Origin of the sequence: Paenibacillus farraposensis (assembly GCF_020736845.1) — a bacterium.
GTDB classification, from domain to species: Bacteria; Bacillota; Bacilli; order Paenibacillales; family Paenibacillaceae; genus Paenibacillus; species Paenibacillus farraposensis.
In genome coordinates this window covers 115,344-171,227 of the sequence record NZ_JAFFQR010000063.1, presented here as the reverse complement: position 1 = coordinate 171,227, position 55,884 = coordinate 115,344, and the positions used below count along the sequence as shown (strand labels likewise).

Genomic DNA, 55,884 nt, shown 5'->3' with positions numbered 1-55,884 from the left:
CCACTTCCAGATCATATCCGGTTGCTCCTGTTACTGCTGTCCATTTCAACGCCACTGTGGTGTTCGTAGCTCCACTTACAGCTAGACCTGTTACTTCTGCTGGAAGCGTTGCTTGCGTCTGCAATGTGCTCCAGGCACTTGTGTTCTTGTCTGTTTTTGCACGTACACGGTACTTGTGCGACGTGCCCGCACTCAACCCACTATGAGTGAAGCTAGTTTCGGTTACGGCTGGCTGGATGACTCCATCTGCCTCGACCTCATAGCTTCCTGCTCCAGCAATCGGTTCCCAACTCAGTGTTATCGCGCTCGTCGTTGACGTTGCTTTAGCCACTGGCGTGTTCAGCAAAGTCACACCGGTGACGATCTTGCTCCACGCTCCTACTCCTGCTGCGTTTTTCGCTCGTACTCGGAACGTATGCTCGCTATAGCCTTCTAATCCCGTTGTGGTATAGGTCAAATTATTTACAGGAACCGTAACTCCGTCTACTTCTACTTCGTAACTAGTTGCTCCACTTACCGCCGACCAAGCTAGAGTTATAGATTTATTCGTTGTCCCTGTTATATTTAAACCTTCTACTCCGGCAGGTAGCGTAGTTTGATTTACAACTTTACTCCACTCACTTTCGTTGTTACTGGATATTGCTCTTATAGAGTAGGTATGCTGGCTACTTGGTTTAAGCCCTTCATGGAGGTATGATGTAACGTTCCCGACATTAATTGCCGCTCCCCCATCCAGCTTTATTTCATAGGATTCAGCTCCTGTTACAGCCTCCCAGTTAAGCTGGTTTGCCTCACTAAGAGGCTGAAATCGAAGTAATGGAATACTTAAAAGTGTCCTAGCAGAAAAGGGCTCTGACCACTCACTAACCCCCAAGTTGTTCTTTGAACGGATTCTGAAGGAGTACGCTGTATCGTACTTTAGATTTCCAGCAGAATATTGATTTCCGTAAAGTGTCTTAACCACTGTTCCGTCTTGCTCCACTTCATACTGCATTGCATTGGCAGCACCTAACCACTTTAGCTGGACGTTATTCCCTGATACTATGGCAGTGATATTTGTCGGTGTTAAAGGCAATTCAGTGGGTATAGTAGGATTCGCTGTTGGGTTAAAATTGGATGAATCAGGCTTCACTTTATAATAAGGGTTTATTTGCGACGCTAAATCTACGACAACTCCCGTATCGGCATTTATAACCAATTTAACAGGAGTCTCATAGCTATATACATTTCTTGGGGTCTGAAGACCAAACGCATCTTCGCTGGAACGCGTCCACTTCCCAACTTCCATGCCATTTTGTTTATACTCCATTACGGAAGATATAAAATAAATTTTATCGAGGCTCACAACAAATGCATGGGGAATATACCCTGTATAATCAGATGTATAAGATCCAAACTGAGCAGATTGAACATCTGCTTCTGTGCCTGAAGCACTTAAATATCTGGAGAATGAGTAGCCTTTAGCAGAAAAAGAATCATTTCGCACCCAAGAAAATGATACCCTTCGCTCGTTCGCATAAATAGCATCTCCCCTTTTCACCAATACCTGTCCATAATCTGATGAGGCTGATAAAATTGTATCCTTGTCTGCTGCGAAAGCACCTGGAATACCCCCTGCCCACTGGAATTGTACCAAAAACAATACAGCAAACAATATACTTGCCCATCTAGCTCTTACTTTTTTCCCCACCACAAGACCTTCTTCCTAAACTGATATTAGATTAATTTAATTATGTTGCTCCTTGTAATATTCAAAACACCGTCCACATGATTCTTATCTCCTAATTTTTCCCTCCCCCAACATAAGATATATCATAAAAAAAGAAATTAATAAATATAAATAAATTCATGAATTCCAAATAAAATCTAAGTTCATTCCCTCCCTACGGCTAACCTCATACTAACAATAATATAACATCATATGTCATAGACGGAGTAAAACAAGCAATTATAAGAAGCCTACTCTATACGTCCGTTATTTATTTTCCGATGATCAAGCAATACTTCACAGCCTTATCCCAGTCTTAAATTGCTGCACCTCATTAAAATATATATGTACGTAAAAAGACCCTTCGGCCACTTCCCTTGTGTCATGGAAAATCCGATTTGCTATAAACCAGACTTTCCATGCACGTTGTGAGAATCGAACCCGAAGGGTCTTTCTTTGGACTCCTAATTTCCCCTTTGAACGGAATGCTTCTGATCGCTAAAACATAGCTTGAGAATCGGGGGAGCAGCCAAGGTCGTCAGAATGACGGCAATGATCACCGATGTAAAATATTGCTGTGCCAGCAGACCCGTCTGCAGACCGGCAGCTGCGATAATAAGCGCGACTTCACCACGCGATATCATCCCGGAGCCGATCGCAAGCGAAGAACGGTTATCAAAGCCCGTCAACCGTGCCCCGATGCCTCCCCCGATCAACTTTGTCACCAGCGCAATCAGTGTCAGGGCAACAACAAATCCAAGCTGCTGTCCCACGCCCTCAAAAGAAACATTTAATCCAATACTGACAAAAAACACTGGAACAAAAATGGAATAAGCGATAGGCTCCACCTTTTCTTCCACGTCGTGCTTATAGTCGGTTTGTGCGATGGCAATTCCGGCAGCGAAGGCTCCGATTATCCCTGCCATCCCCAACATCTCAGCAAAATACGCAAACCCAAAGCAAATAATCAACGCAGCCGTGATGACTGCTTCAGTCACTTTTAGTGGAGCAAGTATTTTCATCATCCACGGAACAACCAACCATCCCCCCAGCACAGCTCCGACGAAGAAGATCAGCTTTTTGCCGACAAGAAGCCCCAATGACATCTCCTGCCCGCCCATACCGAACACACTCATCATCACTGCAAGCAACACCACAACGAGCACATCATCCAGCACAGCCGCACCCAAAATAGTCGAACCTTCCCGGGTATTAAGCTTGTTCATATCCTTGAGCACCTGCACCGTAATGCTTACAGAAGTAGCGCTCAGGACAACCCCGAGGAACCACCCCTCATGCACCGAGAATCCAAAGGTTTCCCCTATACCAAAACCACAGACCAATGGCAATACAATACCTCCGACCGCCACCGCTACAGCAGGTTTCCAATTACGCCTGAGCTGATTCAGGTCAGTCTCCAATCCGGCAATGAACATCAGCAGCAGCACACCGATCTCAGACATATCATGAATCAGCGAATCATTCTGAACCCAGCCTAATACGGCTGGCCCGAGCACGATCCCCGCGATCAGCTTACCCAGCACCGCTGGTTGACCGAGCCGGACTGACAGATGACCCGCGACTTTTGTAAACAACAGAATCAGCAGAAGATATAGTATAAATTGCATAGGCTGATAACCTCCTTTTTTTAAGATTTGGACACATTTGCACAGCATCCAGAATTTCAAAACATTCTCATAGTCATAAAATGTAAAATAAACGTGCAAAATATGAGACCTGGAACATAACAACCCTGACCAAATAAAAAGGGAAACCTCGAGCACGACGCAGGTTCCCCTACAAAAGACAAAGAGGAGCCTTGGTGACAGGCTCCTCCGGTAATTCATGTTCATTTGATGTTGTCGGTCATGCTCGCGCAAATAGCGCCTTTATAACTTTATTATATATTTTCTGCAAACCCGTGTAAACATGTCGAATCAGCTTTCTGCCTTTTCACATATCGGTCGCGGCCTGATCATCCACCTCGCCTCCGACATATCGTTTCCTCGCTGCCCCCAGTCCTGCAAACACAAGTAAAACGCTCAGACCCAAAAGCAGCAGCAGCGGAATCGTCCAGCCTTGTGTCGCATCATGCAAGTAGCCGAACAGCGTTGGTCCAGTCGCCGCCAGCAAATAACCGAAAGATTGCGCCATACCAGACAGCTCTGCGGCCTGCTGCGGTGTCCGTGTCCGCAAGTTAAAGAACATCATCACCAACGGAAAAGCAAAACCGCCTGCGATGCCGATACAAATAACCCAAATCACACTCCACTGCGTAGCCCCCAGCAGAAATCCGCCCAAACCGATAAAATACAGCGATGCCATAATGAGGACCAATACCCGCTGATCCTTCAACCGCGCCGCCCAAATTGGCACAGTGAAGGTAACCGGCATTTGTGAAAACAGCAGCATCGACAGCATCCAGCCCGCCGTCTCGGAATCCATTCCCTGTCCGGTCAGCATCTCGGGAAACCAGGCAGCAGGGATATAAAACAGGGCGGATTGCAGCCCCATGAACAACGTCACCTTCCAGGCCAAAGACGATCTATACACATTGACAGTTCGGTCGGATATGGCCGCCTTTTTAACTGTTTTACGCGCTTTGAGAACCTGGGGAAGCCAAAGTAAAATGCCAATAACACCCATAACCGCCCATATGCCCAACGCACCGCGCCAGCCCATACCTCCGCCTAAAGCGAGCGGTATGCTCAAACCGGATGCTGTTGCAGCCACCACATTCATCGATACTGAATATACACCAGTCATCAATCCACTGTTGTGGGGAAACTCCTCTTTGATCAGGCTGGGCAGCAGCACGTTGCACACGGCGATAGCCAATCCCAGCATGGCTGTTCCGGCAAATAATGCGGTCACTCCCAACGTGGAACGTACCACAATACCTGCGGTCAGCAGCAGCAAGGCTGCAAATATAACACGGGACGACCCGAAGCGGCGCGACAGGTTAGCTACAAAAGGCGACAATAGGGCAAAAGCAAGCAGCGGCAATGTCGTTACCAAGCCGCTTAGTGTATTCGAAATATGCAAAGAATCCTTAATCAAGCCGATAAGGGGCCCTACAGAAGTAATCGAAGCACGCAAATTAGCACCGACCAGGATCACTCCCGCAGCAAGCACCCAAGGACCGGCATACCGCAAAGATTTGTATTCTAAAGCTCGTTGGTGTTGCTGTGAATTCATCTCTCTATTCTCCAATCCCACTGTGTTATGCTCAAAGGCTCCAACCGAGTGTACGGCTGGAGCCTGAGCAATTTTCTCTTAATTAAATTATAAAGGCATTGGTGCCATATGCATAGAACGGATCAACAAAGTACTTGGAATCTTCCAATTCAGCGTACAGCTCCAGCAGAACAAGCAAAGGCTGCCCGCAAGGATTTTTTCCTACTTGAGGCAGCCTTCAGTTCTTGACTCAGATGTGTTCCGCGGTGCTTAACGTACCAGCCAGCCGCCATCCACCGCAAGGATATGACCATTCATGTAATCGGAACCCTTGCTGGCGAGGAATACAACAACTCCCATCAGATCGGAAGGGTCGCCCCAGCGGCCCGCAGGAATACGCGATAAAATTTCCTGATTGCGGCTCTCGTCCGCACGGATTGGAGCTGTGTTCGCAGTAGCAATATAACCAGGAGCAATCGCATTAATCTGAACATTATGAACCGCCAGCTCGTTGGCAAATGCCTTGGTCAAGCCAGCCACTGCGTGCTTACTCGCTGTATACGGCGGAACGAACTTGCCGCCCTGGAAAGCAAGCATAGAAGCGATATTGATAATTTTCCCGCTTTTTTGCTCTACCATCACTTTCGCTACTTCCTGACTCAGATGATATACAGCATTCAGGTTGATTTCCATGACAGCGTCCCAATCCTCATCCTTGTACTCCAACAAAGGAGCACGACGGATCGTACCCGCATTGTTTACAAGAATATCAATCTTGCCGAATTCCTTGACGCATTCTTCTACAATCTTCTTAATCGATTCTTTTTTCGTCAGGTCAGCTTGATAAAAGACAACCTTCACACCTGTAGGTTCCAACAGACGTTTGGTTTCTTCATACGCTTCAACGTTAGCTACAATGAACAAATCAGCGCCCGCTTGGGCCAAAGCTACTGAATAGCCCTGCCCTAAACCCGTGTTGCCTCCTGTTACAATAGCTGTTTTGCCTTTCAGATTGAAAAAGTCTAATGAAAATTGCTCCAGGCCCATATTTACGCCTCCATCACAGTTTAGTATAAATCCATATCTTCTTGAACATTACAGTTACAATGCTGCGCGAACCTCTTTATATTTGGCTACATAGCGCGCCGCGTTTTCGGTAATCAGATCATAGCGGCCTTCCTTGGCAGGATCCGTGAGATTACCGCCAATTCCCACTGCAACACAGCCGTTCCGCAGCCAGGTCTCCATATTATCCAAATCAACACCGCCGGTTGGCATAATCTGCACATGAGGCATTGGACCTTTGACTGCCTTGACAAAATCAGCGCCCATCGTATTGCCCGGAAACAGCTTGACAACATCACTGCCTAATTTCATGGCTTCCTTGATTTCATTCAGCGTCATACAGCCAGGCATATAAGGGATTGCGTACAAATTGCACAGCTTGGCGGTTTCTTCTTCAAAAGAAGGACTCACGACAAACTCAGCTCCAGCCAAAATAGCAATTCTCGCCGTCAGCGCCTCCAGTACAGTCCCCGCACCAATCACAGCCCGATCCTTACATTCGTCTTTTAATCTACGAATGACCTGATCCGCATCCGGCGTAGTAAACGTAAGCTCAATATTGTCCAGACCGCCTTCAATGCAGGCTTTGGACATTTGGTACGCTTCCTCCGCTGTGTTTCCCCGAATAACTGCGACGACACCAACCGAAGTGATACGCTCCAAAACTTTCTTTTTTGTCATGTTCCTGTCCTTTCCACGAATGGGATGGCCATGTACCATCAACTGCTTACAGGTCTTTTGCTTCAAAACGCCTGACGGATTAACGCAACTCGCTCATGGCTACCTGATCCATGTCTTTGTATGTTTTATTTTCACCGGCCATGCCCCAAATAAAGGTATAGCTGCCTGTAGCCGCACCACAGTGGATGGACCAAGGCGGAGAAATCACTGCTTCATCATTTTTCATAACCAGATGGCGAGTCTCATTCGGCTCACCCATCAGGTGGAACATCCTGGCGTCCTCATCCAGCTCAAAATAGAAATATACTTCCATACGACGGTCATGGACATGTGTCGGCATCGAGTTCCACACACTGCCGTTTTCCAGCGTCGTCATGCCCATCACCAATTGGCAGCTTTGAATGCCTTCATCATGGATAAAGCGGCGCAACGTACGACTATTCGCCGTTGCCTGCGAACCGAGACTTTCAGACGGCACATCGGCAAAAGACTGCTTTGTCGTCGGATAAGTGGTATGAGCCAAAGCCGAAACGATATAAAATTTTGCAGGCTTTTTGCTGGAATCGCTTTCAAAGATCAACTCCTTGCTACCTTTGCCAACGTAGAGGCAGTCTTTTGTGGCTAGCTTATAGGTCTCACCGTCTACCTTTACCGTACCGCTGCCGCCGACATTAAAAACGCCCAATTCGCGACGTTCCAGGAAGGTAGCCGCTTTGATTTGATCGCTGCCTTCCAGCGCGACAGATTTATTTACGGGATGAATGCCCCCGATAATGACACGATCTTCATGCGTGTAGACCAGCTTTACTTCCTCAGGCACAAACAAATCCTGAATCAGATAGTGCTGCCGCAACTCTTCAGTCGTAAAATGCTTGGCATGTTCAGGATGAGTTGAATAACGCATTTCCATAAAAACATTCCTCCTGTTTAGATAAACTTTTTTATCAGCGGAATTGTTATAAAAGCGATTTCTAACTCTACTTCTTAGCTAGAATTGTAATTATTATCTAAGAGGGTGTCAACTCAAAACTTGACTACTCCTTGAAAAGTCCTTATTATTCATGAATTTCTACATGTTTTTTACCTTCTAATAAACAAAAACATATTTTTTTATCTTCATGAACCGAAAAATTTTTAACGTGCATATCAACTTTATTATTGTAGAAAACCGATTTATGTGATAATTTCAATCTATTCATTTGATGCATACGCTTACATGTATAGTTTACTAAACAAAAGGAGGGATTCACATGACCGCAACATTGGATGCAGTTACCTTCGGAGAACCGATGGCCATGTTCTATGCCAATGAAGCAGGCTCTCTGAAGGAGGCACGTTCATTCACCAAAGCGCTGGCCGGGGCGGAGACGAATGTTTCGGCCGGTTTGGCGCGTTTGGGGCTGAGAGCGGGACTCGTGACCAAACTCGGAGCGGATACATTCGGCAGGTTCATTGCCGATGCGCTGCGTCAGGAAAAGATTGATACCCAGAACGTCATGTTTACCAAAGAGCACTCTACCGGAATGCTGATTAAATCCAAAGTCACGAGCGGTGACCCGGAGGTGGAGTATTTCCGCAAACACTCTGCTGCTTCCACACTGAGCATCGCTGATTTTAACGAAGCCTATTTTGCCGGGGCTCGTCATCTGCATTTTACAGGTATTTCTGTCGCACTTTCCCCAGAGTGCCGCGACTTCGCGCGACATGCAAAGCAGTTTATGAAAAAGGCGGGAAAAACGGTATCCTTCGATCCCAACCTCAGACCCAAGTTATGGCCTGATACCCCAACGATGGTGGAGGCGATTAATGAAGCTGCCGAGGGCTGCGACTGGCTGCTGCCAGGTATTCATGAAGGTAAAATATTGACAGGTTACACCTCACCTGAGGATATCGCCTCGTTTTATCTTGAACGTGGTACCTCGCTGGTCATCATCAAGCTGGGTACAGAAGGCGCCTATTATAAATCCGCAGATGCAAAGGGATATGTCAAACGCTTCCGCGTGGATCATGTTGTCGATACGGTCGGGGCCGGCGACGGCTTTGCCGCAGGCGTCATTAGCGCGCTGCTGGAAGACTTGCCTCTGGCAGAAGCGGTCAAGCGCGGGAACGCCCTTGGTGCACTGGCCGTCATGTCGGCTGGAGACATGGACGGCTATCCAACGCGAGCCGAGCTGGAGTCCTTTTTGCTCAGCGCCAGCACCAATTAGGCCGAGCTTACTCTCCGCATGGCCCTTACCACCAGTAGCGCAAGCTCAACAAGGCCGGAGCCAAGACCTCCCTTCATTGCAAATAGCCCGCATTCGCTTTTGTGTGTCTGAACAGCATATGCATGCTCAGGCGTACAAAGGAATACGGGCTATTTTTACATGTATGACTTGCTGCTCGTCTACAGCATTTTGACGGATTCCCCCCGATTGATATCCGGTACAAAGCGGTAAATGATCGGAACCGATTCGCCGCCCTCCTCAATGCTGGACAGGAGCGTCTTGGCGGCCTGCTTCCCCATATCCCCAATCGGCTGCGTAATGGTCGTAATCGGTGGATTGTAAATATGGGCAAACTCCGCATCGTCAATTCCGATAATGGACAGCTCTGCCGGAATTCGCATACGACGGGCATTTACATATTTGAGCACTTCTGCCAGCACGATATCATTCCCGGCCAAGAGGGCTGTCGGCGGCTCTGGCAGCTGAAACAGCTCCTTCAGCGTCTGCTGGATTTCCTCCCTCGGCACACTGTGCATGTATTCCTCACGGAACGGCAGGCCAGCCTCCTCCAGCGCTTTTTTGTACCCGCTGAGCCGCTCGACTCGCGGCGTAATCCGGTTCACTCCAAGCGGCAGGGTAATCAGCGCAATCCGTTCATGCTTATGGGATACCAGCTCCTGAATTGCCAGCTTGATCGCCATTTCATTATCCAGCAGCAGGCTGCGTGTATTCACACCGTCCACCAGACGGTCCAGGAACACCAACGGATACTTTTCACGAATGAGCTGGTTGTAAATGTCGGCATGCTTGCCTGTCGGGAAGATAATCAAGCCATCAACCTGCCGGGCCTTGAGCATCTCAATATACTGGCTCTCCTTGTCCGGATTTTCGTCGGCGTTACAGATGATCACCTGAATGCCAAAATGCTGCAATTCCTCCTCAATCGCACGGATGGACTGGATCGACAGCGTATAATCAACGTTGGCTACAATAACACCTACCATGAAAGTTCGGTTTTGCTTCAAACTGCGGGCCAGCCCGTTAGGCTGATAATTCAGCTCCTGAATCACCTCGGCAATCCGGTCTCTGGTCTGGTCGCTCATATATTTATATCGTTTGTTCAGAAATTGCGAGACAGTGCTTTTAGACACCCCCGCTCTCTGGGCGACATCTTCAATCGTCGGCTTCTTCATCGGTACACTCCTTGTCCTTCATGAACTGCATTGGTGCAACAAAAGTATATCTTTTTTTTAGTAAATTTACCATACTTCTATTTATAAATGCCATTATTAACTTCCGGTTTCTACCTGGTCAGCAAAAAGAGGCAATTCAAGATATCCTCTTGAACTGCCTCTGTGTTTACACACTTGTCGGAAAAGATGGATTCCAACTAACCCCAAATACTGCTTGAATCAGTGTGCTGGAATGGGGGCTGCAGGCTGATCCGACGAATCGTACTCGACGAGCGAATGCTTTTCCCACAAACGGCTTCTCCAGCGGACGTACATGATGACAGCACGAGTCCATTCATCCGCGGCAATAGCCAGCCATACGCCCGCGAGTCCCATATCCAGCTTGAACACAAGCAGGTAGCCGAGCGGCAGGCTCATGCAGATCATGGAGATCAACCCCATAAAGACCGGGAACTTGGCATCTCCGGCAGCACGCAGCGAGTTAATAATGACGATATTCGTCGTCCGGCCGGTTTCCAGCAGCATGCTAAGCAAGATGACCTGTGCGCCCAAACGGATAATTTCAGGATTTTCGGTGAACAGACTGAGCAAAGGTACACGGAAAAAGATAACTACCGCGTCAATCACCACGGTCACGAGCAATGCCCATTTCACGCTGCTCAATACGCGTTTGTAGGCCGTATCCTTCTGTCTGGCTCCCACGTGCCTTCCCACCACGATCGCCGTGCCCATGCCAACGGCCATACTGAATAGATAAATGTAGCTTGAGATGTTATTTGCATACTGACGCGTTGCCATCGCTTCTGCGCCCAGGTATGTCACGTATAATGTGAATATGAGCTGACACGACTGATACATGATGGACTCCAGCGCAGACGGTACGCCGATCCGTAAAATTTTAGCGATAAATTCCCGGGACAACTGGATGTAATATTTCCACTCGACACGTACTTCGGTTACCCAGTACATCAGCCAGAAAAAGGCCAAGAGACAAATAAAGCGGCTGCCTACTGTAGAAATCGCAGCCCCCTCTACGCCAAGCGCAGGCATTCCCCAATGCCCGAAAATCAAAACATAGTTGCCAAGGACGTGAATTACGTTCATCAGCATTGATACATACATCGTTTCTCGGGTAAACCCGTGTGTACGAATGGTCGCCGCCAGCGCGTTAATCAATGCCTGCAGGAAAATGGCGCCGCCGACGATGCTCATATAGGATTCTGCATAACTCAAAATTTCTCCCTGTACATTCAACCATTGCAGCATATGAGTACCAAACACTAGGAAAATGACGCTAAGTAACAGACCCACCAGTAAGTTCAACGTGATGGCCGTACCCGTAACCTGAGCCGCTTCAACAAGTTTTTTAGAACCGATATATTGAGCTACGACGATAGCAGCGCCGTTGCCGATAACCTCCAGTACAAGGATGGCGATTGAAATAATTTGGTTGGACGCGCCCACACCCGACACTGCATTATCAGATACAGAACTGATCATAAATGTATCGACGCTTCCCATTAGCATAAACAGGAATAATTCGAGAAAAATAGGCCATGTCAAACGGAACAAATTCAGTTCCCTGGCTTCGGACAATACCGAGCCATTTTTTAGTGCTCTGGTTGTCATTCATTCACCTTTCTTCATAGATTTTTTAATGATCAAGAGGTATGTTAGCATAGTCATTCTGAAAATACATCCCGTTTTCGTAAAATGATTTGTAAAAAACGTAAGAATTCATTTATCACTTTCTTATGTATTGATTATCGAACTTTATTGAAACACCCTATGAACGCTTCAGCCTGTAACCCAAGCTTTTCCGACGGAATTATAGGCATAAGTGTATAATATAGGATGAGCCTGTGAGCATTACCGCTGATAAGGCTGCGCAGCTGGTTATATGCTATCTAAGTATGACTTGTGAGGTAAAGAAAATTCGTCAGCATAGACTTATATTGCAATAAAGGAGGCTTTTATAATGACTCAATCATTTCAAGCCCTTGTCGTTGATCAGACGCAAGACGGTGCAGTTCAGGCAGAGGTGCGCTCTTTAGAAGCCAGCCATTTACCTGCTGGAGAAGTATTGATTCGGGTTGCCTATTCCAGCATCAATTATAAAGATGGGCTTGCCGCACGCAAGGATGGCAATATTGTCAAAGCCTATCCCTTTGTACCAGGCATCGATTGCTCGGGGACTGTCGTATCTTCGGAGGATAGCCGCTTCAGCGCAGGACAAGCGGTGCTCGTTACCGGATACGGGCTCGGCGTGTCTCATTTCGGTGGCTTCAGCGAATATGCTCGCGTCCCTGCGGATTGGGTCGTTCCGCTCCCTGACGGACTCACGCTCAAAGAAGCGATGATTTACGGGACAGCCGGTTTCACGGCAGCCCTGTCGCTATATCGACTGGAGCAAAACGGCGTTGCGCCAGATCAGGGCAATATACTCGTCACCGGAGCGACAGGTGGTGTCGGTGGCGCGGCCATTGCCCTGCTGCACAAGCAGGGCTACCATGTCGTAGCCAGCAGCGGCAAAGCCGACGCGCACGAGTACCTCAAGGCGCTCGGAGCAGCCGAGGTCATTTCGCGCGAGGAGGTCTACGACGGCGCGGAGAGCATTAAGCCGCTGGGCAAGCAGCTTTGGCAAGCGGCCGTCGATCCTGTAGGCGGAAAGCCGCTCGCTTCGCTGCTCAGCAAGATCGCCTACAACGGCGCGGTTGCCGTGAGCGGCCTGACAGCTGGCACGAAGCTGCCTGCTACGGTGCTGCCGTTTATTTTGCGCGGTGTAAGCCTGCTGGGCATAGATTCCGTCTTCTGCCCATACGACACCCGCGTAGCGATCTGGAAGCGACTCGGCAGCGACTGGAAGCCGGAGCGGCTGGAGCAGCTTGTGGAGCGCGAAATCGGGTTGGCCGATCTGCCAACTGCACTGGAGGATATCCTTGCAGCCCGCTCGCAAGGAAGAACGATTGTGCGGTTGGCTGACTAAGCGGACGTAATGATTTCATTTAACAAAAGAACCTTCATTTCCACTTACATAGTGGTTTTGAAGGTTCTTTTGCATCATTTATGGGATTCGCTCACTTGAGTGTACCCTTTTGGGGCAGCCCCGTCTTTTTTTCGTGTGAAGCGAAGGCCAGGTTAAAGTCTGTATTTAACTGCCCCTAGAAAGACATACTGGACGAGCGGCAGTGTATACTGCTCCGGGTTGCTGATCATAATGAGCGGCAGCAGAAAGTCATTATAGGTGGACAGACAAGTGAGAATGCCCACGGTAGCACTGCATTTTCGTGGCCTTTGATTGATTAAATCGAGTGAGCGGGCGAGGTCTTCATCTTCCACCTCAGCGAAAGATACGTTGCGAAAATTGATACAGCCCACTGCTCCAAACTTTCCCTTCATGTCCTCCCACATCTAGATACCACATGTGCGGGATATTCATGGTATTCAAGCTATTATGGAAATTTTGGCTGATCCCAAGCAGATTATCCGAAGATCCGCATGACAGCCACAGCAGTTTCAGTTGGCTGGCAACCTGAGACGGATTGGAGATGAGCTGCGATGCCGACTTCGTATTAGGAGCGGATGAGAACGCGCCAATCCAGGAGAATTTATCCAAATGGGTTAATCCGAAGTTCAGCGATTGTCCACCTCCCATCGACAAGCCGGCCAGCGCGCGATGCTGCCGATCTTTATACACCGGAAAACGGGAATCGATGTAAGGAATAAGGTCATTGATCAGATCGAACTCAAACTTTTCGAAGGCGGCTACCTTGTCCGGAGCAAAAATATCGCCTATTGGACGATCATCTTTCATTGCGCGGCCGTTCGGGAATACCACAATCATCGGCTCCAGTTTATTCTCGGAGTAGAGGTTGTCGAGAATATTCCTCGGATTCATTCCATTGAGCCATTCATTCTGGTCCCCGCCAATACCGTGCAGCAAGTAGAGGACGTTGTAGGTTTTCGAAGGTGTATAGCCCGGAGGCGTATACACCATCGCGTTCCTAGACTTGCCTACTGTTGTGGAATAATAGGAAATCTGCTGCACGTTCCCGTGCGGGATATTTTGGCGGTAAGCATCATATCCCCGTGGAGCCGGAATCACGGATCCGCTGGCAGCTGCGACAGCAGAACTGCTCAGATCTTGATCTTGTGTTTCGGACGCAGCATAGGACATTGTCGGCACCAGCAACGTACTCACCAAAGCTACACCTAAAACACGAGTTAAGGCTTTCTTCATTTCACTTTTCCTCCTTGATTTGTGAATTCTATTGACCTTGCTAGTTTGGAGTGAACTCTGATTCACTCTGTTCTGTTACTCTCTCAGAAGCTATTCTCCTTGCTACTATCAATTTGTAAGCAATTTCAAAACTGAGTGTCCTTCCCCTCCCCCTACCTGCAGCACCCATGCTCAAGAATCAAAGCAATGCTCAGCTATTAATGTAAGCGTATCCAAATGTATGGTACCATAATTTTCATAATATGTAAATTGCGTTTTGTGGATTGAATAGCCAGAAAGATCACCCTCATAAATAGTTGTCCCGTTTTCTGTTGATAATTCAATATTGTCTTGTATGTCTGGATAAGGTGCTGTTATCAGGCTAAAGCCCAGATGAATGACGAGTCCCTCAAGCGATTTTTGGCGTTCGTATGCCTTATTCGCACAAGCGGGCAGTCTGCTGCCTGGCATGTTCATTCTAGCATTGCTTACCTACATGAAAAAGAACCACCCCTACCCAAGCCAGCTGGCTCGCTGCCCCACCTCCTTCGGATCAGAGCAGGCTGCCGGCGCATCCGGCCCTTTTGAGGAATAGCCTGCAAACAATCCCGCTAACAATAGTACCGAAAGTAATGACACCAATATCTTGGACAACTTCATGAAACGCCCCCTCCTGCTGTTTTGGAAGCAATATGGCTACTATGGCCATTCCCATGTTCAAGCTTCCATAACCAAAAGCCGCTCAGCATATCGCTGGAGCGGCTTTTGGTGTTCATAGATTTTGCAAGTGTAGTCATCACACTTACTTTATTAAGAGCGTTGGGCGACAAAGGAATTGCCCGCCTGATTGAGTATCGGCAGCATCCGCATTTCCTGCCCCATCGAGGATTGGCAGAGCGGACAAACCGGTTCGCTCAAAAAGGTAAAATCCGTTCGCATCCAGCCGTTACAGCCCTCATTTGCACATGCCCAAATGGCTGTATTTTCCTCTGGAATGATCTCCGGGGCTTGGCGTCTGTACATCTACATTCCCCCTCGATTTTTATTGGGTAATCCCCTGTCTGCATGCTGATCATTCTCTCCTGTGCGGGTATTAATATGCTCCAAACTCCAAAAAATATGCGTATTTTACCAAAAGATTATTTAGGGATAGCCTTGGTCCAGAAGCCGCCATGAAATGGCTTGGGTTCAACCGTAATGACATTATAGCCTTCAAGCTTCGTACAGGTCACACTCAGGTAATGGCCACATGTCTTCATCAACAGGTCTCGTTGTCTTGTATAGCGGGCTTAGTTGCTCTAATCCGCTGCTTTTACAAAAAACATTTATGAAAACAGGGCAACTTTTACGGTTATCCCTGCGTCTAACCAATATAAGCACAACCAACAGCGACTCTTCCAAATGTGTTGGATTTTGCAGGCGTTAATGTTACTCTAGTCTATGGACCATGCTATAATTCTTAAATAAAGGGGTAGACCAACGAATGAAATCATTGAAATCCACGAAGAAACCTGTCATCATTACTGCTGTTTCGGCCTTGGCAATCTCTGGGGCTCTGTTCAGCCAATCTACATATGCTGCACAACTGACTAAGCCAATCAATGCAGTTTATAACAATATTAAAATCATTTACAACGGAACAGAAGTTCCTTCCGATGCCAAAACAGAACCATTCCTTCTGGATGGCGTGACATATATTCCGCTGAAGCTGGCAGGTACAGCTTTGGATAAAAAAGTGCAATGGGATGGCACCAACAAACGCATAGTTATTACTGACAATGGTGTTCCGATTGATCAATCTACAGTTACAGCACTGAACAACCAGATTACAACACTGAATCAGGAGCTAAGCACGGCGAAAGCAGCGAATACGACTAAAGATGCTACCATTGCCCAGTTGCAAAAAGACAACCAGGCGCTAAAAGATGCAGCAAGCAAAAGCAGCTCTGATACCTTAAAGGACCTTGAACGCCAATTGAATAGAGACTATCGCGATACAAATAACGCCAATGCAGATATTACCCTGAAAGGCGATAAAAACGATATTACGGTAACCATCGAGTTGACAGAAAGTAGATGGAACGATATTTCGAATAGTAGACAAAAATCTTATCTCGAAGATATTTCAGAGGATATTTTAAAGAGCTTTAAAGATGCTGATATTGAAGGAACCGTGAAAAACTCAAGTAACGGAAACAAACTTGCAACTTTTGATTCCGATAAGAAGGGAAATGTGGATATAGAAAAACTATCCTCTAAAATTGATCTGAGTGAAATTAAAAGAGTCTTGCTCAACGACTTTGACCGCAAATACAACAATGTTTCCTTAGATTTTAGCGTAAAGGGCGACTCCAGTGAGGTTACTGTCGATGTTTATGTTAAAACGGATGATTGGAACAGTCTGACTTACTACCAAAAGAATAGAATCCAAGAAGATATTATTTCTGACATTACAAATAAAAATGTATCACGTGTAAAAGGTATTGTTCATTCGAACGAAAACAATGGCACACTGGCAACATTCAACTACTAAGTTGAATGAATACTAAAAACAAGAGGGGGTCCAAAATGGACTCCCTCTTTAGACTGTCGAAATTTTCTCGATAGTCTTTTTTTATATTCAATTCATTTAATACGGCACCCATTAATGTCATGAAAATATAGGTGACTGTAGTAATCCGTCTGGAAAAACGTTATTTTCCCAATTTGTATAGAATAAAAAGGAATCTTAGATTTTGAAAAAGACAGTTTCTCGACAATGCTGAAGATAGGGAAGATATCCTCCCTGTCTTCTTATCATAATTGTAACCTTTATAGTCCGAGCGATTATTGAATCAACCTGCCTACGGAAGTAATGTATTTTACATAATCACTATCCGCATCGGTCACGCCTATATTTCTTATATACATCAAATTACCGGGGCTGGTTATTTTGACTTTGTAAAACATACTGGGTTTAGAATAAGGATATACGTTATAGGTTCCTTTTCTATAAACAATCATAGTATTAAAGTCGATTTGCTTGAATGCGAGCGATAAACCGCTCTCATACGTAGCGAAGCAGTTCAGTTGAATAGGATTAACATAAAAACATCTGCCAAACCACATTGTTGTAAGTCCCACCCAACAACAAAGGAAATGACAGATGCTATCCAGTATATTTTAGCTTGAGCCATCGTTTAACTAATTCCTCTTATCGATTCGGATTTCTGATCCACACACTTGGACCAAAATGAGTTATATAATCGGTGGGCCAATCAATCGTACCGAACCACTGACTTCCATCCCAAAAAGAGTAATCCCGATAGTTATCCCATGGATAATAATAATCCGAATTGAATTTTGAGACTACCACTTCTGAAAACTCTCCATTGATAGCACTTCCATAGATATTGCTGCCATCAAAGTTTTTTTTCGCTATTGCCGTCACTCTCTTAACAGACATAGTTGATAGGTCAGAAGAGTCAAAAGAGGTTTGCATAACGACGATTTGATTGTAGTAGGCTAACAGATAAGCGTTATAGGTACTATTATCAATATAAAATTTAACTGAGTTAAATCCCTCCGCATTTACCCACGTCTGTATAGTATATTTATACTCTCCATTTTTAATGTATCCTTTGTATCTTTGTTGACCTGTTTGAAACGAAAATCCCCCCTCGATCTTCCGTCCATTCTTTGCATCAAAACCATAATACATCCATGGCTGTTCGTTTGCTCCTAGGTCCTCGGCCCTTGGCAGAAGCGCACTTGCATTAACCCCATCAAAACCATCATAATTCAATTGAACCCTTGAGAAAGTTCCCGTTGTCCCTCCACTCACTTCCCAGGGAGTAGGGTTCCTTTTACTTGAAATAGAAACATCATGTTTGTTGCTAGATCCACTCAAAGAGCTTGTTTCCGTATAAGTAACATCCGTTACACTTTCCTCGTTTGGTTCAACTTTACCCGCCATGCCTACATAACCTTTTTCTGAGCTGTATACTTCTCCATCGAGCGTAAGATATATGTATTCCGATTCGTTAAGCTTCTCCAGATTTTGTTTTAGGTCACTATTATTTTTACTCTTTAGTGATGTACTATCCACTGTATTGAGTAGTTCAGCAATAGATGCTTTCGGGTTAACAGCGATCTTGTGTTCTTCAAGTTCATGGACTATGGCCCGCTGTTTGAGATTTTCAAAAAATGAAGCATCGTACGTAGATCGAGTATACCAACACCGTCCGTTCTACACGAAGTTACCCATATCATTCAACATTAACGCGGTGACGTTTTAAATAAAATCAACATAAAAGGAGCTGTCGAGACTTTCTCGACAGCCTAAGAAGACAGGAAGGCTATATTCCCCTGTCTTCTTTTTTCATAACTGCAACCTTCGATAGCTGAACAATTACTTAATCAGCCTACCTACGGAAGTAATGTATTTTATATAATCATTATCCGCATCGGTCACGCCTATATTTCTTGTATACACCAAATGGCCAGGGCTAGTTATTTTAACTTTGTGAAACGTACCGGGTTTAGAATAAGGATCTACGCTATAGCCCCCTTTGCCATACACAATCATAGGATTAAAGTCAACTTGCTTGAAGGCGGGCGATAAACTGCTCTCGTACGTGGCATAAATATCCAATATGCCTTTCTTGCGATCCCAATCAAAGGAAGTAAGATCAAAAGCATTCGCATCAATGACCTGGGCCAGGTCTTGTCCCTCAAAATTCATAAGAACAGGACTTTCCGTAAAGCTATCATGCTTTAGCTTTAATAATCCACGCTTAGGGTCCCACTCCATCTTCGCATCTGTATCTTTCAACAGAATGGATACCGGTAAAAACATCGCATTGCTTTTCATGATGGGGACTGTATCCATTGTCACCGGCTCGCCGTTAACCGCTATTTTGGGTGATCCGATCGTGGCCGTCACATTACGACCCAAAAGATCAACAGAAGCGGTTTTGCTCGCTGCATTGAAAGTTACTTTACCACCCAGTATATCCTTAGCCGCTTGGAGCGGTATAAGCAGTCTACCCTTCTTATCCACAAAAGGTGATGCAGGGTAGGTGTATAAGACGTAGTGATCATTAACCTTGAGGTATATCGGTGTTTGGCCTTGAGCTGATGCCAAATTCGTGTTTGCAGCACCCAAACTCATTAAAATCATAAGGCCGATTAGTAACCTGATTTTCATAATCATAATGCCCTCCTCGTTTTTTTCTCTACTAGTGTATCGTCACAAAAATATCATATCAACCATAATTTGCAATATATATTCAAAAATACAAATGACATTTTACATTTACTGGTTTATAATAGATTTAACTGCAAAGCAAAAAGAGAACGCAGAACTGCGCTCTCTTCGATAAAACATATAAAAAGCAAGAAAATATTAATAGGCCAATGCAAAAAGTCCTTTGATGTGGGACAGGTAACGGATGTTACTGCCTTCTTTCATCAAAGTAGCTACAGCGCCTTTCAGTTGGGTGGCATTCGCGCCTACCGTACCGATCGCGTCTGTTCTGCCCAAGCTGCCCAGTGTACCGGAGAATACAGGTGTGAATTGTTCCATTTTCGCTCCGTTAAAGTAAGCGAACAGGTTGTAACCCACCGTCTCGCCCATTTGCCAAGCCAACTGTGCAGTTGGAGGGTATGGACGCTCGCCTTCACTCGGGAACACCACTGCGCTGTCACCAGCCAGGAAGATGTCTTCGTGGGAAGTCGATTGCAAGGCACCATTTACGGTTGCACGGCCACGGTTCACTTCGATACCGGATGCGCCAACCAGTGCGTTGCCTTGTACGCCGCCTGTCCAGACCAGTGTGCTCGTTTTGATCGAACGTCCGTCTTTCAGCAGAACTTCGTCGGCTTTCATTTCCGTAATTGGAACACCAGCTACGATTTGAACACCGCGTTTCTCAAGGCTTGTCACTGCACGCTCAACCAGTGCCTGCGGGAAGCCTGCCAAAATCGATGGCCCAGCTTCTACACAGTAGAGGCTAATATCTTCGTAGTTAATGCCTTTTTCACGGCAAACCACAGGCAGTTTATCAGCGTATTCGCCCACCAGCTCAACGCCTGTCAGACCGCCGCCACCGATTACGATTGTAGCGTCCGCTTTGTTACCGGATTGCTTGTAAGCATCCAGACGAGCTTCCACATGTTCGCGGATGCGATTGGCTTCTGCCACTGATTTCAGGGTGAAGCTGTGCTCCTGCAGTCCTGGAATACCAAAATAAGCCGTCTCACTGCCCAGGGAAATAACGAGAGCGTCATAGCTCAACGTAGCGCCACTGGCCAAGGATACTTTTTTGTCGTCCGGTTTGATTTCCGCAACGGTATCTACCTTCAGGATAATATCTTTGTTACGCAGCAGTTTCTCCAAAGGAAGCGCAACCGCTTTTTCGGCAATTGTACCTGCCGCCAAACGGTGCAGCTCCGTAATAATTTGGTGCGACGCAAAGCGGTTTACCACTGTAATGGTTGCTTGACTAGCGTCCAGATGCTGGCGTGCTGTGAGCGCGGCCAGCAATCCGCCGTATCCGCCGCCCAAGATCAAAATTTGCTTCGACATGTCCATCCTCCGTTCTTGATCAGGTGATTATTTGCTTTCACGTTGGCGCTCATTCAGAATATTCAGGAAAGCCTGGCTGAAACGCAGCGTTTTTTGTACATTTGGATCTTTAAGCATCTTGAGCAAACCAAACAGACCTACACTGCCGTCTGTAGTTTGTACGCGGTCATTTGCCTCAATAGCAGCAGAAGCCAAGCCTTTAGCCGATTCTGTTACAGGCTTCACAAACTCTCCCATGGAGTTTTTCATATCTCCGAGAAAGACAGGGTCGGTTGCCAGACTACGGGCTACATCATAGGCGTTGGTCATCAAAGTAACCATCTCAGTCAACTTGGGCAGATTCTCCACCAGTACGGTCAGCGATTGCTGAACCTCCGGTTTCATCAATTGGTCCAGTACATCCCGAGACTCTTTGGCAGCTTCTTGTGTTACAGCCACCTCTTGTTGGTTTTCAGACATGCGTGAACGTCCTCCTTTACTGTGAAAATAGAAGTCCATCCCTTTCTCATAACCTGCATCTATAAACTCTAGCAATAAAAACGTTCAATGAATCCGCGTCCCTTAATATGCAAGAAGCACAGCTTAAACCGGCCTATACCCTAAAGGGCAAGACTGATCATCGCAGATGCCAATTGTATATCGCTCGGACGTTATTCTGTTGTTGTTACTGCTGCGGAATATCTCACGAAGCACTCCTCCGTGACTACAACAGGTCGAAACGGAACCCTATACCTCTATATACCTCTATATTACACTTTTTACAACACAATCGTCGAAAAAAAATTTAAATTTACACAAAATTCTGCAAATTTTTATTTGTTTTTCTGATAATAATTAGAATGAAGTCGTTTTTTGTCCAAAATTACCTTTAAAAAGGGGATTTTATGCCAAGAAGTGTAATAGAGAGAGTGAATTTAAGTTCACGCTAACATGCTATCCACCCCGATAGGGGTCTGCTAACGAAACGGAAAAAATAGGACGATAGGGCCAATGGAAGACTAAAGCCAAACCGGGGATTCGTATTGAACTCATCAAAGAAAATCTTACCTTCACTGGCGAAGATTCTCCTATGTCCACACTGATGCTATCCATCATGGGAGCTTTTGCAGAATTCGAGCGGGCATTGATTCGCGAACGACAACGGGAAGGTATCTTGCTGGCCTTCCGACTTGTCGCGATAATCTCGTTCGATACTACACTCTCTCTGAAACAGACCTCCCGTTTATTTTTCTGTTATCATTTTTTACCACATTGTTAGCATCAAGGTATGTCGAAAAAAAGGCTGTCGACATTCCTGACAGCCTGACCCGACTACATCGGGACGTATCGCAGATTCTTTATCAGGTTTCTTGACCAATCTTGAGATCGCTTAGAGATTCTTCTCTGTTCTTAATACCCCGAGTGGATTTTAGGAGGATCAAGCTCGGACTAAATAACAATGTAATCACGCCTCCTGCAAGAAAAGCGTACTTCATTGCCTGCGAAACAATCAGCTTATGATCTAAGCTCCCAGCAGAATGGCTGTTGATATAACCTAGAGTAATCGAAATCATAATGGAGATCCCAAGGGCACCACTAACATTTCGTACCATCGAGAAAATTCCTGATCCCACTGAAAGCTGTTGGGGAGGAAGAGATGAAGTACTTACGGCAACACAAGTAATCATAAGGATTCCATTCCCGGTTCCCGTAATCAATAGGATAACAATGAGCCATACGACTGACAAATTCATCGGTGTCAAGAAAAGGCTGAAAAAACCACACAGAGCACAGCCATATCCAATCATTAATGGAATGAAAAAACCTGTTTTGTCTACAAGCCTTCCTATCAAAGGGCCTACAAACAGACTTGATAAAGGCAATAAAGTTGTTAACATAGAGACCAGTATCAGATCATACCCTTGTACTTGAGTCAGATATTCAGGTATTAGCATATTTACACCCATTGTTAGTATACCAGCCAACAGGTTTGAGACTAATCCTGCCACATACACTTTATTATTAAAAACGGAAAAATCAAGAAGTGGATACATTATTCTTCGTTCTAGACTTAAAAAGAGCAGAAAACTAAGAATACAAATCAATAGGCAACTTAAAATTCGAATAGATGTCCAACCTATTTCTTGCCCTTTCAAGATTGCAAATGTCAGAAAAAGAATGGAGGTTCCAATAGTCAACATTCCAAGCAAGTCAAAATGAGCTTCTTTTCGTTCGAAAACGTAATTTTTAAAAATATGAAAAACAGCCGGTAACATTGACAGGATAAAGGGAATGTTAATAAAGAAAATCCATCTCCAACCGAAGTATTCTGTAATAATTCCTCCAAGTGGAGGGCCACCGGCTGCTCCCAATGCGCCAATCGCTCCCCAAATCCCTATCGCTCTTCCTACTAGCTCTTTCGGAACAGCTTCTCGAGCAAGTGACATACTGGTTGGAATGATCATTGCACCTGCGATTCCTTGAATAACGCGAAAGGAAATAAGTAGGTAGATATTCTGAGCGATTCCACACAGAAATGAGCTAATCAAGAAAAAGATCAAGCCCCATGCATATACTTTATGTTTACCATAAATTTCCGAAATCTTACCCATAGCAATCAACAAGACGGCTAATGCAAGAATGAAAGCATTGATAACCCACGCAGCCAAATCTAGCCCAATATGATAGTCTTTTATGACGGATGGCAGGGCAACATTAATGATTGTACTGTCTATGTAAGTGATAAACAGACCAAAGCTTGCAATATATACTTGCTTGAAGCCTCCCTGATTAATCGGTAACGGTACAGTTCCCACTCTATCTTCCTCCATTTATTTGATTTATTGAGAAATCGTTATATTCGGTTCAATAACCATTTCCACGTTACCTTTCATCGCTTTTGCAATCATACAAATTTTTTCAGCTTGTGCAGATAACGAAGCTGCCAATTGCACTTGTTCTCTGGTTGCACCGTTTTCCAAAATAATCGTTGGTCGATGTGTAATTTGAGCAACTCGATACCCGGCATCATTCACAACAAGCCCCTCTGTTTCCATCGTAATATCAACAACAGGTAATCGTTCTTTCTCAACATAATAACCCAAGGAAATTAGGTAGCATGTTGCCGATGCTCCTAATAGCAATTCCTCAGAGTTTGTCCCAGTTCCTGTTCCTTCCATTTCTTTTGCGAGAGAAACTGACGTTGTATAATTCTCTGTTCTTACATTCCCTCGCCCCATTACTCCACCTTGCCAGTTAGATGATAGTCTAAAGAGATATTTCATCATTCGAATCTCACCTTTCCATTTTTAAAGTTTATATATAAACTTAGTTGTATAATAACTGATCAATCAGTTATTTAAAAGAGGATTTTTTTCGATTGAATATTTTCCTTGCTGAATGGATTCTCTTTTCGTTATCATAGGGCAGACTAGGTTAGCTTTTCTGAGGAAATTAATGAGGTGAGTATATGGCTAGAACTGTAAACAAAAAGTTGCGTGATGAACGTAGAAGGAAAATATTGGATGCAGCAACCGTCCTTTTCGCTCAACACGGATTTTCACAAAGTACTATTACACAAATCGCTAAAGCAGTGGGAGTTAGTCACGCAACTATCTTTTTATATTTTCCTACGAAGGATGATTTGTTCCAAGCTGTCATACTAGAACCACTAGATACCACAAAAAAACTCTACCTGTCTCTGATGTCCCAAGGGAATTCTCCATTGGAACGCTTGCATTCTCTAGTCAGAGGACAAATTCACCGTTCTTTATACAATGCAACCTATCTGAGACTTGTTCAGTATGCGTTAGGACAACCTGAGCGATTTCCTGACATTGCCAAAGAGTTAAACCACTACGTAAACCGATTTGTACACGATATTATTCCCATAATAGAGGAAGGGCAACGAATGGGAGAGCTTAGCCCTGGTGATCCATTCTATATTGCTTGGGCCTACTTTTCATATTATAACGGTATTGGAATGTGCTATTTAGAACCAAACGAGGAGAGTATAAACGAGCTTGTCAAAAACGGACTGAGAATCTTTGGTCCTGTTGAAAAAGTCTGTAATTATGATTAAGAAATCCGGGACGGTACTGCCGCTTTGTTAATTATCGAGGATAAGCCTTAAACATTATTTTCATTTGAACATCCATATATGTACTTTGCAGTAAATTCCATACCTATAGCTAATATTTGCAGGTATATGCTAAGCCTCGATATCATCAGGAGACGGCAACGGCACACCAGACTCGATGAACTCATCTGCATCGCGGGCAGCTTTAATCTGATTGCACTCGTTGCAGGCACATACACAGTTGGTATGCCCACCTTTAGCCCGAGGCAGTAAATGATCAATTGTATCACCATAGCCGCCGCAGAAAAAGCAGGTATAACGGTCACGCTTGAGCACGTATTGGCGAAATTCCTTGTTACTGTAGAGTCTGCGAACGGTGTATGGGTTTACAATCACCGCCATGCGCTCTCTAACCAGAGTCATCGCCAAATCAAGTTCAATCTCCTGATGCCAGTGTCTCCCCTGATCGGTTTTACCTCTGAGCCGAATCATGCCGTTGCGATTGAGCCGCAGCGCCCCGGTATCCGCAGGCTTCAGCCTGCTAAGCAGATTCCGCACCCGTTGCCGGTGGCGCTCGCGAGCCTTATCTGTGACTGGCTTCCTGCGGCGTGGATGAGCCAACAGGTCAGGCTGTGCTGGTATATCCAGACTTGGGACAGCCTCACCTGCCCCCGGGTTGTGCCGCGCCATGGAAACGTCCAAGAGCTTCATTTCCTTGCCGGAAGAAGAGGTGGTCATGATCTCGCGCTCTTGTGTGGCTAACCCCCGGCAGGAACGGCAAGGACCACGCCGGGAATACGGACCTGCCCGGCGACCGGTTCTGCGCTGAAAGTTCGTTAGCGGCTTGATCTCCTGACAATACGTACATTTCTTCATTAGTGGTTCGCCCGCTTCATTCCTGTTCTGCTGCGGTTCCGTCATGTTCATCCCTCCTTCCTCCGTCGCTCATCCTTCATGGGTTAGCCTGAAATTTGTACCACTGTTAAGTTAGATTCATTTTATCTTGTTCCGATTTCCTTTGCCAGCCGTCGAAGGGTCATAACCGTCAGGTATAGATATATCAAATTTTAATGATTTAACCATATGTCATACAGTGTTGTTTGTTCTTGTTCAGTGCCATATTAGCCGTCTGACGTTTAGCCCCCCTTACTTGGTGGGTAACTTGTTATATATGGAGGAGGGACGCACATGAAAAGGAACCATACGATGATGCAGTTTTTCGAGTGGAATATCGAAGCTGACGGTTCTCACTGGAAGAAACTTGCCCGTCTGGCACCGCAGCTAAAGACTAAAGGAATTGATGCGATATGGATTCCACCTGTCACCAAGGGCCAATCGCCCGAGGATACGGGATACGGCGTCTATGACCTTTACGATCTGGGTGAATTCAATCAAAAAGGTGCGGTACGCACCAAATACGGAACCAGAGAAGACCTGCTGGAGTCGGTTGCCGCCTGCGTTCGCCACGGTGTGGCCGTCTATGTCGATCTGGTCATGAACCACAAGGCCGGTGCGGATGAAACCGAAGTGTTCAAGGTCGTCGAGGTCAACCCGAATAACCGTAATGAGGTTATTTCAGAGCCCTTTGATATCGAAGGGTGGACTAAATTTACATTTCCCGGCCGTCAAGGTCAGTATTCCACATTCCAATGGAATTTTGAACATTTTAATGGAACTGACTACGATGCGCGTCGGAAACGGACAGGGATTTTTCGTATTTTAGGCAAAAATAAAAGCTGGAGCGAACATGTAGATCATGAATTCGGAAATTATGATTATTTAATGTTTGCCAATATTGACTATAATCATCAGGATGTGCGCAAGGAAATGATCCGCTGGGGCAAATGGCTGGTAGATACTCTGCAATGCAGCGGATTTCGCCTGGATGCCATCAAGCATATCAATCATGAATTTGTACGGGAATTTGCAACGGAAATGATCAAAAAGCGCGGACAGGATTTTTATATGGTAGGCGAGTTTTGGAAACCGGATTTGAAATCATGCCAGAATTTCCTGGATACCATCGACTATAAAATTGACCTGTTTGACGTATCTCTCCACTACAAGCTGTATAGCGCTTCCTTGGGTGGCAGGGATTTTGATCTGAGGACCATTTTTGAGGATACGCTGGTTCATACTCACCCCCTGAATTCAGTTACCTTTGTCGATAATCATGATTCACAGCCTCATGAAGCGCTGGAATCCTGGGTGGAGGACTGGTTCAAGCCCAGCGCCTATGCACTCATTTTACTGCGTAAGGACGGCTATCCCTGTGTGTTCTACGGGGATTACTACGGTATTCAGGGTAAAACCCCCGCGAAAAGCAAGCAGGCTGAGTTGGACCCACTCCTATATGCCCGGTATCATAAAGCCTACGGGGAGCAAAAAGATTATTTTGATGATCCCCATACGATTGGATGGGTGCGTCAGGGCATACCCGAATTAAAAGGCTCTGGCTGCGCTGTAGTGATCACTAATGCCGACAAAGGGGAAAAGCGTATGTTCGTGGGAAAACAACGCGCAGGAGAGCAATGGACAGACTTGACGGGGCATTACGATCATACCGTAACGATCAGGCAAGATGGCTACGGCATATTTCCGGTTCGTGCCGGCAGCGTATCGGTATGGGCACTTCCCGCCGGGAATGATAGTCCAGAAGCAGAAGATGACATGGATGCTTAATTTTGCCCGGCACAAAGAGGACAGGACGCGAGAAGGCGCCTGTCCTCTTTAGTTTGGTATCCTCCCACTATTCCGTTACCTTGCCTTGGTTGGCCACTGCCTGCTTTTTTGCCTTCACATGGCTTGGATCACCCAGATAGAACCGCCGAATAGGGTCTATATGGTCATCCAGCTCATACACCAGCGGTATGCCTGTCGGAATATTCAAATCCAGCAAGGTGGCTTCATCCAGATTCTCCATATACTTGATCAATGCCCGTAAAGTATTGCCATGCGCAGAAATGATAACCCTCTCTTTTTTGAGGACCAGGGGCACAATCCGCTGCCTCCAAAATTCACCTACCCGGTGTACTGTATCCTCCAAACTTTCTCCAAGCGGCAGCTCCTCCGGCTTAATATGCCGATAACGCTCTTCCCTGCGAGGACTCCGTTCATCCTTTTCATCCAGCATGGGAGGTCGTACCTTCAGGCTGCGCCGCCAGATATGAACCTGTTCCTCACCGTATTTGACGGCTGAATCCAGTTTGCTAAGACCCTGGAGCGCACCGTAATGGCGTTCATTTAGCTTCCATGACTTCTGTACGGGTATCCACAGATGATCCAGCTCATCCAATATGTGATACAGCGTGCGGATGGATCGTTTTAGCACAGAGGCAAATGCCAAATCAAATGTATACCCGGCCTCCTTGAGAATACGCCCCGCTTCGATGGCCTCATGGGTCCCCTGTTCAGTCAGATCTACATCTGTCCAGCCTGTAAACAGGTTTTTACGGTTGTATTCACTTTCGCCGTGCCTTACCAGGACCACTTGATACATCTGCTCACTCCTCTCCTGTCTGTCATTATGTTTATGTTTTACCCCATTTCTATGTATTTAACGTAAAATCCAATTTTTAAACCTTCACTTTTTGTAACAAAAAAGACGGCATTTAGCCGTCCTCTTCTCATACCCTGCACCGATCTGCACAATTTAAATGAAGCTTTTCATGAACCCCAGAACCTAGTCCTCCTTGCTGAACTTGGCCAGCAGTTCCAGGATTCGCACATACAGCCACACCAAAGTCACAAACAATCCAAAAGCGCCCTACCATTCCATGTATTTGGATGCTCCCTGCTCGGTCTGCTCCTCAATAAAATGAAAATCCAGCAGCAAATTCAAAGCGGCAATAATCACAACAAATAAACTGATGCCGATACCAAGCCAGCCTGTCTCATGGATATACGGTACATTCAGACCGAAGAAATCCAGGATAAAGTTCCACCAGTGTGACCAAAGCGATGGCCAGCGTACACAAAACTACGAATGAGATAAAGCCCTGTTATACTGCCAGAAATGATAAGCAGAGCAAGGAAAAGCAGCGTTTTATTTATCGTTCCTCCGATGGTCATGCGTTGTTCGCTAACTTCCCTTTCATCTTCACGCAAAAAAATGTCATCACGTAAAACCGGGTCGCTTAAGCTCATTCAAGGTACTCGTTTTCAATGTGTTATTTTCTATGCCTGGCCTATTGATTCTCTACGTCATATATGTATATATCGGCAACCGACAAAATTATCAGAAAATTTTAAACAAACAAAAAAAACTCTAGCTCATTTTGCAGCAGAGCTAGAGTTAGAGTTAGAGTTAGAGGGTCTGGTCGTTACAATTAAAAATCAGCTGTAGCAATTTGGATTGTGCCTGTTGCAGCACCGGCTGCAGTAGCTTGAAGCGCTGCTACTAACAGCAAGGCAACCTCTAATGTGAGACTGTTGGCTGCCGGAATCACATAAGTGATCACAGGAGCATTGACACGGGTAACCACAAGATTAACCGGGTTAGCACCTGTATTATTCACAGTAATCGTAGCATTATTACCACCAGCCAAGTTTTCAAAAAAGGATTTACCCACACCTGCAGCGAGATTGTAGATCTGCGAAGGTAAAAGGATCGCCATAGAACTCACCTCCCTTACGTTTGATAGTATATTTTATGCTTCAAATCTATGGACGTCATCGTTAATTGACTCAGGTATAAGACACATTTTAAAAGATTTATAGATTCCCACCTTCCTGTACGCAAACAGGGGTGCCCCTCTCAAACTCTTAACAGAGCCTGAGCCTGCGGACAACCCTTAATCTTATTTGAAAAGGTTAAGCCATTTTTTTCATATTATATGCCCAATCATGATAAAATACGTACCATATCGCAATGATATCAAGGAGGATATACACATGAAACAGGAACTGATTGACCGCCTGACCACTTATGTTCAAGTAGATACTCAATCCGACGAAAGCAGCCACACTTGCCCGACCACGCCCGGACAGCTTACGTTAGGCAATCTTTTGGTTGGCGAATTGAAAGCCATCGGTATGACAGACGTAACCATCGACGATAACGGTTATGTTATGGCGACCCTTCCTTCCAATACGGATAAAGAGGTGCCTGTCATTGGCTTTCTCGCGCATCTGGATACTGCAACCGAGCTGACTGGCGCAGGCGTAAAGCCGCAATTGACGGAAAATTATGACGGGGGAGATATCACGCTGAATGCACCGCTCGGTGTGGTGCTGTCTCCGCACGAATTCCCCGAGCTGGCTCAATATAAAGGCCATACGCTGATTACAACAGACGGCACCACTCTGCTTGGTGCAGATAACAAAGCCGGGATTGCAGAAATTATGACAGCCGTACATTACCTGATTGACCACCCGGAAATCAAGCATGGCAAGATTCGCGTTGCCTTTACACCGGACGAGGAGATTGGAAGAGGACCAGAACGCTTTGATGTGGCTGCTTTTGGCGCTGAATATGCTTATACCGTAGATGGTGGACCACTCGGAGAGCTGGAATATGAGAGCTTCAACGCGGCAGCCGCCCATATTGCCATCCACGGAGTAAGTGTTCATCCCGGTACGGCTAAAAACAAAATGATCCATGCCGCCAAAATCGCCATGGAGCTGCATGGACGTCTGCCTGCGGATGAAGCCCCGGAATATACGGACGGATACGATGGCTTCTACCATCTGCTGGAATTTACAGGCACGGCAGAACATGCAAAACTACACTATATTATTCGTGATTTTGATCGTAACAATTTTGAAAAACGGAAGGCCTATTTAACAAACGTGGTAAAAGAGCTGCAAGCAGCCTACGGAGAAAACCGAATCACGCTGGAGCTGAAAGATCAATATTACAACATGAAGGAGAAAATCGAGCCGGTCAAACATATCGTGGATATTGCTCATGAAGCAATGACGAAGCTGAATATTGAGCCGATCATCAAGCCCATCCGCGGTGGTACGGACGGCTCACAGCTATCCTATATGGGACTGCCTACACCAAATATCTTTACAGGCGGGGAGAACTATCACGGTAAGTTTGAGTATGTATCGGTGGACAACATGGTGCTTGCAACCAAGGTCATTGTTGAAATCGTTCAATTGGTCGAACAGCGCGGCCAATAATCTGACGTCCTATCGTAAAATAAATAGTCGGCATAAAAAAAGGGGAGCCTACTGATCTCAACATGCGAAAAAGTGAGCTCCCTGTATTTACAAAAGCCTTGCTGGGTCTGGGTAAACTCCAAGCTCAAACACACAGGGAAAAAACACCGTGATTGGCAGGATGTACGGGTTCTAACCATGTATCTGCCGGAAAGGCAATACTAAGAAACGCCAAGACCATAGTTACCGAGATTAATGCCTTTTTCATTATAAAGCCCCCTTAATAAAATGGTTTGATATTGCTCTTGCTGTGAAGGTGTCGCCAAATCTCGATAAGCTTCAAATAGAGCAACCATCGTCCTGAAATCAGCATCTGCCTCCACATTAGCAGAGAATTGCAGAGAAGCAAGGACATAATTCAAGGCAACGGTATACTGCTCCTTTTTGAAATAGTAAATGGCTAATTGGTTCACCAGCTTTAAATAATATACGCGGTTCCCCCTGTCTTCATAACCTTCAAATATCTCAATATCGTAAGCAAAATCATTCAGCAACTCATCGATATCCCAATGATTCAAATTAGCTGCTTCAGCGATACCGACCAGCCCCGGGAGTACTTCCTCGTCATTATCGTAAAGAAATTGAACATACTCGGACAGAAGCTCCCTTTTTCCCGAAAGTAATTCAATCGTATATAAATTGGCTTTGGCAAGAAAACGGAACCTTTCTACCTCTTCATGCCCGCTCTGATCCAGCCCCATAAACCAGCCCATCTCACCATACTTCATAATATAATCTCTTGCTTCCTCATACTGGCCTTTATTCTGATAACAAATAGATTTAGCCAGATAGCTGTAAGCATAATAAAACACCAGCGGGCGCTTGGTATCCAGTGTCTCGTGCTTACCGTCCGCAGCATTTCTCAGTTGGGTGTGGTACAGGCTTTCAGCCAACGTATGCAAATAGTCTGCAACCTTGTTTGCTTCATCCCAATCATTATGTGTGTAGCTGATTCTAAACAACTCACAAGCTTTATCGAGTTCATGGCTGTCCGACAACAAATAAATGGCTTCCCTTTGGTCCAGAACCTCTTCCACTACAAACGCCTCCCTACCTGAAAATTACGGTTCCCCTTTGTTTGATCGCTATTTTTTAGGACAGCTATGCTGCTAACTTTCATGTTTTTCATACCAGTATATTACAAATATAGTCAAAAGCTAACTTGAAGTCAATTCAAAAATAGGTAAATTATTTTTTTTGCAACCTGACACCGCCTGCGTACCGTTTGAGATACAAATGCATGACCTCCATTGTGGAAATAATACGAAAATAGACAAAATGCAGGTTCTCTTGCGGGCGTTTTTTTAGCAGCTACAGTATCGTCAGGGTAACTACGTTACGAATTAGTGCGTACTTTTCAACCGGATACCGGGGCCTTACAATCAAACCTGTACATGAAACCCAGGTATACGTAGCACTTAACAGAGCAAGCATAACCCGTTGATCAAATACAAATTTACCAAAGGAGTGAAGTTAATAACATGGAACTTCAATTGGCTTTAGACTTAGTGGATATCCCGCAAGGTATTGCCTTGGTAAAGGAAGTGGAGTCGTATATTGATATCGTCGAAATCGGCACCCCGATTGTCATCAATGAAGGACTGCATGCGGTAAAGGCAATGAAAGAAGCATTCCCGAATCTGAAAGTGCTGGCTGACCTCAAAGTGATGGATGCAGGCGGCTATGAAGTGCTGAAAGCGTCCGAGGCTGGCGCAGACATCGTTACGATTCTGGCTGTAGCTGAAGATGCAACGATCAAAGGGGCAGTAGAAGAGGCTAAAAAACAAGGCGGCAAAAAAATCCTGGTGGACATGATCGGTGTTAAAAACCTGGAGCAGCGCGCCAAAGAAATCGACGCCCTCGGCGTAGACTATATCTGTGTGCATACTGGCTACGATCTGCAAGCGGAAGGCGAAAGCCCGTTTGAGGCACTGCAAACAGTCAAAAAAGTCGTGAAGAATTCGAAAACAGCCGTGGCTGGCGGCATTAAGCTGAGTACGCTGGCTGAGGTTGTGAAAGCTCAACCGGATCTGGTTATTGTCGGCGGCGGAATCACTAGCCAGGATGACAAACAAGCTGTAGCTTCCCAAATGCAACAGCTCATCAAGCAAGGTTAATTCCAATGGAAACCTCTCAATATTTATCCCAGGTGATCAAAGAGCTGCAATTAGTTCCGCAATTGATCAGTGATGCGGAGTCGGAACAGCTGGTTCACTCCATTGCTGCAGCGAAAAAAGTGTTCGTAGCAGGGGCGGGGCGTTCAGGCTTCATGATCCGTTCGCTGGCAATGCGGCTGATGCATATGGGAATCCAAGCTTACGTGGTCGGGGAAACCGTAACTCCCGGCTTGGGTAAAGGTGATCTGCTGATTATAGGTTCAGGCTCCGGTGAAACGAAGAGCCTGATCTCCATGGCGGAAAAAGCGAAGAAGCTCGGGGCCTCCCTGGCGCTTCTGACCACTTCTCTGGAGTCTACCATCGGCAAATTGGCTGATACCATCATCAAGCTGCCCGGCGCGCCCAAGGACCCATCCAACAAGGATTATCAGACAATTCAGCCTATGGGTTCGCTGTTTGAGCAGACGTTGCTGTTGTATGGCGACGCATTGGTGCTCAAAACGATGGAGCTGCGCAAGCTGACCTCTGAATCCATGTTTGGTCAACACGCCAATTTGGAATAGAACGCATATCCCTGCATTAATTATACAGGCTGTCTCTTACATGTCAGAACATGTGAAGGACAGCCTGTTTTTGTTATTTTCTATTTTTTTACCATTACCTATTGAATCAAACCCATACCGTGTAGCTTACATGCTAATTAATGCTCCGGTGAAACTGCTATTGCCTTCAGCCGAGACAACACAGGCCGGAACCGTTCCAGGCGGCCGTCAGTGGCCGGTCGAATCACATAGAATAAGGCAAATGGATACGCATCAGTGATGATGCAAAGCTCCACGCTTTTACCGCTTTGTATACCGGGAACCACCAGGATCGGCACAGAGGCCAGCTCTCATTTGGAACAGCTTTACTCACCCGTTTTCACCCGATTATTCGTTACTTTCCCGCTGGCAGCGACGGCACTTTGGACGGATCAACCAGCGCCCAATAGGCATATTTGGCCTTTAACCGTTCGTCGAACAGCAGCGGCTTATCCAGCCGGGCAATCGGGAAATTGCTGAGCCACGTATTTCCGTCATCCGTACCCCAAATTGTCACATTACTGATATGCTCCTGCTGTCTGGTAAACATATCGAACAACGCCCGATAACGGTGAGCCTGCCGGATCAGCATGGATTCAGGTATCGTTTCGTAGCGATCCGTATCATTGGAATAGAGGCCCATATCAAGCTCCGTGATCTGGTTGTCCAGGCCGAGCGAAGCAAACTTTTCAATAGATTGCTCCATCTGGCTAATAGCGGGGAACTCCAGGCGAATATGCGATTGGTGGCCTACACCATCGATCGGTACCCCTTTAGCGAGCAAATCACGTACCAAATTGTACAGGAAATCCCGTTTTTTCGGCTCATCCGTGTTGTAATCGTTGATGAACAACCGGGCGTTAGGGCCTGCCGCTTCCCGCGCAACACGGAACGCTTTTTCAATATAATCCTTGCCGGTAATCTGATACCACATACTGCGGCGCATACCATCTGGCTGGTCAGGATCAATGACTTCATTTACCACATCCCAGTCGGTGATATCATTTTTATAACGGGCTGCAACAGTACGAATATGTGTCTCCAGTCGATCCAGTAACAGCTTTTTATTCTCGGCAGTCGGTGTCATCGGCTGTCCATTCTTATCCTTAAACATCCAGTCCCCGGTCTGGTTATGCCACACCAAGGTGTGGAAGCGAATCGCCAGCCCGTGCTGTTTGGCGAATTGTACAATCTTGTCCGCCTCTTCCCAATGGAACTGTCCCTCGGACGGCTGCAAGGAGGCGGGCTTCATCTCATTTCCTGCCACGATGCTGTTAAAATGCTTTTGTACCAGTTCACCGTAAGCCCCTTCGGTCTGGAATGCCATAATCGCCGTACCAATGCTGAATTTCCCCTGATATATTCCATACAATGAAGGGATATCCTTCTCAATGGTCAGTGGAGGAACAAGGGATAGCTCAAAATCATCCATATAAAAGGAGGATGTTCCTTCTACCGTTTCCAAATACATAGAAACTGCATCCGCATCATGCGCGAGCGTATACGTTCCCGACAAATGCGCCCATCCCCCTGTCGTGATCTCCGTATCGCCTACCACCGTTTCATACGCGCTTTTACCTTGATAATCACGCTGCACGCTAAGTCTCACCTTGGCAGGCTGCTCGCCTGGCGCCAGTTTCACCCAGGCGCTGACCGTATACTGGCTGCCCTTTTGCAGCTTGGCTGTCAGATCCAGCTTGGGCCCTGCATATGTCTGTTGTCTGCCTGTTGTCAGCAGGCTGTACGAACCGGTTCGTGCATCGGCATTCGAAGCCTGCACCTTCTCGGACCCTAAACGGGATACCCAGCCCTGGGTTGTACCCTCTTCAAAACCGGCGGATACAATACCATCGGTCGGTTCCGTTGAGGGTGGGGTGACTGGTGTTTCCGACACCTGTCTGACTTCCACCTCATCCACATAATAGGCCTGTGCGGGATTCGAGTTTTCTATATACAGCTTCAATGCATCCATCTTCCCGGTAAACTTATATCTCCCTTGAAGCTTGACCCAGGCTGTATCTGATGTCTCCGTCTGTGCTACGGTCTTCCATTCTGTAGACCCGCCTGTCGCCTGCTGCTCCATCGTCAGCTTAATCGCGCTTGGAACCGCAGCCTTGCCGTCCAGCTTCACATATCCGCTAATTTCATATTCCACATCCGGCTGCAAAAGCGGCTTCACATCCAGCTCTGCACCGTTCCAGTCAGCCGTGCGGGAAGTTGTCTTGAGACTGTGTTTGCCGCCGTATGCAGCCTCCGAGACGGATGCAATTTGGGTATAAGTCCCCCGCGCCTTCCAGCCCTCGCTGGTTCCTTGCTCAAATCCATATGTTGCGATTGTTTTATTCACGCCCCCTTGCGCCAGCATGGTCTCCGAAACAAGCGGGGAATGTTCCACAGACGGAGCCGCCTTCACTCCGGCCCCTCCACACCATCCGACAGGAAGCAACAGCGCTCCAGTCAACATCACACAAAAAGTTGTATACCTATATGACCGCAAAGAAATTCCTCCAATACTCAATTTTTTTGAATTCGTTTTTGGTTCCATTTGAATTTCAGTTGTTCTATCCCTTGACGCCTCCCAGGGTCATTCCCTTTACAAAATATTTTTGTAAGAATGGGTAAACCAGAATAATAGGCACAGAAGCGACAATCGTCATCGTGGACCGGATGGAAGTAGGAGTAACCGGCTTCGCCAGATTTTCCGAGCCTGCGAACTGGCTGGCATAGTCCTGGGCGTTAACGGACGTATTGGAATTCTGCAGGATTTTCATCAGCTCATACTGTAGGGTGCTCCATTGCTCATACGACGAATTGTACAAAAAAACGTCAAACCAGGAGTTCCATTGCGAGACCGCCGTGAACAACGACACCGTCGCCAGTACCGGAACACAGAGCGGCAAGACAATGCGTACAAAAGTGGTAAACTCCCCGGCCCCGTCAATACGCGCCGACTCCAAAATACCTTCTGGCAAGCCTTCAATAAAGGATCGAATCACAATGACGTTAAACACCCCGATCAGCCCAGGCACGATATACACCCAGAAAGTTCCAAGCATCCCCAGCTCCCGTACCAGAAGAAAGTTTGGAATCAACCCACCGTTAAAATACATAGTCAAGATAAAAGCGATTGAGACAAATTTGCGCAGCACATACTCCGGCCGGCTGATCGTATACGCCACCATCGCGCAGCAAAACACCGAGGTAACCGTACCCGCAACCGTACGCAGTATAGAAATCAACGTAGCATGGAAAATCGTCGCTTCCTTAAACACAAATTCATAATTACTCCACGTGAATTCACGCGGCCACAAATAAATGCCGCCCCGAATCGAATCATTGGCTTCATTTAGCGAAACCGCCAGCGTATTCAAAAACGGATACAGCGTCACCACCATCAGACATAACATAAACACCATATTGCACGCATCAAAAATCCGATCTGAGGACGCCCGAAATCGCCCATGCAAGGCCTTCCCTTTGCCCATAACTTCCTCTCCTTTTCAACAAATAGCCTAGCCGTCTGACTGGGCATCCTAATTCAATTCATTGTTTTTGAAGCTTGTTGGTGTTGTTATCTGGAACTGTTCTTGGAGTGATTATATTAGTAGTAATTGCAGTGGAGTATTGTGAATGAGTATTGTGTTATTAGAAGTTGTAAACAGCTCGTTTATAAGGTCTTGGCAAGGTCCGCAAAGCGTCTTGTTAAAAATCCCTCCCTGCACCTGTAGTATGATGAGTACGCGCCTTCTGTTATCGCTACCATCAGCTTAGCTCTAAAAGAATAAACGATAGCAAAGCTGAGCCGGCCATCATGACGCGGTTACCCAAGGAAGCATGAGTCACGCGCCTTCCCTCAAGTTCTCCCCTTTTGCGATCCTGCCACTACCCTCAGTTCTATAAAAAAGTGACTTTACAGCGTGGAGCAGGGGAGCGGGCAAAATTGTTCTGGAAAAACGGTAGATCGGAAGAACAATCTGCACGCGAAGCGACGCCCCCTCTCCTAACTTACTCTTTTCTCAGAACAACCTTTCCTCCCCTAACCGCTTCGCAATATGATTGGCGCTAAACAGCAAGATAAAGCTGACCACTGTCTTAAACATCCCGGCAGCAATGGAAAGCGAGAAATTGCCCATCTGGATACCATATTTCAGAACGAAGATATCCAGATTTTCCGAATAGTCCACGTTCATGCCGTTACCCAATAAATATTGCGGCTCAAAACCGGATTCCAGCAGATTGCCGATGTTCATAATGAGCAGAATGATGAATACGGGCTTTAATCCCGGCAATGTCACATGCCAAATCCGCTGAAAACGTCCTGCTCCGTCGATCTCAGCCGCCTCATACTGCGAGGGATCAACCATCGTCATCGCGGCCAAATAAATAATGGTGTTCCAGCCGACATTTTTCCATACCTCCGATGCGCCGAGAATGCCCCAAAAATAGCTTCCTTCGCCCAGCCACAGGACAGGCTCCTTGATCAGTCCCAGCCACATCAGCACCTCATTGACAATGCCGCCGTCCGCAGACAGTGCTGTACTGATAATGCTGGCCGCGACCACCCATGAAATAAAATGCGGCAAGTAACTGACCGTCTGCACCACCCGCTTGAACACAATCTGACGAAGCTCATTCAGCAAAATCGCCAATGTTATAGCGGTAACGAAGCCCAGCACCAGGTTAATAAAGCTCATTGCCAGCGTATTGCGCATCACCCGCAGAAAATGTTCATCCTGAAACAGAAAACGGAAATGCTTCAACCCGACCCATTGCTGATCAATCAGCTTACGGGCAGGCTTAAAATCCTGAAAGGCAATCGTCCAGCCCCAGATGGGTAAATATTTGAAGATAAACAACCAGATTAAAAAAGGAACGGACATCCATACCAGTGTCCGCTGCTGATTCAGTCTGTGCATAAATCCCCTCAAGCCGGTTCGCCGTGGGGATGGCAAAGGGTCCGGGGAGATCGTGACCATTGTCGCGCGACCCATAGATGCTTCCTCCTTTACTTTTTATCGGCAATATCTACTTTTTTTGTAACCTCCTTCGTAATCAGTTCCTCAAATGCCTTCACATCCAGCTTGTTGAACTCGGTGGTGTATTCATTCCAAATTGCATCAAACTGTTCCGGTGCAGACAGCACCAAGCGCGGGAAATATTTGCGCTGCAGGTCACCTTTCTTTTGCTGGAAGATCTGCGCAGGTGAGCCTTGGGCAATCTGAATGCTCCAGGCCGGGAACCATGGACGTTCGTCAGGTGCGGAAAACATCTGCGAGAAGGACTCTACACCGTGCGCTTTTAGCAGCTTTTTATCACCTTCGGTATACGACATACGCGCAACCTCAGACTGCCGTCCGGGGCTAACCGAGTTGCCGTCGGGCAAGGAAGAACCGCTACCGTATCGAGGCCAGCTGTATTCAAAATATTTGAACCCAAATGAGTCACGGAACGCATTCTCCCCCGTCTTCTTAATTTGCTCCTTGGTCCGATAAAAGCGCCCATTTTTATTTACATCATAGGTTTCACCTTTGATCCCCCAGTTGGATAACACCTGGTTTTCGTCGGTCAGCAGATTGTTGAAAAATTTGATGATCCGCACCGGGTCCTTGGCACTGACCGTAATTCCAATACCCCGGTTATTAATAAATGACGACGGATCAAGGTACTGATCCTTTATATTCTGATCGTATACAACAGGCAACCCTACATATTCCAGATCATCATTACCTGACTGCTTGGAAGCCTCCTGGAGGTTGTTTAGAGCCTGCCCTGCCTGCCAGCGGTAGTCGAAGAAGCCCAGCACTTTGCCAGAGGTCAGCTTCGCCAAATATTGATCGTAATTGTCCACAAAGGAGGCTTTGTCAAACAGGCCCTCTGCGTTAAGCTGATTCAATTCTTGGAGATACCGCTTTGTGATTTCCTTATCTCCATAATCCGTCGCCTGGTGTGATTTCATATCAATAATCGTGCCGCCATCGTTCGGATAACCTGCCAGATGCATCGGCGCATTCGTAAGCGCATAAAACCTATCCTGCGTGGTTAACGCCAAGTACCCGGTTAAACCCTCGCCTGCATGCTTTTTCGCATAGTTCCGAATCAGAGCCAAGTACTCATCTAACGTTTTTATTTTTGGATATCCCGCCTCCTTCAACACTCTGCGCTGTATCCAAAAAGCTCCCTGCTCTATGTTAGGAGCAGGCAAATAATCGCCGACCACCGCACTGAACGGCAGGAAATAGATATTCCCATCCTCCGCTTTCATCAGGTTGTAGTACGGTCCGTATACACGCTTGATATTTGGCCCATATTTGTCGATCAAATCATTCAGGGGAATAAAAGCTCCGGCATCCAGCAGTTTATCAATCGTGCCATCCGGTACAATCACGTCCGGGTAATCGTTGCTTGCAATAAACGTGCCAATCTTCGTATTCGAATCCCCTACCAGATGCTCCAGCTTCCAGTTCACGCCTGTCTGATCCTCCAGAATTTTGCCGATCCGCGTTTCATTGGTATTAATGTCCCTTCCCGCCGTGGCATTAAAATACGTGAATGTGACCTTCTCCTTGCTATCCCCCGACGTGGTTTCCTTGCCCGCACTTCCTGAGCAGGCAGTGATCATAGATATCAACATGATGATTACCAGACTCATTGTTCCAAAACTTTTGCTTGTCATGCCAGACCTTCCCCTTTCGGCGTCTTTGTTGGTTATGTGTGGATACCAAATTGTAAGCACTTACATTTTATAAAATGCCATGAATTTCGATTACCTGACAATCTAAAGGTTTTGCTTAGGAAACTAAAGGTGAATCATTTACGGAAAAAATGCTTGAACATCCAGAAGACAAGCAGAGCGAATATGCCGGATGGCCTGGCGTGTCACAACGGCGAATATCTCAGTGAGAGTGTCGTATTCCTTCTTAAATTAAAATCTCGCATCCGCCGGAAATATCGCCTAAGCTATTCCCAAATGTTCGTTGATTTGCCGATAGGTCCTCCACATGTAGACAAATGGCTTCAGCCTTTAAATCTTCTGAATACATTTTGAACTTTTATCCTTTAATGGCCATACAAAAATGCACCCCCTAGAATTTCATCGGAAAAACCAGGTTTTTTTCCAATGTCTATTCTAAGTATTGGATATTATTACTGCTTAAAGTGAAACCACAATTAATATTGTGAACTAGTATTTTGGGACGTTGCCACCCGATTCATTCGGCACTGGGTGGGGGTAAAAAAAGACCTTGAGGCTCATCTCCTCAAGGTGTTTGGCAAACTTAAACTTCCATGATTACTTCGTCAATCTTTGTGCCATCAGCAAGGTTCTCATTCCAAAACTTCCTTTGTTCTGCCCCACCGATGTTTATACCATAATAAAAAGATGGGTCAATAAACAATTCTTGTCCATTATCCAAGTTCAACTGAAGGCTGTTGCAGACAATTTGATTATTGTCATTAGACTCCATACCGTTAATAACGAAACTCTTAACAGTATTTTTGGCAGACATCGAGTCAGTCAATATTATTTGACTTACCGATGTCTTGCACGGCAACATATCCTCATCAATTTCAAATTGATATCGAATCGAATCAATTATTCTCACAATTAGTTTTGAGTATTGGTTTATTGATTCAAATTCAATATACTTCTCGCCTACTTCGAAATAATAGTAACGCATATCCGGACAAAAGTCCGCTACTCCATCTTCAATATCTACAAAACCAAGCAAGTAAATATCTTGGATTGAGTCGCTTTTAAAGATATCAACAAGTTTTTCGAGCATATAATCTCTCCTTCATTAAGGGACAAACTGAATGTTTAAGTCCATACCCTTACCTGATTCTAGTAGAGTAACAAACTCTCCATTTGGTTTAGTAGCAACTATCATGCCATTGCCTCTATAAATATTTAACACTTCACCATCTTTTTTCAAAGTTCCCTTACCCACAAACGATACTGTTCCATCGTCAATTATTTTGCCAATATCACTCAAGAATGCATCACCGTGGGTCTTATATTTAGGGTGCTTTTTTCCAAGAGAATTTTCTAAAATGCCCTTATGTCGAACAAAGTGGTCTTTGAAGTTCTTGCCTGCGGTGATAATAGTACAATTATGCACCCAAATCCCAAGGTTAGATACAAAGTAAGAATGATACCCGTCGACCATGAAATTGTAAACCGTTGTTTGTCGCGGCGCTTTCTCAATCTTATCTATTGCCAGTTTAGTACCATCGCTTGAGACAAGCAACTCTCCAACCTTTAGATCTTGTACGAGAGTCCACCCTTTTTCATCAAGCCAAAATGGATGTAATCCAGTTGTTTCGATGACTTCATCACCGATATGGACGTAATAAACTTCATCTGCCTGCTTTTGGAACAGCTTTACGACCTCTCTGTATTCCACTTCTCCGGTTTCATCGGACTTTGAGAGAACCTTATCTCCGACTTCGATGTCTTCGATATTTTTCTCCCCTTCGTTAGTTAGAAACTTGATTCAGGGAATAAAGAAGGTGGCAACTGTTTCAGCTGCCACCATTGTATCATTAACCTGCCGCCCGTTCAGGTAAAGCGTCAAGTCGGTATTCGGTTTTGTTCTTCATCATGCTGTAAAGGATGTTCACTAGCCTTCTCATAATGCAGATGATTGCTTGTTTCTTCTTTTTACCCTCGCTTATCGTTTCTCGTAGTATGAACGGAATACGGGATTTAGCGGCTTACTGGAAGTCCTAGCGGTATGAACTTGTCTTACAGCTAGCCCCCACAGAATCTTGTTCAACGCTCGATTCCCCTATCGTTGATTGCGGTCTTTACCTCTGCCGCCGCTGCTCATTTGGCTTGGCGTAAGCCCTGCGTACTTAGCAAGTTTGTCGGCACTTGTAAATCGAGCAATATCACCTATTTCAGCGACAATAGCCGAAGCCGTTACATCATCAATGCCTGTGAACGTGTTCAGTTTGAAGTCTAGCTTCTGCATGATGTCTCGGATATCCGTTATTTAGGGTATAAAATTCAAGCATTTATGTGCGTACAGGCATATTAGAGGAATATCATACGGGAGTGATGTGGGTTAAGTTCTTTTCTACATATCCGCCCAGTTCATTCGGCAGGGGATGGTGGTAAAAGAAAGACCTTGAGGATTTTCCCTCAAGGTCAATACAAAATGGATACGCGTTAATTACTGTGCAAATAATCTAAAATTAGCTTTCTTAATTGTTCGTGATTATTGTATTCAGCTTGAAAGTCAGGATAGTTCTTCAAACTTGTTTCAATAAATCTATACTTAGGAAATCGTTGAAAGAAACCCTCATTCAATAATTCAACTTGTTTCTTAGGGATGTTAGTAGCTTTACCTTTTAATATATAACTCGTCGTTCCAACAATTACAGTGCAATAATCATTAAAATCAGCGTTTAAACTTTCATCCTCAAGTGACTTAAAATCCATTTCAAAGTCACTTTTTATTTTTTTAGTATCCTCATATGGAAAGGGATTAACTAATTGAAAATTATTCAGATATGATATCTTTTCTATAATTTCTACTTTATCCAAAAATCTACACCTCCAACAGATAAATATACACATTATTGCTTACCAAAAGAAACTATAGTCCCATCCGGGGCAATATCAATATATTTACCATTCTTTTTATATCGAATCGTTCCCTCAACTGCCTCATTAACATAACTTTTTGTAGAGCCTTTCTTTGCGGTTTTAGCAAATTCTTCAGCCTTTCTGAGATATTGCGCTAAATCTTCCGCCCCTACTTCCTTACCATGTCTCTTAAAATGATATTCAGCAGAACCTTCTATAGCATCGAAACTTCCCTTATTCCATACCGAAAAGTTACAATTCGTATTATGAACCCAAATCCCAAGGTCACTCACAAAATACGTGTGGAACTCGTCAACCGTCATGTTGTAAACCGTGACATGCTTATGTTCCAGTTCAATGCTGTCTACCTTGAGTGTATTCCCATCGCTCTGAACAAGCAAGTCACCGACCTTGAGGTCTTTGACGAACGTCCATCCTTTGTCTTTCACATAAAACGGATGATTAAATGTAGATTCAATTTCTTGACCGCCCACATGGATGTTGTAAATCTCATCCGTCTGGTGATTAAACGTAGCCGTGACCTCTTTGTAAGCTACCTCACCAGTCGCTTCATCCTTGGAAAGAACCCTATCTCCGACCTTAATGTCTTCGATATTCTTCTCCCCTTCGTCTGTTTGAACTTTAGTCCCCGCCGTAAAGCAGTTACAAGGGAGCGCCTTGGCCAATTTCAGATTTTTTTCTGTCAATTTAACAGAACGCTCAACGTATCTTCCCTCCTTACTCGTCAGCTGTATGATCAATTTTCCGCCTTTAATAAACTTACCAACAGGTATAAATCCTGCCAGCGCAAGTGTTTTGTCATATGTGGACGATTTGGGATCAAGTATCGTGTTGATATCATCCACTATCAAGAAATTCGCTACGGCCATGGATGCCTGCATAGTTCCTGCTTTAAACTCATTCCAACAAGTCCCCATGCCTACTCTTTGACAATGAATAATCGTCTTCTGGTTAGTATAAAATATTCCGCCTTTTGTGGTAGGCATAAATTCATGCCCACTAGGGTCTACATATCCAAGCGGATTATTAGCTACATACGCATACCAGTTCAAGCTCTGTGGATCACTAATCTGGCCCTGATACGTATCCTCGCCCATAAAGCGGGCTGTGCCCGGATCGTACCAGCGAGCACGCAAATACTGAAGCCCGGTTGTGTCGTCCCAATACTCACCAGCATAGCGCAGCACGTTCGGTACGGTCTCTTTCACCGTCTCCGGGCCACCCCAGATGTCGTAGGTGTAACTATTCAGCTGCTTGCCTGTGTTATTACTCAAACCTACCACATCACCGTGGCCATTCAACTGATAGTATTGCAGTTGCCCGCTAGCCCTGTCTTGTCTGGCCCACAGTTGACCGGACAAATAGCATCCGATACTTCACGCATGCGATAACCGGATGCATCGGTCTGAGTAACGGTATGATCCACCGCATTATACGCCACGGTATCCGTTGTTCCATCCGCATAGATCGTCTTCACAGGCCGTCCAAAAGCATCGTAGGCGTAGCGAGTGGTTGCTTGTTCTGCATCCGTGCTTTCTACCATATCTCCATTATCATCATACCCATACCCGTAGATTGCATCATCCACTTGCTCCTGAAGTATTTGTCCGAATGGATTATACAATCTTTGAACGCTGACGCCATCGGGTCCGGTGACTGTAACATCGTTCGTATCATCCTTGTACACCACGACGGTTTTCCAAATTATCTTTTTCCAATGTAGACAGTTTATACTGATAGGGTACTTCTAGGTGAGGGTAAAAGAAAAACCTTGAGGATTGCCACCCTCAAGGTCTTGTTCTTAATTATTGATAAGAGGCTTCAAACTTTCCCATGTCTCTTCTTCAAGTTCCATGTATTCTCCAACTTTTTTAATTAGAGAATAAATTAACTCATTAATTTCAATACCCTCATCAAGAACAGTCGCACTAAAGTGTTCGAGAGCAACCCCCCATTCATCATACTCCAAGTACTCACATACCTTTTCGCTATCCTCTGGAGGTATCTTAACCAGATTCAGTAAATCTTCGATTCCCCTTTTTACATCCATCTGACCTATCCTTCCTCTATTTGATTGGATATGCCGTAATAATATCTTTTCCATCAGTAATAACTTTAACTTTGATACCATCACGAACACCTATTACCTCGTATCGCTGTACTCCGTTTACAACTTTTCCTTTTGCCCAGTTTAGACTTGGGTCGGTTACGATATCGGAAACATTATTCATAATCTTATCTGCATCCCACGATTTAGGGAAGACGGATTTTCCGGGTGCACCCGGCCACATATGACCGCCGCCGCTTTTGTCTCCATTAAGAATATGATTAGTTCGTTTGGGACTCGCTAAATTACAATTCGAATTATGCACCCAAATCCCAAGGTCACTGACAAAATACGTATGGAACTCATCAACCGTCATGTTGTAAACCGTGACGTGCTTATGTTCCAGTTCGATGCTCTCTATCTTGAGTGTATTCCCATCGCTCTGAACAAGCAAGTCACCGACCTTGAGGTCTTTGACGAACGTCCATCCTTTGTCTTTCACATAAAACGGATGATTAAATGTAGATTCAATTTCTTGACCGCCCACATGAATCTTGTAAATCTCATCCGTCTCATGATTGAACGTTGCCGTAACCTCTTTGTAAGCTACCTCACCAGTCTCTTCATTCTTGGAAAGAACCTTATCTCCGACTTGAATGTCCTCGATAGGTTTCTCCCCTTCGTCTGTTTGAACTTTAGTCCCCGCCGTAAAGCAGTTACAAGGGAGCGCCTTGGCCAATTTCAGATTTTTTTCTGTCAATTTAACAGAACGCTCAACGTATCTTCCCTCCTTACTCGTCAGCTGTATGATCAATTTTCCGCCTTTAATAAACTTACCAACAGGTATAAATCCTGCCAGCGCAAGTGTTTTGTCATATGTGGACGATTTGGGATCAAGTATCGTGTTGATATCATCCACTATCAAGAAATTCGCTACGGCCATGGATGCCTGCATAGTTCCTGCTTTAAACTCATTCCAACAAGTCCCCATGCCTACTCTTTGACAATGAATAATCGTCTTCTGGTTAGTATAAAATATTCCGCCTTTTGTGGTAGGCATAAATTCATGCCCACTAGGGTCTACATATCCAAGCGGATTATTAGCTACATACGCATACCAGTTCAAACTCTGCGGATCACTAATCTCGCCCTGATACGTATCCTCGCCCATAAAGCGGGCTGTACCTGGATCGTACCAACGTGCCCGCAAATACTGGAGCCCCGTCGTGTCGTCCCAATACTCACCAGCATAGCGCAGCACGTTCGGTACGGTCTCTTTCACCGTCTCCGGGCCACCCCAGATGTCGTAGGTGTAACTATTCAGCTGCTTGCCTGTGTTATCACTCAAACCTACCACATCACCGTGGCCATTCAACTGATAGTATTGCAGTTGCCCGCTGGCCCTGTCTTGTCTGGCCCACAGTTGACCGGACAAGTCATACACATAGGCGTACATAATCTTCGCTGTTCCGCCCGTGACCTCAGCTTCTGCAATCAGCTTCGCTTCTTCATCATAGTAATACCGGGTTGTTTTACCGTCTTCTGTACGCTCATACAGCAGCCCGTCTCCGTTATAGCTGTATTTAACCTCTTTGCCTTCACCAATCACCTTTGTCAGATGACCGACGGAATCATATCCATAACTGGCGTTTTTCATACCGAACACTTTGCCGCTGCCTTCGGTGTTTCGGTTGCCGTTCGGATCGTAGCCGTAGGTCTTGTTCTTCTCACCTGCGGCTTCGCTGGCAATTCGGTTTAACGGGTCATATCCAAATTGATCCGTTTTTCCGTTTTGTGTTCTTCCGATGATGTTTTTATTTCCATCCCGTTCATAACCAAATTGGTGTAATGCCGTACCCCCTTGCTCCACCGTAACCCCTGACAAATCCAGTCCATTATAGCTGAATCGTGTATTCAGCCCTCTGCTCGAAGATTGACCTTTCAGCAAACCATTAGGAGCATAATCAAACGTCATACGATCCAGTGATCCGCCTACAGCAGCACTCGCTCCTGGCAGACTCTGCACGCTTGCTGTACCGACTCCAGCACTAATGTCCATTTGAGTAACCCTGCCGAGGCTATCCAGCTTGGCTTGGACGTGCATTGATGCTCCAGCAGCATCTGTCAGCACGTAGCCTGTACGAGACTGCTTGTTATACTCATAGTTTATTTGCGTGCCGTCCGGGTATTTCAGCCCGGTCAACGACCCATCGGATGAATCATAGGCATAAGAGGTCGTTCCCTGCCCATCTGTCATGCTTTTTCTTCGTCCAGCATGATCGTAAGTGTAGTTGGTTTTAAAATCTGGACCCGCCGCTTCGGTAACGAGCCCGTCCGCGTCATATTGAAAGGTGATCGCTTCCGATTTCCCTGTCAGCATACGGGTGATGTTTCCATCCGTATCGTAAATATTTAGTGTTGTTCCACCGCTTGCTTTTTCAAGCAGTGTACGTCTGCCCAATTCGTCATAAGAATACACATTTTTTTGCCCATCAGGATACTGAACGGTCTTCAAATTTCCGGCCAGATCATACGTGTAGCTCACCTGCTGTCCAGATGGATCGGTGACCGAAGTCATTTGTCCCAAAGCATCGTAAGCATAGAGCATACGTTGGCCGTTACCGTCCGTTCGGCTAGTGACCATGCCCGCATCGTTGTAGGATAACGACTCCAGCGGCTGAAATGATCCATTTTTAGCTTCCTGTGTAGAGATCACACGACCTAAAGCATCCGATACTTCACGCATGCGATAACCGGACGCATCGGTCTGAGTAACGGTATGATCCACCGCATTATACGCCACGGTATCCGTTGTTCCATCCGCATAGGTCGTCTTCACAGGCCGTCCAAAAGCATCGTAGGCGTAGCGAGTGGTTGCCTGCTCTGCATCCGTGCTTTCTACCATGTCCCCATTATCATCATACCCATACCCGTAGATTGCATCATCCACTTGCTCCTGAAGCATTTGTCCGAATGGATTATACAGTCTTTCCACGCTGACGCCATCGGGTCCGGTGACCGTAACATCGTTCGTATCATCCTTGTATTCTACAACCGTCTGAGTGCCATCTGGATAAGTAACCTTCGTTACACGTCCCGATGCGTCGTACACATAGGACTTTGTTTTACGCTTGGCATCTGTTTGGGACTTGATTTCGCCGGTCGGATAATAATCATACGTATACTCGACACCTTTGGGAAGCAGCTGCTTTGTCGGGAGCTGCGAACCATAGGGGGATTTATAATCAATAGACGTATCTGCATAATTTCTGTTATCGATGAGAACTTCCCTACCGCTTACATTCCCTTTTGCATTGTAAAAAGTATAGCTGTGCAATAAAAGCTTGCCTTGATCTGTTCCTTCATATTTTTTTAGCTCATTCAATGTACCTTCTGTTTTATAGGTTCTTACCGTCGTCAAGCTTTTTCCTTCGCTTATTTTGGTAACCGTCTGAACGGGCTGCACCCAGAAAAAAGGCTCATTAGAGACTTTATACGTATGAACGGTCTCTGCTCCCGTACTTTGGGACATTTTCAAAGGAAGACCATATTCATTGTAGTCATAGGAGGTCGTTACAGGTTCTGATGCAGAACCGCTCTCCGTATAGGTCTCCCTCATTTGCACGGGTAAATTCCAGCCCATAGCATCATTATACGTGTAGTCTACATGATAACCGGTCGAATCTCCCTCTTGATCATAGCGGTCTAGAACAAGTTTTTCCGGTGTGTTGTCTCCTCTAAAAGTTTTACCGAAATGGAAAGTTTCCGTTGTACGTGCCCCTTTGACAACAACCGTCCATTTGGCGTTTTTGCCATGGCTGGCTAGATCTTCTCCCGAGTAGGTGAAATCCATTTTATTTAAAAAACGATTGCCTGCGGTTGTACTGTACACATCTGCGCGTGAAACCACCTTGAACACACCTTGTGTACCGTACACGCCTATCTGCTTGTTATAGGCTTCATAACGGATGTCTGTGATGGATGAAGTAGGTCGTACAATTCGTGTGAGCAGTGCAGTTTCATTTTGCTGTAAGGCTCCAGCTTTTCCTTCACCATTTGCGACCAAATTAAACGGAGCATCCATGAATGTATACGCATAGCTTGTGCTTCGTGACAGGGAATCCAGCACTTCCGTTAGCACCTTGCTGCTTCCCTCGTCACTTTGCCGATACGTGTACTGGTGATCTGTCCCCTGCTCTTTAACGACAATCTGTCCAGAAGCGTAGGTGAACACAAGCTCTCTGCCATCATTATTTCGGATCGAACGAATGCGTTTTATTCCATCTGAACTTGTATAATCAAATTCTACCCGATTTTTATACGCATCCTGGATTAAAATCAAATAACCGTCCTGATCGAGATAATAGTCATTTCCATTCAGCTCTGCTATTTTGTATTTACTGCTTGCTCCCTGCACGCTTGCGCTTTGGTCTGTACTGATCTTCAGATCTTTGTATGCATATCCTTCAAGCTGCAAGTCATCTTTCAGTTTATAAGAACCCGTTCCCGGCATGTACAAATACCGTTTACCATCCTGTTTCTGCATATGGGGAAGATCCCATTTCCAGCCTCGTCCCAGATTTGAAGCCGCTTCCTCCTCGCGGATGGCACTTGTATTTGTGTACAATCCTTCATTTTGCTGCACACCAATCTGGTTATTCGCGAATGAACTGTTATACACACGAGTCAGTGCAAAGGGTAATGAACCTGGCAGCACCAAGTCCGTATTTCGAACGACAAGCTGTCCAGAAGCGGTGGACACACTATTGTCACCGTAATCCAGCCCATAACGCGAAGTATCATCACTTAGCCTGCTTTGTGCAAGCGCCGCCTGATCCAAAGGAGCGTACACTGCCATTGTAGCAGACATCTGTAACAAACTTTGCTTGAGTAAATCCTGCCCGTTCAGACCGTTTTCTCTTGGAATCGGTGTATAAACAGAATCACTTACATTGGGGACCGACGGTACATCCACCTCAATCGTGCTCGGCTTCGTCGATTCCCACTCATTCTCGGCTTTCTGTTGCTGTTGAGCCGTTTCTTCATCCTGAACGGCCTGAGTGGGCTTTTCACCTGCCTTTAGGTCAGCCGACTCATCGGACGGTTCCGTCTTCGCTTTTGCGCTTAATTCAAGTCCATTTTGCTGCACCCACAAGCTCGGACTTTGTTCAGGTAGCGAATTTTCCCCGCCATCTTTTTGCCATGCTTTATAAATATCATATAAGGTATAGCCCTTGGATAACTGTGCATTGACCCAAGTCTGATCCTTGCCCGTATGCTGCACAAGCCACGCTCTGGTAATAATCTGCGGCGCGGAAAATGGAGAAGACTGGGAAACTGTCTCCGTTCCCGTTCCCCCTGCCCCATATGCCCATGTACTCCCTGAACCGAGCAACATTACCACACATAATAAACTACAAATATAACGTTTAAACACTCGCTCACCCCTATTTCTAATCATCCATGTATATCTGGCTGCTTGCTATGTTATCGAAAGATAGATATAACTTTTAAACTGTAAAAGGAAATACCTTTTTTACCCGACTAATAACGTTTCCGTTCAAGTCGTAAAATAGCTTGATTTGATCTCCGGTGGGAAAAATAACCTTATTCAGTCGGTTCCCTTTCCCGTATTCATATGAAGTATCCTTGCCAAGCACCATATGTGCTGCTTTGATTACCGTTTGTAATGTGCCGCTATTTTTTTCTGTCAGTTTTACATAAACGGTTTGTCCTGCCTTCATCTCATACTCTAAAACAGTGTAATCCCAACCGTAGATTTGGTTTTGCTCTGTTGAGGTTACAAGCTGATTGGAGAAATCAGGGTCCGCATACAAGGAGACTATCGCCTGCTGCGCAGCATAGTCCGTTTTTTCCATCACCGCGAAACGGTAAATTCCGTCTTCTTTGGGTGTAAAACGATATTTTCCTTCTTGGCCCACTGAAAAGTCAGCTTGTTTGGCTATGAGCTCAATTAACTCGTCCAGCTTGCTATCTTCGGTATTTTTTACAGAAAACACACGATAAGGGGCGCCAAAGGTAACAGCAGGAGCAGCTGCAGCTACTGCAAGACGAATGTTTGCTTTGCCTGACACTTGCTGCTCCCTGTCTGTCGCCTCTTTATGTTCACGAATCACTTTTCCAGCCTGGTCCGTGACGGTAAACTGATACGTTCCGCCTACGATCTTCGCATTCGTCAAGACAGGGGCCTCCTCGCTCCCGCGATTGATCCATCCCCCCTGCTTACCGCCTGATAATGTTGTTTTTAATAATGCTGGTTCTGTGCCTGGCTCCGCTTTAATGTCATTGCTGTAATGAACAGTCACGGCTTGCGGCGAAGTGACGGTCATAACGAGTGTCTTTCCGGCTCCAAGCGAAATTTCAGCTAAAGAAGCCCCCATACCTGCTCCGTCTACCTTGGAATCCACACCGCTATCTGTTCCATATACGACATAGTCATAGACACGGCTTTCATGTGCAGCATCTGTCGTCAATGAGGAAGCCTGTGCACCAGTATTATGAAATACATAGGTTTCTCCCTGCTTGATGGTAACCTGACTGCCTGTTGGTGCCTGGGCATCCTCAACATCGAATATCCCTAAGACCGCACCGTAGGTCACTGGCATATCCGAGACTGTTGTGACAACGGCATATCCTCCTGCTTGTACTAACGGCAATTGAGTCGTATCACTTGCCTGGCTGTACACCGTCCCGTCTGCCCGATAATTCCTATAATTCCATCTCATCCCGCTAACCGAAATTACATCCAAAGCCTTATCTATTGAGCTGACATTTATGAATTTCCGGCTTTCCCCGCGTTTTAACGTAATCCGGTGGAAGGCAGCCTGTGCGTTGAGCATAGCCTCTATCTTACTGGTGTACCTAAAAGTGATTGACCGATCAGATACATTGGTGACAATTGCTTCACCACCCGCGACAATCTCTGGATCTACCGTATTGTTAAAATGATCTGATGTGAGCAAACGAAGCCCTCGATAGCTGGCTGAGTCAAAGCGTGCATTGCCACTCCTTTTGTCACGCCGCAATGTGTTCGATTGGCTATCATGATTCCAGAAAATATATGAATCTCCCGGCTCCAGGGTCGTCTCACGCAGCGCGTCGCCATCTTCTTCACTGGCCTTAAAGCTCCGATATATGCCACCAAAAGTGATCGGCGTATCCGTGGTTACGGTAACGACAGCCTTTTTGCCTTCACCGACAAGAAAGGCTGGATTCCCCGTATTGCTTCTGGATTGCTCTGTACCATCCGCTTTATACAGGACAGCATCAAATCTGCCTTTAACGGATTTGGCCGTACTGTGTATATACCTCAAATGATCGCTGATATTGGTATACGCATAGCTTTCACCTTTTGCCAGTGTTACCCGTAAGAACGCAGGGTCACTACTCGGTTCCCAAGAAAAATCGTCCGTATAGTCAAAGATAATGGGACTCGGACCGATCACGGTCACAATGGCATATCCCGAAGGCGGGATCATAGGACCAGCCTGACTGTTAAAACCAGAGGAGTTTACGGTTCCGTTCGGCTTGTAGATAGCATAGTCGAATAAGCTTCCTGCCTTTCTGGAGTTATTGTAGATCGGATTCATCAATGTACCGTTATTATGGAAAATGTAGCTTTTGCCTACCTCGAGCTCCACACGACTGATGGCATCCCCGCCTACAGGACGGGCAATAAAGTTACGATAAGGAGCGCCGTATGTAACCGGATTGGCAGTGACCTGGGTAATGACCGCGTATCTGTCTACAGCAATCTGCGGCTTCGTCGAAGTGCCACTTCCGCGTGAAGCCTCTGTTCCGTTTGCCAGATACACTACGTAGTCAAGCTTATCCTTGGACGTACCGTCACTTTCTACCGTATCCAATCGGGTTCCCACATTGATGAACTGGTAACTTTCCCCCTGATTTAAAGTAACCCGCGCATAGGCCGGCTCGCCGCTGCTTTCTATACTGTATTTGCCGTAGGGAAATCCGAAGGTCACTGCATTTGCAGAAGAACCTGTAATAATCAGTTCCTCGCCAGTCCCCAAAGTGGGGTGAGCAATACTATTAAGGGCAGACGCGCTTAAAGTTCCATCTTCCTTATATTTAGCATAGTCAAAGCGGCGATTGTCTGCATTTGAGCCATCATGCTGAATCGAACGGGCCGTCCACCCGTCATTTACAATCCGGTAACTTTCATCCTTAGAGACCGTAACTCGCTCTAATGCCGGGTACTCTGATGGAGTGTAGGCGAAAACATCAGTTACTTTTACGGTTAAGGCTGTTGATCCTGTATTCGTAACAAACGCTGTACCTCCCCCGGAAACACTAATGGGACTTGCCCCGTAATCCATGTGGACCATACTGATATCCCCATCCGCTTTATAACTGACACTATCATACAGAATGCCTTTGGTCTTAGAAGCATTGCTGTATATCGATTTGCTGATCGTATCTGTATTCTCGAACTCATACGTTTCCCCGGGATCAATAACGATCGACGTATATTCTACCGTTGCCGCCAGGCTCACCATCAGTGCGTTATAAACACTGTTTGTTGCAGACGTGGGCGGATTGAAAGAATAAGTACCATCAGAAGACCCTTGTTCCTTCTGTCCCATGTCTGCTTGTTTTTGCTGTATTCCGTCGCTTGCATCCCGTTCCTCTGCCCCTGCTGCAACAGGCATGCACAGCAAAGCGTTAAATGCCAAAATGGCTGCAAAAAACCATACCATTACCTTTTTACAAAGCATCTAACTGTTAACCCTCCTCGTATAATCATTTTAGAAGCTCATCTTAAGCCAATTTCCAGTCGATCCGGACAGCTAGAATTGTATGTTCCGTTTCTTTGTCATACGCTCTTTGACCATTTCATACACCGCTACCGAATTATTCCAATAGATCCCATAGGTTGTACATCATACAAAAGAAGCAACGATTACAGCTAATGTTTCTTCATGTTGTTCCTCCTATCAAATAAAAATAGACTTACATGAGGATTTCGCAAAAATCCAATAAGCGACTTTCAATGAACAATATATAGACCGAAATGATCTAATTCATCCGTATATTGCACTTTAGAGCGATTGGAATCGAATTTCGCAAAATCCTGACATATCAATTTTTACATGAAATATCCAAAAAAGTTGTATACATATTTAGGCAAGTATGTGAGTGGATTTGAATATTTTCACCTGCATGCACTACAGCGTTATTACAACGGGTGTATGCTTCGTATACTCCTCCCGGCGATACGCTGATTCGTGCCCTATTTTTTAGCTCCCCAGCAGCCGCAAGCAACTTTGTGGTAAAGCGTGATGGTACCGGTTGTTGAAGAGATTCATTTAGCAAAGACGTTATTTACAATATTTGACTTGATGAAATGTATACAAATATCACACAAGGCATTTTATGACATAATTATGGTCGTTATGTGGGAAAGGTAGTAGTTTTGCATAAAAAGGATTGGGGGTCTGACTGAACCTATTGATGTAACTTCTTAGTCTGGTACATACGATTGTACTGATTAATGAGTTCGTCCAAAATCATAGATTGCTCAAGTACGCATGCATGTCCGAAGCCATACAGTTCGTAAAGATCATGCAATCGTTGTCTGGCACTTTCCATCTGTTTATTTAAGGATTCATCTATGTTCATATCTTCATTACCCCCTATATATTTTCATTTTAGGGGAAAATGAACAATTACATTATGAACGTTTTTTAGCCAAAAAAGTTATAAAAAAGAGACCAGCCGAAGTGGCTGGCCCATGGTAAGAATTTGATAATGATTAAAATGTCCCGATGTGTCCTTGAACTTGGACTGTGCTTAAGCTTGGGATTCCAGTTGGAACTGGTAGTGCGAATACCAGTAAAAAGCTAGTTGTAGCCAAAACTAAAGCCATCTTCTTGATCATTTTTTCTCCACACCTCCTCATAAGCGGAATGAAATTGGGCCTGTGTTTCAGGATCCGCGTATTCACTGAAACGGAAAAATAAGCCTGCACAATTAGAAATAAGTAGTGCATGGTTAATTATACCAGATTTTTTCAAAGCTTCTATTAAGCATTTAAAACCGTACAGGTATCTTTCTTTCAGTAGGTTATATTTGGCTAGCTTATACCAGAATCGTACATTTTCTTCGAGTATAACTTGCTGCTCTGCTAATTTATTTGTGTGTTCTAAATCTCGATAAGCTGCAATCTGGGGTTCGAAACGCTGAAGAATATGATCAATGTCGATGTCGTACCGATTAGCTACTTCTACGACGTTTAAAAGTTCAGCAAAAATATGTTTTTCGCCAGATATATACTCGACGTAATCCGGTAGAACGCTAATATCTCCAGACATAAGCCTGTTCACGTAAGTATTAATTTTAGCCCATTGCTGGAATTGGTTTTTCCAATAAAGTGATTCATCATCATTCTCTTTTACCCAACTTAGATCGGCATAACCTTGGATATGTTCTAATGCCTGTTTATGGT

At 45.6% G+C, this 55,884-nt stretch carries 46 protein-coding genes and 4 pseudogenes (1 of these 50 cut by a window edge); 9 read left to right on the top strand and 41 right to left on the bottom strand.

Translation table 11 applies throughout. The features are described 5' to 3' along the window. The 6 genes from JO375_RS09580 to kduI form a co-directional block, all read right to left on the bottom strand. Nucleotides 1-1,693 (bottom strand): fibronectin type III domain-containing protein (locus JO375_RS09580; RefSeq protein WP_229524245.1); only part of this gene is annotated, 1,693 nt, incomplete at its 3' end. A 479-nt stretch (nucleotides 1,694-2,172) separates the two neighbouring features. Next, nucleotides 2,173-3,336: a cation:proton antiporter gene (locus tag JO375_RS09575; RefSeq protein WP_229524244.1), complete on the bottom strand. Its 1,164-nt coding sequence runs from the start codon at nucleotides 3,334-3,336 to the stop codon at nucleotides 2,173-2,175. A 325-nt stretch (nucleotides 3,337-3,661) separates the two neighbouring features. Then, nucleotides 3,662-4,906 (bottom strand): CynX/NimT family MFS transporter, encoded by a 1,245-nt coding sequence (locus JO375_RS09570; protein ID WP_229524243.1) that lies wholly within the window; start codon nucleotides 4,904-4,906, stop codon nucleotides 3,662-3,664. A 249-nt stretch (nucleotides 4,907-5,155) separates the two neighbouring features. Next, nucleotides 5,156-5,932, bottom strand: a complete 777-nt coding sequence (gene kduD / locus JO375_RS09565; RefSeq protein ID WP_229524242.1) for a 2-dehydro-3-deoxy-D-gluconate 5-dehydrogenase KduD — start codon at nucleotides 5,930-5,932, stop codon at nucleotides 5,156-5,158. Nucleotides 5,933-5,986: 54 nt separating this feature from the next. Beyond that, nucleotides 5,987-6,631: a bifunctional 2-keto-4-hydroxyglutarate aldolase/2-keto-3-deoxy-6-phosphogluconate aldolase gene (locus JO375_RS09560; RefSeq protein WP_229524241.1), complete on the bottom strand. Its 645-nt coding sequence runs from the start codon at nucleotides 6,629-6,631 to the stop codon at nucleotides 5,987-5,989. Between the two features lie 79 nt (nucleotides 6,632-6,710). After that, complete coding sequence (gene kduI / locus JO375_RS09555) at nucleotides 6,711-7,541, bottom strand: 5-dehydro-4-deoxy-D-glucuronate isomerase (protein WP_229524240.1); 831 nt, start codon at nucleotides 7,539-7,541, stop codon at nucleotides 6,711-6,713. Nucleotides 7,542-7,881: 340 nt separating this feature from the next. On the opposite strand from kduI, the gene JO375_RS09550 reads away from it, so the two are divergent. Beyond that, entirely contained in the window at nucleotides 7,882-8,838 is a 957-nt protein-coding gene (locus JO375_RS09550; protein WP_229524239.1) for a sugar kinase, read from the top strand. Between the two features lie 179 nt (nucleotides 8,839-9,017). On the opposite strand, the gene JO375_RS09545 is transcribed toward JO375_RS09550, so the two are convergent. Both JO375_RS09545 and JO375_RS09540 read right to left on the bottom strand, forming a co-directional pair. Continuing rightward, nucleotides 9,018-10,031: a LacI family DNA-binding transcriptional regulator gene (locus tag JO375_RS09545; protein ID WP_229524238.1), complete on the bottom strand. Its 1,014-nt coding sequence runs from the start codon at nucleotides 10,029-10,031 to the stop codon at nucleotides 9,018-9,020. Nucleotides 10,032-10,250: 219 nt separating this feature from the next. Further along, nucleotides 10,251-11,660: an MATE family efflux transporter gene (locus tag JO375_RS09540; protein ID WP_229524237.1), complete on the bottom strand. Its 1,410-nt coding sequence runs from the start codon at nucleotides 11,658-11,660 to the stop codon at nucleotides 10,251-10,253. Nucleotides 11,661-12,009: 349 nt separating this feature from the next. Here JO375_RS09540 and JO375_RS09535 point away from each other — a divergent pair, with 349 nt between their 5' ends. Next, nucleotides 12,010-13,017: an acrylyl-CoA reductase family protein gene (locus JO375_RS09535; protein ID WP_229524236.1), complete on the top strand. Its 1,008-nt coding sequence runs from the start codon at nucleotides 12,010-12,012 to the stop codon at nucleotides 13,015-13,017. A 133-nt stretch (nucleotides 13,018-13,150) separates the two neighbouring features. On the opposite strand, the pseudogene JO375_RS09530 reads toward JO375_RS09535, so the two are convergent. From JO375_RS09530 to JO375_RS24525, 6 genes and pseudogenes are all read right to left on the bottom strand, one after another. After that, a pseudogene (locus JO375_RS09530) lies at nucleotides 13,151-13,310 on the bottom strand (carbohydrate ABC transporter permease); the annotation flags it as partial. Between the two features lie 61 nt (nucleotides 13,311-13,371). Beyond that, a complete protein-coding gene (locus JO375_RS09525; protein WP_229524235.1) occupies nucleotides 13,372-14,271 on the bottom strand; it encodes an alpha/beta hydrolase in 900 nt (299 codons plus the stop codon). A 171-nt stretch (nucleotides 14,272-14,442) separates the two neighbouring features. Next, nucleotides 14,443-14,721, bottom strand: a complete 279-nt coding sequence (locus JO375_RS09520) for a hypothetical protein (protein ID WP_229524234.1) — start codon at nucleotides 14,719-14,721, stop codon at nucleotides 14,443-14,445. A 42-nt stretch (nucleotides 14,722-14,763) separates the two neighbouring features. Beyond that, nucleotides 14,764-14,910 (bottom strand): hypothetical protein, encoded by a 147-nt coding sequence (locus JO375_RS09515; RefSeq protein ID WP_229524233.1) that lies wholly within the window; start codon nucleotides 14,908-14,910, stop codon nucleotides 14,764-14,766. A 150-nt stretch (nucleotides 14,911-15,060) separates the two neighbouring features. After that, the gene (locus tag JO375_RS09510; RefSeq protein WP_229524232.1) at nucleotides 15,061-15,273 is read right to left on the bottom strand and encodes a cold-shock protein; all 213 of its coding nucleotides are present in this window, start codon (nucleotides 15,271-15,273) and stop codon (nucleotides 15,061-15,063) included. Nucleotides 15,274-15,389: 116 nt separating this feature from the next. Further along, a complete protein-coding gene (locus JO375_RS24525; RefSeq protein ID WP_267497682.1) occupies nucleotides 15,390-15,512 on the bottom strand; it encodes a hypothetical protein in 123 nt (40 codons plus the stop codon). 221 nt (nucleotides 15,513-15,733) lie between these two features. Between JO375_RS24525 and JO375_RS09505 the strand changes: the two genes are divergently transcribed. Continuing rightward, the gene (locus JO375_RS09505) at nucleotides 15,734-16,783 is read left to right on the top strand and encodes a stalk domain-containing protein (RefSeq protein ID WP_229524231.1); all 1,050 of its coding nucleotides are present in this window, start codon (nucleotides 15,734-15,736) and stop codon (nucleotides 16,781-16,783) included. A gap of 660 nt (nucleotides 16,784-17,443) precedes the next feature. Here JO375_RS09505 and JO375_RS09500 read toward each other — a convergent pair. From JO375_RS09500 to JO375_RS09485, 4 genes are all read right to left on the bottom strand, one after another. Beyond that, the gene (locus tag JO375_RS09500) at nucleotides 17,444-18,337 is read right to left on the bottom strand and encodes a hypothetical protein (RefSeq protein WP_229524230.1); all 894 of its coding nucleotides are present in this window, start codon (nucleotides 18,335-18,337) and stop codon (nucleotides 17,444-17,446) included. Between the two features lie 303 nt (nucleotides 18,338-18,640). Then, the gene (locus JO375_RS09495; RefSeq protein WP_229524229.1) at nucleotides 18,641-19,438 is read right to left on the bottom strand and encodes a copper amine oxidase N-terminal domain-containing protein; all 798 of its coding nucleotides are present in this window, start codon (nucleotides 19,436-19,438) and stop codon (nucleotides 18,641-18,643) included. 198 nt (nucleotides 19,439-19,636) lie between these two features. After that, a complete protein-coding gene (locus JO375_RS09490; protein WP_229524228.1) occupies nucleotides 19,637-20,818 on the bottom strand; it encodes an NAD(P)/FAD-dependent oxidoreductase in 1,182 nt (393 codons plus the stop codon). A 27-nt stretch (nucleotides 20,819-20,845) separates the two neighbouring features. Continuing rightward, complete coding sequence (locus tag JO375_RS09485; RefSeq protein ID WP_229524227.1) at nucleotides 20,846-21,277, bottom strand: DUF1641 domain-containing protein; 432 nt, start codon at nucleotides 21,275-21,277, stop codon at nucleotides 20,846-20,848. Between the two features lie 556 nt (nucleotides 21,278-21,833). On the opposite strand from JO375_RS09485, the gene JO375_RS24775 reads away from it, so the two are divergent. Continuing rightward, nucleotides 21,834-22,076, top strand: coding sequence for a recombinase family protein (locus JO375_RS24775; RefSeq protein WP_452471236.1), 243 nt, complete (start codon nucleotides 21,834-21,836; stop codon nucleotides 22,074-22,076). A gap of 82 nt (nucleotides 22,077-22,158) precedes the next feature. Here the strand turns inward: JO375_RS24775 and JO375_RS09475 are convergent, their stop codons facing one another. After that, nucleotides 22,159-23,613: a DHA2 family efflux MFS transporter permease subunit gene (locus tag JO375_RS09475; RefSeq protein WP_229524225.1), complete on the bottom strand. Its 1,455-nt coding sequence runs from the start codon at nucleotides 23,611-23,613 to the stop codon at nucleotides 22,159-22,161. A gap of 24 nt (nucleotides 23,614-23,637) precedes the next feature. Continuing rightward, nucleotides 23,638-24,084: an OsmC family protein gene (locus JO375_RS09470; protein ID WP_229524224.1), complete on the bottom strand. Its 447-nt coding sequence runs from the start codon at nucleotides 24,082-24,084 to the stop codon at nucleotides 23,638-23,640. Between the two features lie 182 nt (nucleotides 24,085-24,266). Between JO375_RS09470 and JO375_RS09465 the strand changes: the two genes are divergently transcribed. After that, nucleotides 24,267-24,878 carry a TetR/AcrR family transcriptional regulator gene (locus JO375_RS09465; protein ID WP_229524223.1) on the top strand — a complete coding sequence of 204 codons (612 nt, stop codon included), beginning with the start codon at nucleotides 24,267-24,269 and terminating at the stop codon, nucleotides 24,876-24,878. Between the two features lie 129 nt (nucleotides 24,879-25,007). Here the strand turns inward: JO375_RS09465 and JO375_RS09460 are convergent, their stop codons facing one another. Further along, nucleotides 25,008-25,796 (bottom strand): HNH endonuclease, encoded by a 789-nt coding sequence (locus JO375_RS09460; protein ID WP_229524222.1) that lies wholly within the window; start codon nucleotides 25,794-25,796, stop codon nucleotides 25,008-25,010. A gap of 267 nt (nucleotides 25,797-26,063) precedes the next feature. Between JO375_RS09460 and JO375_RS09455 the strand changes: the two genes are divergently transcribed. Continuing rightward, nucleotides 26,064-27,557, top strand: coding sequence for an alpha-amylase (locus JO375_RS09455; protein ID WP_229524221.1), 1,494 nt, complete (start codon nucleotides 26,064-26,066; stop codon nucleotides 27,555-27,557). 67 nt (nucleotides 27,558-27,624) lie between these two features. On the opposite strand, the gene gpmA is transcribed toward JO375_RS09455, so the two are convergent. The 4 genes and pseudogenes from gpmA to JO375_RS09440 form a co-directional block, all read right to left on the bottom strand. After that, a complete protein-coding gene (gene gpmA, locus JO375_RS09450; RefSeq protein WP_229524220.1) occupies nucleotides 27,625-28,374 on the bottom strand; it encodes a 2,3-diphosphoglycerate-dependent phosphoglycerate mutase in 750 nt (249 codons plus the stop codon). 183 nt (nucleotides 28,375-28,557) lie between these two features. Next, nucleotides 28,558-28,776: pseudogene (locus JO375_RS09445) on the bottom strand (Bax inhibitor-1/YccA family membrane protein). Nucleotides 28,777-28,787: 11 nt separating this feature from the next. Continuing rightward, the gene (locus JO375_RS24770) at nucleotides 28,788-29,021 is read right to left on the bottom strand and encodes a hypothetical protein (RefSeq protein ID WP_322098718.1); all 234 of its coding nucleotides are present in this window, start codon (nucleotides 29,019-29,021) and stop codon (nucleotides 28,788-28,790) included. A 182-nt stretch (nucleotides 29,022-29,203) separates the two neighbouring features. Beyond that, the gene (locus JO375_RS09440; protein WP_229524219.1) at nucleotides 29,204-29,491 is read right to left on the bottom strand and encodes a hypothetical protein; all 288 of its coding nucleotides are present in this window, start codon (nucleotides 29,489-29,491) and stop codon (nucleotides 29,204-29,206) included. A gap of 277 nt (nucleotides 29,492-29,768) precedes the next feature. Here JO375_RS09440 and pepT point away from each other — a divergent pair, with 277 nt between their 5' ends. Continuing rightward, a complete protein-coding gene (pepT, locus tag JO375_RS09435) occupies nucleotides 29,769-31,004 on the top strand; it encodes a peptidase T (RefSeq protein ID WP_229524218.1) in 1,236 nt (411 codons plus the stop codon). Between the two features lie 200 nt (nucleotides 31,005-31,204). Here pepT and JO375_RS09430 read toward each other — a convergent pair whose 3' ends face one another. Next, nucleotides 31,205-32,080 carry a DNA-binding protein gene (locus tag JO375_RS09430; protein ID WP_229524217.1) on the bottom strand — a complete coding sequence of 292 codons (876 nt, stop codon included), beginning with the start codon at nucleotides 32,078-32,080 and terminating at the stop codon, nucleotides 31,205-31,207. Between the two features lie 444 nt (nucleotides 32,081-32,524). Here JO375_RS09430 and hxlA point away from each other — a divergent pair, with 444 nt between their 5' ends. Together hxlA and hxlB are read left to right on the top strand one after the other, a co-directional pair. Beyond that, complete coding sequence (hxlA, locus tag JO375_RS09425; protein WP_229524216.1) at nucleotides 32,525-33,160, top strand: 3-hexulose-6-phosphate synthase; 636 nt, start codon at nucleotides 32,525-32,527, stop codon at nucleotides 33,158-33,160. 5 nt (nucleotides 33,161-33,165) lie between these two features. Beyond that, complete coding sequence (hxlB, locus tag JO375_RS09420; protein ID WP_229524215.1) at nucleotides 33,166-33,723, top strand: 6-phospho-3-hexuloisomerase; 558 nt, start codon at nucleotides 33,166-33,168, stop codon at nucleotides 33,721-33,723. A gap of 373 nt (nucleotides 33,724-34,096) precedes the next feature. Here hxlB and JO375_RS09415 read toward each other — a convergent pair whose 3' ends face one another. The 15 genes and pseudogenes from JO375_RS09415 to JO375_RS09345 all read right to left on the bottom strand — a co-directional run. Then, nucleotides 34,097-36,238, bottom strand: coding sequence for an endo-1,4-beta-xylanase (locus JO375_RS09415; RefSeq protein WP_229524214.1), 2,142 nt, complete (start codon nucleotides 36,236-36,238; stop codon nucleotides 34,097-34,099). A gap of 64 nt (nucleotides 36,239-36,302) precedes the next feature. After that, a complete protein-coding gene (locus JO375_RS09410; protein WP_229524213.1) occupies nucleotides 36,303-37,226 on the bottom strand; it encodes a carbohydrate ABC transporter permease in 924 nt (307 codons plus the stop codon). A 531-nt stretch (nucleotides 37,227-37,757) separates the two neighbouring features. Then, the gene (locus JO375_RS09405; RefSeq protein ID WP_229524212.1) at nucleotides 37,758-38,732 is read right to left on the bottom strand and encodes an ABC transporter permease; all 975 of its coding nucleotides are present in this window, start codon (nucleotides 38,730-38,732) and stop codon (nucleotides 37,758-37,760) included. 14 nt (nucleotides 38,733-38,746) lie between these two features. Further along, the gene (locus tag JO375_RS09400) at nucleotides 38,747-40,414 is read right to left on the bottom strand and encodes an ABC transporter substrate-binding protein (RefSeq protein WP_229524211.1); all 1,668 of its coding nucleotides are present in this window, start codon (nucleotides 40,412-40,414) and stop codon (nucleotides 38,747-38,749) included. A 601-nt stretch (nucleotides 40,415-41,015) separates the two neighbouring features. Beyond that, a complete protein-coding gene (locus tag JO375_RS09395; RefSeq protein ID WP_229524210.1) occupies nucleotides 41,016-41,522 on the bottom strand; it encodes a hypothetical protein in 507 nt (168 codons plus the stop codon). 15 nt (nucleotides 41,523-41,537) lie between these two features. Continuing rightward, nucleotides 41,538-42,233, bottom strand: a complete 696-nt coding sequence (locus JO375_RS09390; protein ID WP_267497684.1) for a polymorphic toxin-type HINT domain-containing protein — start codon at nucleotides 42,231-42,233, stop codon at nucleotides 41,538-41,540. Between the two features lie 294 nt (nucleotides 42,234-42,527). Continuing rightward, nucleotides 42,528-42,713 (bottom strand): IS110 family transposase, encoded by a 186-nt coding sequence (locus tag JO375_RS09385; protein WP_229524209.1) that lies wholly within the window; start codon nucleotides 42,711-42,713, stop codon nucleotides 42,528-42,530. Nucleotides 42,714-42,910: 197 nt separating this feature from the next. After that, nucleotides 42,911-43,288 carry a YxiJ-like family protein gene (locus JO375_RS09380; RefSeq protein WP_229524208.1) on the bottom strand — a complete coding sequence of 126 codons (378 nt, stop codon included), beginning with the start codon at nucleotides 43,286-43,288 and terminating at the stop codon, nucleotides 42,911-42,913. Between the two features lie 293 nt (nucleotides 43,289-43,581). Continuing rightward, a pseudogene (locus JO375_RS09375) lies at nucleotides 43,582-44,661 on the bottom strand (polymorphic toxin-type HINT domain-containing protein); the annotation flags it as partial. Then, nucleotides 44,649-45,038 carry an RHS repeat domain-containing protein gene (locus JO375_RS09370; protein WP_229524206.1) on the bottom strand — a complete coding sequence of 130 codons (390 nt, stop codon included), beginning with the start codon at nucleotides 45,036-45,038 and terminating at the stop codon, nucleotides 44,649-44,651. The pseudogene JO375_RS09375 and the gene JO375_RS09370, both read right to left, overlap by 13 nt. 114 nt (nucleotides 45,039-45,152) lie before the next feature. Then, the gene (locus tag JO375_RS09365; RefSeq protein WP_229524205.1) at nucleotides 45,153-45,401 is read right to left on the bottom strand and encodes a MafI family immunity protein; all 249 of its coding nucleotides are present in this window, start codon (nucleotides 45,399-45,401) and stop codon (nucleotides 45,153-45,155) included. Between the two features lie 16 nt (nucleotides 45,402-45,417). Beyond that, nucleotides 45,418-50,835: a polymorphic toxin-type HINT domain-containing protein gene (locus JO375_RS09360; RefSeq protein WP_229524204.1), complete on the bottom strand. Its 5,418-nt coding sequence runs from the start codon at nucleotides 50,833-50,835 to the stop codon at nucleotides 45,418-45,420. 73 nt (nucleotides 50,836-50,908) lie between these two features. Next, nucleotides 50,909-54,154, bottom strand: coding sequence for a hypothetical protein (locus tag JO375_RS09355; protein WP_229524203.1), 3,246 nt, complete (start codon nucleotides 54,152-54,154; stop codon nucleotides 50,909-50,911). Nucleotides 54,155-54,884: 730 nt separating this feature from the next. Then, nucleotides 54,885-55,028 carry an aspartyl-phosphate phosphatase Spo0E family protein gene (locus JO375_RS09350; RefSeq protein WP_229524252.1) on the bottom strand — a complete coding sequence of 48 codons (144 nt, stop codon included), beginning with the start codon at nucleotides 55,026-55,028 and terminating at the stop codon, nucleotides 54,885-54,887. A 251-nt stretch (nucleotides 55,029-55,279) separates the two neighbouring features. Then, nucleotides 55,280-55,884, bottom strand: a pseudogene (locus tag JO375_RS09345) (helix-turn-helix domain-containing protein) (it continues 793 nt past the right edge of the window).

What these genes read in the sequence shown, in the direction of transcription:
- JO375_RS09575 (WP_229524244.1), bottom strand. Translation starts at nt 3,336, where the DNA reads ATGCAATTTATACTATATCTTCTGCTGATTCTGTTGTTTACAAAAGTC.
- JO375_RS09570 (WP_229524243.1), bottom strand. Translation starts at nt 4,906, where the DNA reads ATGAATTCACAGCAACACCAACGAGCTTTAGAATACAAATCTTTGCGG.
- kduD (WP_229524242.1), bottom strand. Translation starts at nt 5,932, where the DNA reads ATGGGCCTGGAGCAATTTTCATTAGACTTTTTCAATCTGAAAGGCAAA.
- JO375_RS09560 (WP_229524241.1), bottom strand. Translation starts at nt 6,631, where the DNA reads ATGACAAAAAAGAAAGTTTTGGAGCGTATCACTTCGGTTGGTGTCGTC.
- kduI (WP_229524240.1), bottom strand. Translation starts at nt 7,541, where the DNA reads ATGGAAATGCGTTATTCAACTCATCCTGAACATGCCAAGCATTTTACG.
- JO375_RS09550 (WP_229524239.1), top strand. Translation starts at nt 7,882, where the DNA reads ATGACCGCAACATTGGATGCAGTTACCTTCGGAGAACCGATGGCCATG.
- JO375_RS09545 (WP_229524238.1), bottom strand. Translation starts at nt 10,031, where the DNA reads ATGAAGAAGCCGACGATTGAAGATGTCGCCCAGAGAGCGGGGGTGTCT.
- JO375_RS09540 (WP_229524237.1), bottom strand. Translation starts at nt 11,660, where the DNA reads ATGACAACCAGAGCACTAAAAAATGGCTCGGTATTGTCCGAAGCCAGG.
- JO375_RS09535 (WP_229524236.1), top strand. Translation starts at nt 12,010, where the DNA reads ATGACTCAATCATTTCAAGCCCTTGTCGTTGATCAGACGCAAGACGGT.
- JO375_RS09525 (WP_229524235.1), bottom strand. Translation starts at nt 14,271, where the DNA reads ATGAAGAAAGCCTTAACTCGTGTTTTAGGTGTAGCTTTGGTGAGTACG.
- JO375_RS09520 (WP_229524234.1), bottom strand. Translation starts at nt 14,721, where the DNA reads ATGCCAGGCAGCAGACTGCCCGCTTGTGCGAATAAGGCATACGAACGC.
- JO375_RS09515 (WP_229524233.1), bottom strand. Translation starts at nt 14,910, where the DNA reads ATGAAGTTGTCCAAGATATTGGTGTCATTACTTTCGGTACTATTGTTA.
- JO375_RS09510 (WP_229524232.1), bottom strand. Translation starts at nt 15,273, where the DNA reads ATGTACAGACGCCAAGCCCCGGAGATCATTCCAGAGGAAAATACAGCC.
- JO375_RS09505 (WP_229524231.1), top strand. Translation starts at nt 15,734, where the DNA reads ATGAAATCATTGAAATCCACGAAGAAACCTGTCATCATTACTGCTGTT.
- JO375_RS09495 (WP_229524229.1), bottom strand. Translation starts at nt 19,438, where the DNA reads ATGAAAATCAGGTTACTAATCGGCCTTATGATTTTAATGAGTTTGGGT.
- JO375_RS09490 (WP_229524228.1), bottom strand. Translation starts at nt 20,818, where the DNA reads ATGTCGAAGCAAATTTTGATCTTGGGCGGCGGATACGGCGGATTGCTG.
- JO375_RS09485 (WP_229524227.1), bottom strand. Translation starts at nt 21,277, where the DNA reads ATGTCTGAAAACCAACAAGAGGTGGCTGTAACACAAGAAGCTGCCAAA.
- JO375_RS09470 (WP_229524224.1), bottom strand. Translation starts at nt 24,084, where the DNA reads ATGATGAAATATCTCTTTAGACTATCATCTAACTGGCAAGGTGGAGTA.
- JO375_RS09465 (WP_229524223.1), top strand. Translation starts at nt 24,267, where the DNA reads ATGGCTAGAACTGTAAACAAAAAGTTGCGTGATGAACGTAGAAGGAAA.
- JO375_RS09460 (WP_229524222.1), bottom strand. Translation starts at nt 25,796, where the DNA reads ATGACGGAACCGCAGCAGAACAGGAATGAAGCGGGCGAACCACTAATG.
- JO375_RS09455 (WP_229524221.1), top strand. Translation starts at nt 26,064, where the DNA reads ATGAAAAGGAACCATACGATGATGCAGTTTTTCGAGTGGAATATCGAA.
- gpmA (WP_229524220.1), bottom strand. Translation starts at nt 28,374, where the DNA reads ATGTATCAAGTGGTCCTGGTAAGGCACGGCGAAAGTGAATACAACCGT.
- JO375_RS24770 (WP_322098718.1), bottom strand. Translation starts at nt 29,021, where the DNA reads ATGAGCTTAAGCGACCCGGTTTTACGTGATGACATTTTTTTGCGTGAA.
- JO375_RS09440 (WP_229524219.1), bottom strand. Translation starts at nt 29,491, where the DNA reads ATGGCGATCCTTTTACCTTCGCAGATCTACAATCTCGCTGCAGGTGTG.
- pepT (WP_229524218.1), top strand. Translation starts at nt 29,769, where the DNA reads ATGAAACAGGAACTGATTGACCGCCTGACCACTTATGTTCAAGTAGAT.
- hxlA (WP_229524216.1), top strand. Translation starts at nt 32,525, where the DNA reads ATGGAACTTCAATTGGCTTTAGACTTAGTGGATATCCCGCAAGGTATT.
- hxlB (WP_229524215.1), top strand. Translation starts at nt 33,166, where the DNA reads ATGGAAACCTCTCAATATTTATCCCAGGTGATCAAAGAGCTGCAATTA.
- JO375_RS09410 (WP_229524213.1), bottom strand. Translation starts at nt 37,226, where the DNA reads ATGGGCAAAGGGAAGGCCTTGCATGGGCGATTTCGGGCGTCCTCAGAT.
- JO375_RS09405 (WP_229524212.1), bottom strand. Translation starts at nt 38,732, where the DNA reads ATGGGTCGCGCGACAATGGTCACGATCTCCCCGGACCCTTTGCCATCC.
- JO375_RS09400 (WP_229524211.1), bottom strand. Translation starts at nt 40,414, where the DNA reads ATGACAAGCAAAAGTTTTGGAACAATGAGTCTGGTAATCATCATGTTG.
- JO375_RS09395 (WP_229524210.1), bottom strand. Translation starts at nt 41,522, where the DNA reads ATGCTCGAAAAACTTGTTGATATCTTTAAAAGCGACTCAATCCAAGAT.
- JO375_RS09385 (WP_229524209.1), bottom strand. Translation starts at nt 42,713, where the DNA reads ATGCAGAAGCTAGACTTCAAACTGAACACGTTCACAGGCATTGATGAT.
- JO375_RS09365 (WP_229524205.1), bottom strand. Translation starts at nt 45,401, where the DNA reads ATGGATGTAAAAAGGGGAATCGAAGATTTACTGAATCTGGTTAAGATA.
- JO375_RS09355 (WP_229524203.1), bottom strand. Translation starts at nt 54,154, where the DNA reads ATGCTTTGTAAAAAGGTAATGGTATGGTTTTTTGCAGCCATTTTGGCA.
- JO375_RS09350 (WP_229524252.1), bottom strand. Translation starts at nt 55,028, where the DNA reads ATGGAAAGTGCCAGACAACGATTGCATGATCTTTACGAACTGTATGGC.